The organism is Vagococcus penaei (assembly GCF_001998885.1).
Lineage (GTDB): Bacteria > Bacillota > Bacilli > Lactobacillales > Vagococcaceae > Vagococcus > Vagococcus penaei.
In genome coordinates, this window is record NZ_CP019609.1 from 173,014 (window position 1) to 230,684 (window position 57,671).

Sequence of the window (57,671 nt, forward strand, 5' to 3'; positions counted from 1 at the left end):
GTGTCCATACGTATCATGAACTTTTTTTTGTAATCCCTCTAGATATCGTTTAACATTTGTCATATAACCCACTCACCTTCCTATTGTTAACTTCAGTATACTAAAATTTCAGTAAAACAAAAGATATTTCATGAGAATCATTTAATTTTTCTGATAATTTCAACGAATAATAATATGAAGCAAGACTAGTAAATAAAAGGAGTTTTGCTTTAACTAGTAATATGATACACTAACAAACGAATAAGGAGGCGAATACATGACATACGATGTGGTTATCATTGGTGCTGGTACCAGTGGATTAATGGCAGCGATTGCTGCAGCAGAAAATGGAGCAGAAGTTGCCATTATCGATAAAAATAAAAAAGCTGGGAAAAAATTACGATTAACAGGTGGTGGTCGCTGTAATGTAACAAATAATAGAGCACCTGAAGACATTATCAATTTTATTCCAGGGAATGGGAAATTTCTGTATAGTGCATTTTCACAATTCAATAATTATGACATTATATCTTTTTTTGAGTCGCTTGGTGTGCATTTAAAAGAGGAAGATCATGGACGGATGTTCCCAGTAGCAAATACGTCAAAAGCAATTGTTGATGGTTTAATGAATCAAGTCAACCAACTAGGTATTACATGTTTTATGCAAACCACTGTTAAAAAATTAATCACTGATACAGAGCAAATCACTGGTGTATTAACCGATACAGGTGAAGTGATTTATTGTCATTGCGTGATTATTGCTACTGGCGGTAAAACCTATCAATATACTGGGTCAACTGGCGATGGTTATAAACTAGCTAAACAAGTTGGGCATACCATTACAACACTCTATCCAACGGAATCACCCTTAAAATCAAAAGAATCATTCGTAAAAACAAAAACGCTTCAAGGGCTTGCATTACGTGATGTTACACTATCTGTTTTAAATGATGCACATAAAATTGTCGTGTCACATCAGATGGACTTATTATTCACACATTTTGGTGTGTCTGGTCCAGCTGCATTGCGATGCAGCATGTTTGTCAATCAAGAATTAGCTAAAGGTTTCTCAACAGTCACAATGAGCTTAGATAGTTTGCCAAACTATACAGTAAGACAATTAACAGAACATATTCAATCAATCAAGCAAGTAGCCCCAAAAAAATCAATTAAAAATGCATTGAAATCTTTAGTACCAGAACGATACTTAGAATTTTTACTTGATAAAGCAATAATCGATACTAGCTTGCCAATTAGTCAATTGACAGATGAGCAGTTACAAAATTTTGTTACTTTATTGAAAGAATTTGAATTTAAAGTTTTTGAGACCTATCCACTTGATAAGTCTTTTGTTACAGGAGGCGGCGTTAATTTAAAAGAAATAAAGCCCAAAAGTATGGAAAGTAAATTAGTAAATGGTTTATTTTTTGCAGGTGAAGTCTTAGATATCAATGGCTATACCGGTGGTTATAATATTACGGCTGCTTTTGTGACGGGACATACAGCTGGTCAGCATGCAGCGGAAATTTCTAGCTACTTTAATTACTAATAAAGATAACTCATAAAAAATGCCAAAAGCTATTTAATCAATTAGCTTTTGGCATTTTTTTATATAAATAGATTGAAAAATTAGTAGCACTATACTGTTTCTTTCCTAGCTCTTTAAAACCGAGTTTTTGATAAAATTTACGATTACTAAGAGAATACTCTGGCGTCTCAACAGACCAATCATCTAATTCAAACATACTTTCTATTTGATACCAAATTTTAGTACCTAAGCCTTTACCAATATATTGTGGATAAAGGCAAAAATACTCAAGACTATGTTGATTCAAATTAATAGTTATTAACCCCATATCTAATCCGTTATAATCAATGATTAGGGTCTTTAGTTCCAGCGAATCAATTAGTTTATGTGCCAGTACACCAGTATCATAACCCGGCGGTCCAGCGAATATCCTTGAGCCTAAATGTTTCTGACTATCATAATGAAAAGCTTGTATCATCACATCTGTCATAAACTTTTGGTCCTTTAATATAGCAGGTCGATAACTTATTGACACTATTTAACCCTCCAATGATATATCTGCAAAGTTTGCCTCAACAATAGCAGCTAAATCGATTGGAGCAACAGACAACTGTAAGCCCCTAGCACCGGCTGAACAATGCATCGTTTTTAAATTCTGTGCTTCTAGCGCGAAGTAAGTTGGTAGCAATTTTTTCATTCCCACTGGAGAACAGCCACCGTGTACGTAACCAGTTAATGGTTCTAGTTCTTTTAGTGGTAACATGTCAACTTTTTTATTGCCACTAATTTTTGCTAGTTTTTTCAAATCTAATTCTTTATTACCAGGAACGACAGCAACTATTGGTCCCGTTTTATTTCCCACAGCAACAAGCGTTTTAAAAATATGATCAGCTGAAATACCTAGTTCTTTTGCTGTATCTTTTGCTCCAACATGATTTTCTGTCCAACAATACTCATCGACCGTAAAATCTATTTTCTTTTGCTCAAGTAGACGCACAGCATTTGTTTTTATTGGTTTCTTTTTCTTAGACAAGTTAATCCCTTCTTCTATTTTAAGTTAATTTTCGTCGTCACCAATTAAATCCATGGCAGCTTTTACCTCAGTAATTGATAATTGACCAGGTGCAGAGCTAACTTTACCATTAGCCGCATAGGTTATAACTGAACCAAATAATTCTCCCGTCATGCGTGTTAATTTTCCAGTATTGCCCATACCAATTAAAATAAAATTTAGACTTGGTTGTTCTATTTGTAATTCATTTGATGCAGTTAAAATTGTAAGGACATCGGTCAAATCACTAGGTGTCACAGCTAATTTACAGATATCCGCGCCACTTAATGCCATCTCATTAACCATTTCTTTAATGGATTGTTTATTCGGTGTGGTATCAAATTTATGGTTACTTAATAAGACTCTAACGTTATTCATTTGCGCATAGGTAATCAGTTCTTTCGTTTCTTTTGTTACCTTGTCTAGTTCAATATCAATAACATCAACAAGCCCGGTTTGAATCATTAATCGATTTAACTCTAGATAGTAATCATCGTCAATGATTTGACCGCCGCCTTCTTCGTGAGAGCGAAACGTGAAAATCAACGGTTTATCTTCAATAGCATATCGAATAAAATAAGCTGCTTTACGCATGAATGTCATGTCATTGACATACATGAAATAATCCGCACGCCACTCAATAATGTCACAATCTAAACGGTTTAAACGTGTTGCTTCCGCAAAAAGTTCTTTAAAATTACTAGCGATAAGTGACACGCATACTTTGGGTTGACCTTGACCTAACGTTAAATTTCTAACTTTCAACTTAGACATTCTACATCGACTCCATCTATCATTTAGTTAACTTCATATATAAATACTTTTAGGTAATTACCTTCTTTAAATTTTTGTGATACAACAAAATCACTTGGTAATTGATAAAATGCCAACTGCTTACCACGGCGTTTCTGCGCTTTAATCCCCGTATCAATTAATTGTTTGAATTTTTCAACTGGAACGTTAGCAGCATTACTTGATGCAATTAATATACCATTTTTGTTAAGCAACTGAACAGCCTCAGCTACTAAATCGTCATAATTTTTTGCAACTGAGAATGTTCTTTTTTTATTTCTGGCAAAACTTGGTGGATCAAGTACAATTACATCGAACGTTTTATTTTTTTTAGCAGCATAATTAAAATAATTGAACACATCCATAACAATGATTTCTTGACTAGATGAATCAAAACCATTAATTTCAAACATCTCTTTAGTTTTTTCTAGACTGCGCTTTGCTAAGTCAACGCTCGTTGTGTGACTTGCTCCCCCCCATCAAAGCTGCTGTAGAAAAAGCCCCAGTATAACTAAACGTATTTAATACTGTTTTTCCAGACGCTAGTCCTTCCACTAATAAATTCCGTACATCTTTTTGATCAAGAAAAATTCCAGTCATTAATCCTTCATTCAAATATGTTGCATAGGATACACCGTTCTCTAAAACTATCAGCGGCTCAGGTGCAGTCACTCCCCAAACATGTTGGGTCTCGGGTAAATCATGATGGTTTAATCGATTTTTTTCATATATACCTAGTAATTTATCACCAAATAATTGCTGTAATATACTTAGTAATAAGGGTTTTATCGTTAAAATTGTATCATTATACCAAGAAATGACAATATATCCATTGTACCAATCCATTGTGACACCACCAAGTCCATCACCTTCACCATTAAAAAGACGAAAAGCAGTGGTATGAGTGCTATTAAAAAACGATTGTCTTCTAGCTATTGCTTCTGAAATTAAGAACTGCATAAACTTATCAGTTATTGACTGTTGCTCGTCAAAACTAACTAGCCAACCTACTCCTTTATTTTGTTTACCTAAATACCCATAACCGATAAATTGTCTATCTTCTGATTGAAAAATAGCCCATTCTTCTTTTTTACTATCACTTTTTATGACTAAATCATTCTCATGTATTAAAGGATAACCAGCTAAAAATTTTTTTCTTGCGTGATTTTTTATTAAAATTTCATTCATTTTTCAAAATCTTCCTCAATTCTTCATTCAATTATTATATAGTATACTATATCAGTTTTAATTAAACTAAGAAAATTTTTATATATATAGAATTGACGTATTTTTTACTCAAATCATAAAATATTGACAGTCAAGAACTTAAATTGTAAAATTGCTTTGTGTGTTCAATTTTTTATTGAACAATGACTGTTGTCAGAAAGGAAGTATCGCTCTTGAAACATACTTATAAAAAAAATTGGCTAAATACCAGATTGGGTTTCTTTGCACTTTTAGCAGGGCTTTTTTGGATTAAAAGCGGCATCGCCTACTCAACTGAGTTCCATTTAGGTGTTGAAAATGCGTTTCAACAATTTATTATGTACATAAATCCAATTGCAACAACACTTTTTCTCTTGTCTGCTGCATTATATATCAGAGGACCAAAGAAATCGTATATTGCCTTGTTAGTTATTTACTTTTTAACAACGGCATTACTTTTCTCAAATATTGTTTATTATCGTGAATTTACAGATTTTATTACGGTCAACACCATGCTAGGTGCTGGAAAAGTTAGTTCTGGTTTAGGTGAAAGTGCTGCTAAAATGTTTAGACCGTATGACGTCATTTATTGGTTAGACTTAGTCGTATTAATCGGACTTTTGGCTTTCAAAAAAATCAAAATTGATCCGCGTCCAATAAAGGCTCGTACTGCTTTAGCTGTGACAAGTTTTTCAGTTTTCTTGTTTTCTGTGAACCTCACGTTAGCCGAAGCCGATCGACCTGAATTATTAAAACGGACATTTTCTCGTGACCATATTGTTAAATATTTAGGTATGAATGCTTTTACAGTGTATGATGGCGTTCAAACTTATAATGCAAGTCAACGACGTGCCCAAGCAAGCGAAAATGACTTAATGGATGTTGAAACTTATGTTAAGGATCATTATGCTAAACCGAATGATGAATTGTTTGGTATTGCTAAGGATCGTAATGTCATTTATATCCATTTAGAAAGTTTTCAACAATTTTTAATTGATTACAAATTAAAAGATGAAAATGGTGTTGAACATGAAGTAACACCGTTCTTAAATAAATTGTATCACTCAAATGAAACCTTCAGTTTTGAAAATAATTTCCATCAAGTTGGTTCTGGTAAAACTAGTGATTCTGAAACCTTACTAGAAAATTCTTTCTTTGGTTTAGGACAAGGTCCTCTCTTTACCCAATTAGGTGATAAAAATACTTTCCAAGCTGCTGCTAATATTTTAAAACAAAACGGTGACTACACAAGTGCTGTTTTCCATGGTAATAATGGTTCATTCTGGAATCGTAATGAAACCTACAAACGTTTCGGTTATGATTACTTCTTTGATGCTAGTTATTATGATGTGAATGAAAATAACAGTTTCCAATATGGATTACACGATAAACCATTTATGGAACAATCGGTTCAATACTTAGAACATTTGCAACAACCGTTTTATGCTAAATTTATTTCTGTTACTAACCACTACCCTTATTCACAATTAAAAGGTGATGAAGGTGGGTTCCCATTTGCTGCAACACCTGATAGCACGATTAATGGTTATTTTGCGACTGCCAATTATCTTGATAAAGCAATTGAAGAATTCTTCAATTATCTAAAAGAAACTGGTTTGTATGAAAACTCAATCATCGTCATGTATGGTGACCATTATGGTATTTCTAATTCTCGTAACAAGTATCTTGCTGAATTAGTAGGTAAATCAAAAGATGACTGGAATGAATTTGATGATGCTCAGATGCAAAGAGTACCATTAATGTATCATATTCCCGGTCAAACTAATGGTAAAATTTCTAATGTTTATGGTGGCCAAGTCGATATGTTACCTACCTTATTACATTTACTTGGTGTTAATACATCAAACTATATGCAACTAGGACAAGATTTCTTCTCGAAAGATAAAGATCAAATTGTTAACTTTAGAAATGGTACGTTTATCACACCAAAATATACGGTCATTGGACAATCAATTTATCTAAATGAAACTGGTGAATTAATAGAAGAACCCACTGAAGAACAGATTAAAGAAGTAGCTGATTTGCGTGAAAAAGCTGGTGCTCAACTTAAGGCTTCAGATGCTTTAACAAATGGTGACTTATTAAGATTCTATACTGAAAGTGGTCTTCAACCTGTTGATTCAACTAAATATGATTATAAAAATGCTGTAGAAAAAATGAAACAAATTGAAGCTGATAAAGGTGATAAATCTACTAGTCTCTTCAATCAAAAAGGAAATAAATCAACAGTTGATTTATATAAAACCAAAACGTATCTGGATTACCACCCTGAAGCAAAAGAAACCCTACCAAATAGTAGTGAATCTGACAATAAATAGCTAATAGAAAACACTTTAATTGGTTAAATCAACCAATTAAAGTGTTTTTCTTTGTTTAATTCGTTATTATTCATATTTTATTCACATTATCCCGTTATAATCTGTAACGTGGAGGCAACAAATATGACATCAATTAAACAATATTATTTATCCTTAAAATATCATAAAAAACTAGCTATTGTTTTTTTCTTGATATTTACCTGTTTGTTATTTTTATTTGTCTTATTGTATCAATTGCGAGTAACTCAGTTAAATTCTCATGAGCTGATTCAAGAAAAATGGAATTACTTTACTGGCCTTTCAGTCGATACAAAAGCTAATGTCCAAGAAGCATTACTTGAAAATAATTTTTCTCTCTTAACTTTTTATAATCATTTATTATTTGGCTTAATTCTATTAAGTTTCATGATAATCTATTTATTCGGCTATATTAGTTCTAAAAAAAGGCGACCTGAAATCAACTACATGTTAAACAATGGTGTAAAGACTTTTGAAATTATTGCTCGCTTTATGATTGATGCACTAATTGCAGCAATTTGTAGTTTGCTTATTTTGACACTTGTTCTTAGCATTTTACAAAATACCTTTATCAAATCAACAGTCTATTTAAATCAATGTGTTAGTACAAAAGAATTAAGCAAGCGAAACTTAGTCATCGAACATGCCCCTGATTTAAAATCTTTAGCTCGACCTGAAACTACTGAGATACCTAAAAATCCCGAAAATAATCTGTTACCATTTAATGAAAACTCAATGTTTTCAAGTCATTTAGAAAAACATACCATTACCGAAATTATAAGAAATGTCAATCAACACTTTGTACTTTTACTCATAATTAGTGCTTGGTCACTATTTCTAGGTAACTATTCTTATATGCTCATTCATGTGAAAAATAGGAGGATTGAATAATCTATGCTAAATTTATCGCTCACTTATACGAATGATTTGGATAATCAAGCGACTAATATTACTAATGAAAAAATTACTGTCTTTTATTCAGCGTCCCCTGACAATTATTTTTTCTTTGATAACTACCTGACTGATGATACTTTTATTGTTCCAACGCAAGACATGATTCCTTTTTTAACCGTTCAAGATAATTTACTATTAGGTATTAAGCGTAAAAATCGAGCAGATGTTTTAACTTTTATTACATCACATTTAGATAAGTTTAAATTAAGTCCTGATATTTTAAGTCTTTGTGCTAATGAAGTATCGCGTAATCAACAAACGGCTCTGCATATTATGCGAGCTATCGCTTTAAAACAACCTGTTTTAATCAATCAATTAACTGATAGTGGTATATCAGATAAGTTTTTATTTAACTTACTACCGGTTTTATCATTTTTTGTTAAAAAAAAGCAATCGACAATAATTATTTTAACTAACTCGACAAAATTACTCGATTCAACTTATTATGACCAATGTATTAATTTGCCAAGCGAAAAAGACTAAGATAAAGGACGTTTTACTCTTTATCTTAGTCTTTTTATTTTGGCTCTATAATTTAAAGGACTGATGAATCAAAATTTGATTCATCAGTCCTTTTTTAGTTTATTTAAATATAAAACATGTCGTCTATCTAGTAAAATTTAAGTACCACCAAAAATCTAAGATAGAAAGGACGACATGTCGTGAATAATCATATCAAAAAAATGCTACGAATTACAGATGAACATTTATATTTAACAAATACGGAGGAAGCTAAAGTTAAAGGAAAGAACTCTTTAATTATCTTTGGCATCTATTCTCCCATGCCTTCGGCTTGTAAATCCTGTGGGTCAACTGTTGTTGATAATGAAGGAAAAAGTGTGGTTGTTAGGAATGGAAAAAAAGAAGTAACTATTCGATTAGATTCTTATCAAAATATGCCTACTGTTTTAAAACTAAAGAAACAACGATTCCATTGTAAAAACTGTTCTCACAATTGGACCGCACAGTGTTCTATTGTTGAAAAAAATTGTCATATCAGTAAATTTATTACTTTGAAGATTTTAGAATTATTAACTGAGAAAATCTCTATGACAGTTATATCTAAACAATGCCAAGTTTCTTTAACTACAGTTTTAAGAGTTCTTAAGTCCGTTGAATCACAGCTCCCACAACAACTTAAACCTCGATCTTTTCCAGAAGTTTTAATGGTAGATGAGTTTAGATCTCACGCTAGTTATGAAGATAAAATGAACTTCATATGTGCTGATGGGAAAACAGGTGAATTAGTGGACGTTTTACCTAGTAGGAAATTAGAGAAAATCATTCCTTACTTTAATCGCTCTTCATTGGAGGAACGGAGAAAAGTTAAATTTTTAGTAACAGATATGAATGCAGCTTACTTTCAATTGACTAAAACAGTCTTTCCTACTGCTAAGCTAGTCATTGATCGATTTCATATTGTAAAGCATTTGAACACTGCTTTTAATGATTTGAGAGTACGAGAAATGAAGACATTAGTTGCCAACAAGAAAAATTCAGAAGCCAATAAATTAAAATCAAACTGGAAATGTCTTCTGAAAAATCAAACAACTATTTCCATTTCAGAATTCAAAACCTGGAGAAGCTTTCCTTCTCCAAAGCATCCTCTTTTAACGGAATCTATGATGATTGATCGACTACTTTCATTCTCTTCTAATCTAAAAGAAGCTTATGATATCTTTCATTTACTAATGTATCACTTTAGAAACAAAGATGACCAGTCATTTTTCGAACTATTGAAAGATTTACCCGATAGCTTGGATAGACAATTTAGAAATAAAATAGACAATCTGATTTCCTACGAGGAAGGTATTCGAAATGCCCTAAAATATAATTTTTCCAATGGAAAAATCGAAGCTAAGAACACTCATATAAAAACTCTTAAAAGAGTTTCCTACGGGTTCAACTCCTTTACGAATATGCGCATAAGAATTTTCTTGATAAACGGCCTTATTAAAATTAAATAACTAAAAAAGATGATAAATCTGAGAATAATCTCAAATTTATCATCTCATATATCCGACTCATCAGTCCGATTTGACAAAGAGCCTTTATTTTATGATCTTTAATTTTCTAATTCAATTAGAAGATTTGGCCACTTCGATAGCCAATTTTTAGCTAATACACGCTGATTATACGCTTTTCTCCTAGCATCTGTCGCTTTAAAATGCGGTGTAGCCACTACTCTAAAGTTAATTAAATCTTCAATTCCATGTGGTACAAATAATTCGATTGCTTGTTTATCTAAGCGTAAAGCCAGTGCTGTACAAGTTTCAGGGAATTTCGTTATCGCATCTCGTGTATGACAATATGGTGCCGTATCAGAATTGTGAAAATGCATGTAGACTTGGTTTTTAAGTTCCCAATTATAATTCGGATAACTTGTCCTTAATGTTGTTTCAATCATTTGCGTTTCTTCATAGCTTAAGCTTTTATCATAAAAGACAATATCAATGTCTATCACATCATCTAGAGCTGTCTTTTGCCCAGACAAGCTATTCCAGACCGTCTGACGTAATACACCAGCACACAGCCAACAATCGCTTAATTTTAGTTCCTCAACTATTTTTAATATCCGCATAATATCATTATGTTCTAAAAATAATTGAATTAACTCTGATTCACTCATATCTACTAGCTTCCGGAAATAATTTTAGCAATAATTTACTTGCCAAAGGTCTTCGCGTACCTTGATATGGGAACATATGCATATGAATCGCTGGATTAAAATTGGCTTCTATAATACCATAATCATTAGACATTCGACGTGCTTTTTTGTGATAATCTGGAATCATCAAATCAATTCCTGAAACAAATGCGCCTAAAGCTGCTACAGCATCAACCGCAATTTTTTTATAACTATCATCGACTTGGTCAGTCATATCAATCGAATCACCACCAGTACTTACATTAGAATTCTCTCGCAAATAGACGATCTCATCTTCTTTAGGAATATCAGTAACTTGATAGCCTTGCGTTTTAAGCATTAGGCGTTCGATTTCTCCCAAGCGAATTTTTTGGAGTGGCTTCCGATATTCTGTTCCTCTTAGTGGATCATTGTTTTTTCTGTCCACCAATTCAGTAATTGTGTGAATACCGTCTCCTTTAACATTAGCTGGAACACGTAAAATAATGCCCTCCACTTGATTATCAAGCACATAAAAACGGTATTCAGTTCCCTCTATAAATTCTTCAATCAAAATACTAGTATCCTCTTTAAAAGCTAAATGAATAGCTTCCTTAAAGTCACTTTGTTGAAAGCCTTTTTGAAAAATAGAAATTCCCAAGCTAAAATTAGTTGATTTTGGTTTTACAACGATAGCCATTTGACGAAATTCTTGATAAGCTGCTTCTGCATCCATTTGATTATTATATTCGCAACCATTAGGCACACGGAAACCATCTTGTCGTAGTAATTCTTTCGTAACGGTTTTATTTTCCATTATCAAAGGCGAAATATAAGAATCTAATCTTGTCATATTCGTATTTTTAACATACTCTATGTGATTACCATATGTTAATTTTACAACTTGTTCATTTTTATCAAGAACTTGAAAACCAAGATCTAATTCAATTGCACTCGCAAGCATTAATTGTGTTGAGAGTTCCATATCCGTGAAACCAGATAACTCAAAATGATTCTCCCAAACTTGAGTATGAAATGTTTGACTAGCATTAGACTCATATTCATACTCATCAACTTTTAATGATTGGTAATGTCTCATCAAATTAATAACCTTTTGACTGTAATTTAACTCGCTCAGCATCTCATCTACTAATTGATAGATATCTGCTAAAGACATACATGATAACTTATCAATGTCATACTCACCTACCTGATAGTATGCACACATAATTAAAAGACTCATATAGGTTATATCAGATTCACTAATTCCTTGCGGTAGATTCGGATTTATTTTAATCCCTTCTACAACAATTGCCGGTCCCAAATCGTCATTACATATAGTAGTAAAGTTTAATGTTTGATTCATATTATTACCTGTTAGTTGCTGAAAAGCTTTAGTCCAATTTACTAAAATACTAGTAACTTCTAGGTGAAGAATATCTTGATCATCAATAAAAAGTGAACTTATTTCATTTATAAAAAAGCGATTCATAAAAAAATAAAGAGACATCGTGTTATCAACTTGATTATCTACTGTATCATAGCCTAAAAAAATTGTTGGCCCGACTGACCGTAATGCAATTTCCTGAATCGCTGCTAAATAATCTGTAATAGGATTAATTTGATTGACTATTGGTGTCTTTAATTTAAGCAATTTTTCGTCAAAATCAAAAGTAATCATCGAATGATTGGGGTATAACACACTACTAAATTGAGTCATTCGATAGTTTTCTTGATCTACTAAACTTCGTATGGATTCGATTTGATAGCTATAGTCTTTAAAATAATTAATTAAATAGTTTTTGTCACATAATATTTTTTTTATTACACCGATTCTAATCGCCCCCCAAAATTAATAAAATACGTTCAATTAAACTCTGATATGACAGATGATTCATAAGTATCAAGTAATGCTTGATGCAGTGTATCTATTGGTATATCATTCGCCAAATATCCAGCTAAAATGGCTGAGTAATAGCTAATAGTTGGTGGTGTTAAAGATGGATCTCCATTCATAATATAAACCATTGCTTGATAACTTTCTTGATTAATTTTTACATTAATTTCTTCTTTTCGGTATAGATTAGGATAGTCTTCGTAAACATCTAAAGCTAACTCATCTTGTTCGCTAATTGCCCACAGAATAATTGGAACAACTGTCCCTTTGTTAGGAATAATAGTTGCATAACTGTCGGGATAGGTGCCTTTAAAAAGCAACTGATAGTTATCCAATTCACCTTTACCAATTATACTAGCATCTGGACATCGCTTGCTCATTTGTTCAAGATTCATATTAGAACCATATGCTAAATAATATGTTTTTGTCATAAATAGTTACCTCTTTTCAAATTTAAATGAGTAAAAAATAAAGATGACATATTTAATCTTTCAATTAAATACATCATCTAGTTTACAGTTAACCAAACGCTATTAGATCTAACTATAAACTTATTTCTTTGTTAGAACAGTGACACATTCTACATGAGTTGTTTGTGGAAACATATCTACTGGTTGAACTTCTTTGACTTTGTAACCTTTTTCAGCATATAATGCTAAATCACGTGCTAAAGTACTTGGGTTACATGAAATATAAACGATTTTAGTTGGCGCCATCTCAACTGATGCTTCAATAAAGTCAGGATCTAATCCTTTACGCGGTGGATCAACAAAAAGGACATCTGCTGACATCTGACCTTTATTTAACTCAGCAAAGATTTTTTCAGCCTTACCAGTAATAAATTCAGCATTATCAATACCATTTAATTGTGCATTGATTTTAGCATCTGAAATAGCATCTTCGACAGAATCAATGCCATATAACTTAGATACTTTTTTCGCAATTGATAAACCAATTGTTCCAATACCACAATACGCGTCAATAACCGTATCAGTTGATTTTAAATTAGCTAATGCAATAGCTTCTTCGTATAATCGTTCAGCTTGACGTGTGTTAATTTGATAAAAAGAACGTGCTGATATCTTATAAGTATTATTTAAAAGTGTATCAGTAATATATTCTTGTCCATATAAACACAGTGTTTCTTCACCAAATAAACCATTAGAATTATGTGGTTGAATATTTTGCATAATTGATTTTACTTGTGGTAAAGCTTCTACAATTAGGCGACAAATTTCATCATTTTTAAAGATTTTTTTCTTCTTCGTGATGAAAACAACCATCATGTCTTTTGAATAATGTCCTTGGCGAATCATAATTGTCTTTAAATTACCAGTATCATTCGCTTCATCATAAGGTTTGACTTGGTAACGAATTAAAATTTCTTTAATGACAGCCAATGCCTCATCAATATTTTTTTCTTGAATATAAAAATCTGACATAGGGACTAAATCATGGCTATTTTTACGGAAAAAACCAATTTCTAATTGATTATTGATTTTTCTCACTGGAATTTGCGCCTTATTACGATAAGCATACGGCTCATCCATGCCAATAATCGGCTTAACCGTTACATCATCAAGTTTGCCAATTCGTGTTAAACAATTAACTACTTGGTGTTCTTTGAATGCTAATTGTGCTTCATAAGTCATATGATGTAAAGGTGCGATACCAGTACGAATTAAATGATTTTGAACATCTTCGACACGGTTAGGACTTGCTGTTTCAATTGACACTACTTTACCAAAGCTAAATTTTTTACCAACTTTAACAATTTGAACCAGAATTGTTTCACCTGGCAACGCATTTTCAATAAAAATTGGGTAGCCATCTACTTTGGCAACGCCTAAGCCATCATGTGTTAAATCGACTATTTCAACCTCAATTTGTTCATTTTTTTTCACTGGTAACATGTTTTCTTCTGATTTTTTCATAAAATTCCTTTCGAATTGGTCACAGGGAAAAACGAAGACAAAGCGTTACGCTTTGTCTTCATTACTAATTTTCCCATCACCATTAATATCTTCTTTAGTTAGTATTTCTACTTGTTTTACAAACTCATCACTCGCCGAATCAAGTTCATCTGAGACTGCTGAGTCTGGTATTTCATCAAGATTCGCATAAAATTCAATATGCTGTTTTAAATTAGTAAAGGTCATTGGTACATCGCCACCATATTCACCATCAAGATTAATCATCATCTTAAAATTATCATCTGTTGTATCAGCATGTAATTTGGAAGTTTTGATATACTCTATTTTTGAATCATTGATATGTTTACCACCATTAATCATTAATGCGACTAGCCGCATAATTTCAAGAATATTAGCAGTTTTCACAATAATTAAAGAAAATTTTCCATCATTTAATTGTGCGTCTGGTGAGATAGTTTCAAAACCACCAATTGAATTGGTCAAGCCCAAGAAAAACATCGATGCTTCCCCTTCATAAACACCGTCATCGTAAGTCAAACGAACATTAATTGGTTTGATTCGAGGTAACATCTCGGCACCTTTAACTAAATAGGCCAAATAACCGAAAACACTCTTTAAGTGAGAAGGAACTTCATAAGTTAATTCTGTTAAGTGACCAGCTGCAGCAATATTCATGAAATAAGTATTTGCAGCTTTCCCGATATCCGCTTTAATTGTTTGATTTTTTAAAATAACTTTCGCCGCACTAAGCATATTATCTCTTGGCACATGTAAAGCTCTCGCAAAATCATTCGTTGTCCCTGCAGGTATAATCGCAACTTTTGGGCGTGTTTCTAACGGTGCAATACCATTAATAACTTCGTTAATGGTCCCATCGCCACCAGCAACCATAATTAAATCGAAACCAGCTTCAGCAACACGTTTTGCTTCTTTTTGCGCAGACAGTGGTTCTGGTGTCGTTGCAAACGTGCTCGCTTCATACCCAGCACTTTCCAGAATTATTAGAATTTCAGCAACATTTTTCTTAATTTGTTCCTTCCCCGATGTGGGATTATAAATAAGTCGAGCTTTCATCGTTTTTCTCCTAACTTAGAAACATTATCTTTTTGATAATTCTTCTTTCAATAACTGATTGACAACCCCAGGATTAGCCTTGCCTTTTGTTGCTTTCATCGCTTGTCCCACTAAGAAACCAACTGCACGGTCTTTACCATTCTTAAAATCTTCAACTGATTGCGCATTTTGATCAAGAACATCATTAATAATTGGTAAGAGTTGTGCAGGGTCAGATAATTGTATTAAGCCTTTCGCTTCAACAACCTCTTTTGCATCTCCACCATTTGTAATTAATTCTTTAAATACTTTTTTCGCAATCTTCGAACTAATCGTTCCATCAGCAATTAAGTTAATCATACCAGATAAATTATCCGGTGTTAATTTAGTTTCATTCAATTCTAATTTTTCACTATTCAAATAGGCTGATACTTCACCCATTAACCAGTTTGATGCTTGTTTCGCATCAGCACCTTTAGCTAATGTCGCATCAAAGAAATCTGACATTTCACTAGATAGAGTTAACACCATCGCATCATATTCAGGTAAGCCTAATTCATTGATATAACGTTTACGTCGTGCTGCTGGCAATTCAGGTAAACTGTTTCGAATTTCTTCCACCCAGTCATTTGAAATTTCAAAACGAGGTAAATCTGGCTCAGGGAAGTAACGATAATCTGCTGAGCCTTCTTTCACTCGCATTAAAATCGTTTTCTTCGTTGACTCATCATAACGACGTGTCTCTTGTTGGATAACACCGCCAGATAATAAAACACGCGCTTGACGTTTTTCTTCATGGGCCAAACCTTGTTTTACATAATTTAATGAGTTTAAATTTTTCAATTCAGTTTTAGTCCCAAATTCTTCTTGGCCATAAGGACGTAATGAAATATTAGCATCACAACGCATTGAGCCTTCTTCCATTTTAACATCACTAACGCCTGTAAATTGAATAATTGAACGTACAGCCTCTAAGTAGGCATAAGCTTCTTCAGGTGAGCGCATATCAGCTTCTGAAACAATCTCAATCAATGGTGTCCCTTGTCGATTTAAGTCAACGAACGAATAACCACCAGTACCATGAATATTTTTGCCTGCATCTTCTTCTAAATGGACACGTTCGATTCTAATTTTTTTCTTTTTCCCAGCAACCTCAATTTCAACCCAACCATCATGACCAATTGGCTCATCAAATTGAGAAATTTGATAGGCTTTAGGATTATCTGGATAAAAATAATTTTTGCGGTCAAAATGAGTGTGTTGTGAAATCGTACAATTTAATGCTAAAGCCGCACGCATTCCAAATTCAAGAGCTCGTTTATTCATAACTGGTAAAACACCAGGCATACTAAAATCAACAACGTTTGTATTTGTATTTGGCTCGGCTCCAAAATGAGCGGCAGATGATGAGAATATTTTAGAATCAGTTTTTAATTCAACATGGACTTCAAGTCCGATGACAGTTTCAAAGTTCATTATGCGTTACCTCCTAAAATCGTTGGTGCCATTTTATGAAATTCCGTCGCTTGTTCAAAAGCATAGGCTGCTTGATACATCTTTTCCTCTTCAAAATAATCACCAATTAATTGTAATCCAATTGGTAGTCCTTCTGAAAAGCCACACGGTAAACTCATACCAGGTAAACCTGCAAGATTGACTGGAATCGTTAAAATATCACGCATATAAGCTGTCACAGGATCTTCCGAATCTGCTCCAAAATCAAAAGCAACAGTTGGTGATACGGGTCCTAAAATCAAATCAACTTCTTTAAACGCTTGTTTGAAATCGTTAATGATTAATGTTCTAACTTGGCCCGCTTTTTTGAAATAAGCATCATAATAACCAGAACTTAAAGAGAATGACCCTAACATGATACGACGCTTCACTTCCGCTCCAAAACCTTCAGAACGAGAATTGACATACACGTCATCTAAATTTTTGACATTTTCTGAGCGATAACCGTAACGGATGCCATCAAAACGTTGTAAATTAGAAGACGCTTCTGAAGAGGCAATAATATAGTAAACTTCAACACCATATTTTGAATAAGGTAAACTAATTTCTTTAATTGTTGCACCTAATGCTTCATACGTTTTAGCTGCTTGTTCTACTGCTGCTTTCACATCTGGGTGAATACCTTCACCCATAAATTCTTTTGGTAAGCCAATTGTTAGGCCTTTAACCTCTTTACCAATAGAACGTGTAAAGTCAGGTACTTCGTGTGTGGCAGATGTACTATCACGCTCATCATGTCCCGCTAAGTGGTTTAAAATTAAAGCATTGTCTTCAACTGTTCGTGTCATCGGTCCAATTTGGTCTAAACTTGATGCAAAGGCAATCAATCCAAAACGAGAAACACGGCCGTATGTTGGTTTCATCCCAACAATTCCATTAAATGATGCCGGTTGACGAATACTTCCTCCAGTATCACTTCCTAAAGAAGCTGGTATTTGTCCAGCCGCAACAGCTGCAGCTGACCCACCAGATGATCCACCTGGGACTTTTGTTTGATCCCAAGCATTTTTTGTTTTCTTAAAGTAAGATGTTTCCGTTGCAGAACCCATAGCAAATTCGTCCATATTTAATTTACCAACTGGAATTAAGCCGCCATCGTAAAGCTTCGTCATAACTGTTGCATCGTAAACTGGATCAAAATTGTATAACATTTTACTTGCTGCTGTTGTCAGTAAACCTTTTGTAACAATGTTATCCTTGATACCAATTGGTACACCTGCTAAAGGAGCTTGTTTTGTATTGCCTTCAATATCTAAGGCACGTGCCATCTCCAAAGCTTTTTCTTCGTTTAACGTAATAAAGGCATCGACGACTGGCTCTGTCTCTTTAATACGGTTAAAGGTTGCAGTTACAACTTCTTCAACTGAAACATCTTTAGTTTGAATTTTTGTAGCTAATTCTTTTACTGATAATTTATGTAAATCTGTCATTATGCCCCAACCTCTCCATTGTCCATAATTGCTGGCACTTTAATAAAGCCATCCTCAGTTTCTGGTACATTTTTTAATAATTCTTCGCGTGATTCTCCTGTAAGAACATTATCCTCACGAAGAACAGATACACGTTCAGTAACATTCGATGTGAATGGAACACCTTCTGTGTCAACGTTCTCTAATTTTTCCATCATTGCAATAATTTTGCCCATTTGTTCTGTGTACAGCTCTAAATCAGCATCAGAAAATGTTAATTTTGATAACTGAGCGACACGTTGAATCTCTTCTTTAGTAATACTCATACTGTCAACACTCCTTCATTTTAAAAAAACACGTATACTCTATTTTATTCAACTTTACGACTATTTTCAATGGCAGATATCATTTGTTTTTCATTCCAAACTAAAATACCTAATTCATTGGCTTTCTTTAGCTTACTTCCAGCATCTTCACCAGCAATAACGAGATCTGTTTTTTTAGACACACTACCAGTCACTGTTCCACCTAAAGCCTCAATCTGATTTTTAGCATCTGTTCGATTATAATCAAGTAATTTCCCGGTCAAAACAATTGTTTTATCTTTAAAAGGCGACTCAATTTGAGCAATGTCTTCAGAAGTTTGACCTAAATAAGATAAATTAACTCCAACTCGTTCAAGTTCACTAACTAATAGTCTCGCTTCGTCGTGTTCAAAATACTTATGAAGGCTATCAGCAATAACTGGACCAATGGATATGATACTACTAATTTCCTCTTTAGATGCTCTCATAATGGCAGCCATTGTTTGAAACTCTTCAGCAATCAGTTTTGCAGCTTTCGCTCCAACGTGTTGAATGCCAAGGCCAAAGAGCAAACGTTCTAATGAATTAGCTTTGCTTGATTCAATAGCCGTTAAAATATTATTAGCTGACTTTTCTTTGACTTTGTCAAGTGTCAGTAATTGTTCCTCAGTTAAGGAATACAAATCAGCAAAATTTTTAATCAAGCCTAGGTCATACATTTGTTCTAGAAGTCTAGGTCCTAGACCATCAATATTCATCGCATTACGCGAAACAAAGTGATTTAATCCTTCTTTGATTTGAGCAGGACACATTGGATTCATACAACGTAAAGCAACTTCTGACTCAATTTTTTCAAGCTCCGTCCCACAAACTGGACAATTGGTTGGCATTTGATATGGCTGACTGGCTGAAGAACGTTTGTCCATTAAAACACGCGTCACTTCTGGAATAATATCGCCAGCCTTATGAATCATTACATGATCAAACAATCGTATGTCTTTTTCTTGAATTAAATCCGTATTATGTAGACTTGCTCGTGAAACAGTTGTACCTGCTAAACGAACTGGGTCCATGATCGCAGTCGGTGTAATTACACCAGTTCGTCCAACAGTCCATTCAATCTCTCGCACAACTGTCTCCGCTTCTTCAGCTGGAAACTTATATGCAATAGCCCATTTAGGTGCTTTAACAGTATAACCAATCTCTTCTTGGGCACTAAAATCATCGACTTTAATGACAATGCCATCAATTTCATAATCTAGCTCATGACGTCGATCACGAAAAGCCTCTATATACTCCCAGACAGACTCAATTGAGTCACATAATTGCCGTTCATGATTCGTCTTCAATCCTAACGAATCCAATTCATCTAATGCACCACTTTGCGTTGTTGCTGTAAATAACTCTGGCGTTGCAACAGTATAAATAAAGGTACTCAGATTACGTTTTGCTGTTACTTTTGCATCTAATTGACGTAAACTTCCAGCAGCAGCATTTCTTGGATTAGCAAACACTGTTAACCCTTGAAGTTCACGTTCTTTATTCAAATCAATAAATGATTGTTTAGGCATATAACATTCACCACGGACCTCAATTGACAGCGGTTGAGCCAATCTTTTCGGAATAGATTTAACAGTTTTTAAGTTATGTGTGATATCTTCACCGACCGAGCCATTCCCGCGAGTTGAGCCTTGAACAAATTGACCATTTTCGTAACGTAAATTAACAGCTAGACCATCAATTTTTAACTCAACCATATAACGTAATGGCTGAGTTGTTAATTTTCTAATTCGTTTATCAAACGCAATCAAATCCTCACGATTAAAGGCATTGCTTAAACTTAACATTGGAATACGGTGAGTGACTTTAGAAAACTGTGATGAAATTTGACCACCAACTTGTTGTGTCACCGAATCAGGACGAATTAACTCGGGATAACGCGTTTCCAAGTCAACTAATTTGGCATATGACTCATCATACTCTTGATCAGTCACAGTTGGTGAATCTTTCTCATAATAAGCTACAGCCCATTTTTTAAGTTGTTGATTCAACCTATCAATTTGTTGTTCAATAGTATCAGTTGTCACTAGTTAATCACTCCTTAAACTTTTTTAATGGGGGCAAATGCGGCTAGCAGACGTTTAATTCCTTGTGAAGGAAACGCAATATCAAGTTCGGTATCTTTCGCTGTACCAGAGACCCTCACAACTGTGCCAATACCCCAGACCTTATGCTCAGCCTTATCACCAGGTTGCCAAGTATCTTTCTCACCACCAGTTTGTTGTTTAGTAGATACCATTCGTTGTTCTGGTTGAAGATAATCCGACCGACGTTGTGTCGAACTTTTAGCTGTTGTTTGTGTCATTTGAGGTCTCTGTAATCCATGACGTTCAAGTACTGCCTCATCGATTTCTTCTAGAAAACGTGATGGTTTATTGTACTGCGTTCGTCCATATAGAGTCCGGCTAGAAGCATTCGTCAAATATAGTTGTTTTTCAGCTCGCGTAATACCGACATAAGCTAATCGACGCTCCTCTTCCATCTCATGCTCTTCAATCATTGCTCGAGATAGTGGGAAAATACCATCTTCCATTCCAATTAAAAAGACATATGGAAACTCTAACCCTTTTGCAGCATGGAGTGTCATTAAGGTTACTTGACCGTGTTCTTCATCCAGATTATCTAAATCAGAGACCAACGCTAAATCGTTTAAGAATAGTGATAATTTATTTTGTCCCTCATTTTCTTCTGTATCAAACTCACCAGCAGTAAATCGACGATCAAATTCATTTGTTACTGTTAAAAATTCCTCTAAGTTTTCAATTCTTGCTTGTGATTCTAAAGTATTTTGATTGTGTAAATCAGCTAGATAATCTGTTTTATCCAACACTTGTTCGACTAATTCTGAAACAGGTAAGAACTCCATCATCTTAGCAAAATCTTCAATCATTGCGCCAAAACCAGCTAGTTCTTTTCGTGCCTTACCACCAATCCCTGATAGTTCGACATTAATCGCACCATGTAATAATGACCACTCATGAAAGGCAGCAAAATCACGTAATTTTTCAATAGTTCCAGGACCAATACCACGTTTTGGAACATTCACAACCCGTTCAAAACTTAGTGAATCACGATCGTTCGCGATAATTTTTAAATACGCTAAAATATCTTTAATTTCTTTTCGATCGTAGAACTTATGTCCACCAACCATCTTATACGGGATATTCGATTTAAGTAATGTCTCTTCAATAATTCGACTCATCGCATTGGTACGATACAACACACACATATCACCAAACTGCTTGGCCTCATCACGGACTAATTGCTGAATGGTTGACACGATAAATTGGCCTTCCATGCGCTCAGTGTCAGCACGATAGTAAATAACTTTCTCACCATCATCATTATCCGTCCATAAGTTTTTCTTACGGCGCTCATTATTATTATTAATCACACTATTCGCTGCAGCTAAAATATTTTTAGTTGAACGATAATTTTGTTCCAATAAAATAACTTTAGCATCGGGATAGTCTTGCTCAAAATTTAAGATATTTTGCATATCTGCCCCACGCCAACCATAAATACTTTGATCAGCATCACCTACTACGCATAAATTTTTAAAGCGATTGGCTAATAGGCGGACTAATGTGTATTGGGCATGGTTGGTATCTTGATACTCATCAACATGAATATATTGAAACTTGGTTTGGTAGTAAGCTAATGTTTCCGGACTTTTTTTAAATAGATCAATAGTCAACATAATCAAATCATCAAAATCCATTGACTCATTATGACGTAATTCTTTTTGATAACGTTGGTAACATTTGGCAACAATATCCTCAAAATAGCCTGTGTAACGCTCTTTATAATCAGCAGGCGTCAGCAATTCATTTTTAGCATTACTGATGGCACCTAAAATACTCCGTGGATCATGTTTTTTGGGATCGATATTTTCTTCTTTTAAAATACGTTTCATTAATGTCTTTTGGTCAGAAGCATCTAAAATGGTAAAATTACTATTATACCCTATTAAATCAATGTCACGACGTAACATGCGCACACACATTGAATGGAAAGTCGAGACCCAAACATTTTCGCCATCATTGCCCAAAATTCGACAAACCCGTTCTTTCATCTCTTTTGCCGCCTTATTCGTAAAGGTAATGGCTAAAATATTCCATGGATTAACTTCTTTTTCTTCTATTATATAAGCAATACGATGCGTTAAGACTCTGGTTTTCCCACTCCCAGCACCTGCCATAATAAGTAAGGGACCACTAGTCGTTAAAACAGCTTCTTGCTGTTTGGGATTTAGTCCTTTTAATAAATGATGTTTAGTCGACATACATACGAACATCCTTTCTTATTCAATCTTTATCATTATAGCAAAAATTATTTGAAATTTCTCATACAAAAACAAAAAAATCCACGTTCTCACAAAAAGACCTCCTCAAGAGTCATACTCTCAAGGAGGCATTCGCAAACAATTTAATTTTATTCTAAAAAGTCTTTTAATTGTTTAGAGCGTGATGGATGGCGTAATTTTCTTAATGCTTTTGCTTCAATTTGACGAATACGTTCACGTGTCACACCAAAGACACGACCAACTTCTTCTAACGTCCGAGTACGGCCATCATCTAAACCAAAACGTAAACGTAGAACATTTTCTTCTCGGTCCGTTAAAGTATCTAAGACACTTTCTAGTTGTTCTTTAAGTAATTCGTAAGCCGCATGATCAGCAGGACTAGTTGCCTCTTGATCTTCAATAAAGTCTCCTAAATGAGAATCATCTTCTTCACCAATTGGTGTTTCTAAAGAAACTGGCTCTTGTGCAATTTTAAGAATCTCACGTACTTTTTCAGGTGATAATTCCATTTCAGCTCCGATTTCTTCAGGTGTTGGTTCGCGCCCTAAATCTTGTAACAATTGACGTTGAATGCGAATCAATTTATTGATAGTTTCAACCATATGAACAGGAATACGAATTGTTCTAGCTTGGTCAGCGATAGCACGAGTGATTGCTTGACGAATCCACCATGTTGCATAAGTTGAAAATTTAAAGCCTTTTTCATGGTCGAATTTTTCAACAGCTTTCATTAAACCCATATTACCTTCTTGAATTAAGTCAAGGAACTGCATACCACGACCTACATACCGTTTAGCAATACTAACCACTAAACGTAAGTTAGCCTCGGCTAATTCTTGTTTAGCTTCTGGATCGCCTTCTTTAATACGTAGCGCTAAAGTTACTTCTTCATCAGCTTTTAATAATGGGACACGGCCGATTTCTTTTAAGTACATACGGACTGGATCATTAATTTTAACCCCAGCTGGTGCAATTAAATCTTCTTCTTTTTCCTTTTCCTTTTCATCCGTTTTTTCTTCGTTTTTCTTTAATACACGGATACTATGTTCACTAGGCTCACCATTTTCATCAACAACACTGATACCTGCATCCTCAACTTTTTGAATTAATACATCCATTTGGTCTGCGTCTAATTCATAAGGAGTAGCAATAGTATCTGTTAACTCATTATAAAACACTTGCCCTTTAGCTTTGTTTTGTCGAATAAAGGCCTCAACCGTTTTTTTGTAAGTTACCTGGTTATTTACTCCTTCAATACCCATAAATGAATGCCCCCTATATATTTTTCAATTGCCGTTGTAATTGAATAATCGCAATTGTTGTTTCCATTTCTAACTCTTTATTACCTAATTTCAAGGCCTCTTGTTGTTCGAGGCGCTTTTCTTGAATTTTTTTTTGAATTTTTGCCTGTTTAATCACCGTCAAACAATCCAGTAATTCTTGTTGGCTACTTTCTTGACTAAATTCTTGCATTGTCAACTCAATCAATCGATTCTTTAAATTTGGCTCCTTTAAGTAATCTAAAAAATCAGCTATTTTAATGGTTCCATGGATGGTTAGATAACTAGTCATGTGAATAAATAGTTCCTGATACACGTCATGATAGAATGACGCATCATCCCTTTCATTAAAAAATTGCAGCAAACTCTTTTCATTTAATAAGCGGAAAAGCAACAACATTTCAGCTTTTTCAACTTGGTTGATTTGACGCTTAGCTACATGAAATTCCTCAGTTACTTTCGCTGGACGAGAATTAACGTGTTCACGTTGTCGCTGCTGTTTTAGTTGTTGGCGTTTGGCTTGAAATTCAGATTGCAAAGCATTTTTAGTCAGTCCAAATTCATTTGCCAACTGCGTGACGATTAAATCTGCTTCAATTAAAGAAGACCCTTGCGCTAGTTCATCAAGCACTTCATCAATGTAAGTCAATTTATCAGATTCATTGTCTAAACGTTTACCTTGTCGCAGATAGTTCAATTTGAATTGCAACACAGTTATGCGCTGATTTTTCAACAATTCAGCTAAAGCTACTTCACCGTACTGTTTACGATAATCATCTGGATCCATTTGATAAGGAATAGAGACCAATTGAATGGTAGAAGCACTCTGTGTGCTTAGAATATCAATTGCACGTAGACTAGCTTCAGTCCCAGCACGATCTCCATCATAACAAATCACCACTGTTTCGGCCACTCGTGCTAGCATCTGAACTTGATCAGTTGTCAGACTTGTCCCCATGGATGCTACACCGTTCGTAATTCCAGACTTCCAAGCAGCAATAACATCCATAAAACCTTCAAATAAAATCACTTCACTGGTTTTTCTAATCGTCGATCGTGATTCATGGTAATGAAATAAAACATGGCGTTTGTTAAACAATGCCGTTTCAGGACTATTTAAATACTTTGGTTGATCAGATAAATCATACTGATCATTCAATAAAATCCGGCCAGAAAAACCGACAATTCGACCTTTATCATTAGTAATTGGAAACATAATCCTTTGATAAAATCGATCAAGCCAGTCACCATTATCCGTTTGGAAGAACAAACCACTTTTTTCCATTATCGTTGATTCAATATCATCTTGTTGAACTACTTTTGATAAAATTTGACGATCCATCGGTGAAAAACCAATTTTAAACTCTTTAATCGTGTCTAAATCTAGACCTCGATTTATTAAATAATCTAAAGCATCTACACCAATTTTCGTATTAAGTAAAATATGATGATAAAAATCAGCAGCTTTTTCATGTAATTTAATTAAATTAGCGGCTTCCGTTGATTCATCAGGTCCTGTTGACCTGTCAGCTACTGTCAAGTCATACTCAACTTGAATATTTCCAAGTTCAGCGACTTTAGAAACAGATTGTGGGAAATTTAAGCCCTCAATTTCTTGAATAAAGGTAAAAACATTACCACCTTTGCCACATCCAAAACAATGAAATATTTGTTTGTCCTCAGCGACAGAAAAAGACGGCGTTTTTTCATCATGAAAAGGACACAAACCTAAATAGTTTTTACCTGATTTTTTGAGTTGCACGTATTGACTCACAATATCAACAATATTTGTTTGATTTCTGACAGACTCAATTATGTTTTCGGGAATTAATTGCGCCAAACTTACCACTCCTATTAAAATCGTCAGAAAAGTCGCTCGAGACATTAGCAAGAGCGACTAATTAACATAATTCTACATTGTACATTATACCATAGATTCAGTATTTTAGTAAATCAATTAAACTACTTTTGACGGTATTCTTTTTTTATTAATAGTTTGTCTAAGATTATTTTTAGAACTAGTGAAACAATCACTAAACCAATAAATAATGGTAAAAGTGAGATTGGTAGTAAACTAATTTCTAACAAACCCTTAAAGAGCATTGCTGCCACATAAGTACCAATAATCGTTGTTGTAGCTAAGAAAAGACGCAAAGGATTGAATGGTAAACATGCTTTAACTACTGCCATACAACTAACCGCAATTAACATGTAGTACATTAACGTAGTTGTTGTAACTTGTGACCACGAGTTGGCTTGACCTAATAGCATTATTACCACGATATTCATAATCACTAACAAAGCATTCGGTAATGCGCGACGTAACGCTGTTGGTAAAAATTTTGTTGTAATCTTTCGTTTGTCATTTTCAAATTGTAAGAAGAAAGCTGGGTATCCTTCAATTGCCAAATCAAGTAATGTAATTTGAATTGGAATAAACGGAAAAGCAATAGCGCTTAGCATACAAATGACAGACAAAATAAGTGAATAGATTGTCTTAATGAAGAAGATACTTGCTACCTTAGTCACGTTATTGACGACACGACGCCCTTCAAACAAGACATCGGGTAATGTAGTAAAATCAGAATTTAGTAACACAATATTGGCGAGTTGTCTTGTTGCACTATCACCTTCAGCCATTGCAATACTGCAATCAGCTTCTTTTAAAGCGAGCATATCATTCACACCGTCACCAGTCATCGCCACAACATGGCCTTGCCTTTTTAGTTCTTCAACTAAAATTTTCTTTTGTTGTGGCGAAACACGACCAAACACCTTATACTCATTGACTAATTTTCGCACCTCATCATCTGATGTGACCTTCGATAAATCAATAAACAATTCATAATTTTCTAAGCCAGCCCGACGTGCCACATTTGACACAGTAACTGGATTGTCCCCAGAAATCACTTTGATATCAACGCCTTCATCACGAAGATAAGCTAAAGTTTCATTAGCATTTTCACGAATCGGATCATCAATCGTTAAAATAGCTAATGGTTGTAAATCAGGTAGTTGTTCTTCAGTTAATGCGGCTGACTCGCTGATTCCTACCATTAATACTCGATAGCCTTCTTTTTGAGCATCAATGACTTCTTTTGGTATTTCTTTATCACCAAACAAACGCTCAGGAGCACCCATCGCAACTGTACCTAGATTATCAAAAAACATCGCTCCCCATTTTCTATCGGAAGAAAAAGGAACAGTATTCAGACTAGTATAAGCAGTATTGGTCGGGAAATAATCACGAATCGCGCGCATCGTAATATTATTATCTGTGGATTGCGTCATATAACTACCCATCATCGCTTGAAATTGATCCGTTTCCATGTCATGTAACATAGTCACATCTTGAACACGCATTTTACCTTCTGTAATTGTCCCAGTCTTATCAAGACAAATAACATCAACATGAGCTAGCGTCTCGACTGAATACATATTTTGAACAAGCACACGTTTTTTAGCTAATTTAGCCACAGCAGTTGCTAAAGCAATACTAATGAGTAAAACCAATCCTTTCGGTAACATACCTAGTAACGCGCCGGCAGAGGTAACTACTGATGACTTCACATCTGAATCTCTCAAAAATAGTGCCTCGCAAAATAAAATCAATCCAATTGGAACAATAATAAAACTTGTAAATTTAGAGACTTTACGAATGGATGAGACTAATTCAGACGTAATTGGTTTATGTACTTTGGCTGCATTGGCAATTTTAGTAGCATAATTATCTTGACCAACGTGAATAACCTTTGCATAACATTGACCACTTGAAATAAAACTACCTGATAGCAATTCACTATCAACTACTTTTTTAATTAAGTCAGATTCGCCAGTTAAAAGCGACTCATTTGCTTCAACAACACCTTGACAAATCACCATGTCTGATGGCACTTGTTCACCAGCATTAAGCTTGACGATATCATCTAATACAATATCTGCTGATAAAACAGGAATTTCTTGCCCATCTCGAATCACAATCACTTTGTCCTCATTGACAATTGATAATTTTTCAACCAAATTACGCGCACGTATTTCTTGAATAATACCAATCACACAATTGACAATAATAATGACCATGAAAAATAAATTACTGAAGGCACCAACTAAAGCCAAACAAATGGCAATCACTAAATTGAGAAAATTAAACAAGGTAAAGACGTTATCTTGGATAATTTCCCGATTCGTTTTGGCGACATTCTCTTCATAATTATTTTGCTGACCAGCTTCTTGACGTTTTATAACATCACTGGCACTTAATCCTGTTAGTTTTGTTTTCATTCTTTCTTTTATCATTCCTTTACCTCTAAAAATAAAAATGCCTATCTGTCCTATTATATCTTTAATAATAGTAAAAATAAACCTGCAAATCACATCTCTTATAAGAATATCATTTAAAAAAACCAGTGTAACATCAAAAATACTCTGACATTACACTGATTTTATTATTTTAGATATTTTAATTTATAAGTATCTGTTAAGTCCATTGGTTGAACACTATAGGACATAATATCCAAATCGTCCAAATGATTAATCAATAATTGTCGGTACTCTTTTTGACTGACATCTACTAATACAGCATGGTCAATCTCTATCGGAAACATCTCAACGCCAACTTTTTCTACTAATAACTCGTAATCAACCTTTGATAACTTCAAGTAAATAGCATTGTCTTCTTGTTGATCAGCTGTAAATAATTCAAGTTGACCATTTTCAATAAAAAAGATTCGGTCCGCATACTGATGCAAATTTTCTAATAAATGTGACGCAATCAAAATAGTCTTACCTTCTTGGCGTTTTTCATCAATGACTTCCGAAATCAACTCGACATTATTAGGGTCTAATCCGTTCATTACCTCATCCATTAACATAATTTGGGTATCACAAGCAATTTGCATAGCAAAACATAGTCGCTGTTTCATCCCTAGTGAATAAGTCTTTACTTTCTGACCAACATAGTGTGACATGCCTAAACGTGCGACTAATTGTTTTAAATTAATCTTTTTAGCCTTCCAAATACCTTTGTACATTTTTAGATGTTCCCAACCTGTTAAATGCGCATATAAATCATTTTGATCAGGCATGATGGAAATCATCCGATAAATTTTCATTCGTGTTTTCTCGTTTTTATAGGTTAGATGCTGATCGAATGTGATTGTCCCAGATTGAACAGCGACATGATTCATTAAGGCATTTAAGAGTGTACTCTTTCCTGTACCATTAGGTGCAACTAGACCAACTACTTCCCCAGAAACAAACGTCATAGAAATATCTTGTAAGATTTTTTTCTTACCATAAGAGACGTTTACTTTGTTCAATTCAATCATTTAATTCCCTCCATCACTTTATTCTCTAGACAATTCGTTTTTTGCGAGTGACAAGCCATAAGAAACCTAGTAAAACTATTAATGTTACACTCAACACTTGAAGACCTAGGAAGTGATTATCCACTGGCAATAACCATGTGAAACATCGATACCCCGTCAACACTTCACCAATTCGAGTATAACTTGTTGGCAACCATGCAATAATCGGATAAATATCACCGAATCCTACCTTGTTATAACTAATATCAACAAACGGAATCACACTTAATACTAATAACAATATGACCTCATTTTTAATCCATAAACCTAATAACAAACTGAGCACAATCAAGCACAAAATCCACAGTAACATATAGAGTGAAAAGTAGCCTAGATAGGTTTGAATAGAGAGAGTTTTCGGTACTACATCACGATACAATATGCTTACTGGAAGATGTAATGACCCAAAACCATTTGTCATACCAATCCCAATAAACCCACTTGCCAAAGGAATTAAACTCACTAAAACTCCAAGAAATGTCACACTAATTTTGGTTAGCAATCGTTTAGTCTGCGAAATAGGGATATTAGAATGGATACTGTAATGCTTCCGGTCCTTACTAATTAAATCCATTGAAAAAAATAATGTCACAAGCATAAGCAAGACAGGTAACCAATAAAAAGTCGCACGGACCAGTGATTGCCATGCTGTTTTATCATTCAATACATTCAACGTCAGATATTTTTTTTGTGCAGGCTGGCTATAGGCAAGCATCTTTGTCTTATTCGACTCTCTACCAAAATACTCATCCATGTTGGCATAGTAGTTTCCATAAGTATAATAACGCGGATTTTTATACTTAGGAGTTTCTATTTCATACCATTTTGCCGTATTTTCGGCATATTTTTGCCATTCTTCTTTTTCAAGTGCATCTAGTCGATTCTTGTCTACCTCAATAATTGGTGGCCACAACGTCAATACCATACGAACTTCTGGATGCAAATCGTCATTTGGATTAATACGATTAACAAATTTTTCACGATTATTTACCCGTGCAGAGATCTCAGATGGTAAAACTTCTTCTTTTGAATGGTAATTCGCTTCAATATTAAGCCAATAAAATAAAGAAAAACAGAACAATAAAAGATAGATGGCAATATTTTTTTTACTTAGAAAAAAGCTCCGACATTCAAACTTAAAATAGGTCATCGTGTTCCCACCTTTCGTACCAATGTAATCACACCTATCAGCAATATAGAGGCAACAAATAAATAAACAGTTCCACCAAGTGGGTTAATCACCGATGATAAAAAGCGTCCCTCGAATAGTGCTGTCGGCATTAAATAATACCCAATAAAGGCAGGCGTTAACTTATCGGAATAACCGATAAACAGGGTTAACACGTAGAGTGCTAATTCTAAGAGTAATGTTAAAGAAAAATTCTTCGTTAGTTGATTGAATAAAATAGAGAGTAAGAATGTGAAAACCAACATGATTATTAAGTAGATTATAAAGCCTATTAGCCACTGCCAATAATTAATAATGACAAAATCTAATAAGTAGACTATCTCTTTATAACTAAAGTCATTTACTGGATCTCCATAAAATTGTGTTAAACCTAAAGATGTAATGAAAATCAAAAGAAAACCTACTAAGCTGAGAATTAGTAAGACACAAAATTTCCGAAACATCCGCTGACTAAAGCGATATGGCTGGCCTTTAATAATTGATGAATGATTTAAATCATCTTCAAGTACACGCGACGTTAACGCTGCACAAATAGCAAACCAAACAACACCAATTGCTGAGAATACAACGATTAAAAACGCCCCAATCGATACTGGCTTAAGAATATAAGGTTGGTTATGCTCTTTTAAATAGCTAAATAACTGAAATTTTTTTTCTGTTTGATAAGCTGGTGCTTGAAAATCTGCTATCTTATCATAATCTGGATTAGTTTGCAGGGTCTTCTTCAACGACTCTAATTCATAACTGACATCTTTAAACTTGTCTGGTTCGTTAAACAAGACACTATTGTATTGCCGAGCTAGCAAAGACTCCTCTTGAACTAACCCTTGATACATACTATCACCCAGTTCGACATCTACTTTTTCATATTGCATCAATAGCGCCTCGACTTGGATGGTATCTAGTCGATTTTCTTGATAAAATCCACCGAACAATTCTTTTTTTAAGCCAATGAATAAAACTAATGGCAAAATCACACAAAAGGTTAAAAAGAATAGAACCAACGGCTGTTTTATCTCTTTAATAAATTCAAATCTCACCTCAACAACTCCTAACTTTCTAGCATTTTCATTAGTATAACATTAAAAATAAATGAGTTAAAGATGTTATTAACTAATAAAAAAACAAAAGTTAGATAATCAGAGTGAATAATTATAACAGCATCGTCTTTTATTGACTGATACAATAAAAAAGAGCTGGAAATTTTTCCAACTCTTACAATTATTTTTTAACCTCGATAAGGGGTATATAATAGCGTAACACCATAATAAGCTTCACCGTTAATATAAACCGCAACAGCCATTTCTTCAAACTTTCGATTTAACATATTTTCATTATGACCTTGACTATTTTTCCAACCATTAAACATTTTATTGGCTAAATAATCAGCATCTACAGTTTTATTCGTAGTATATTTTAAAATATTTTCCCCACTTGTTTGAAATTCAGGAACACCTGTCTCACCTAATACCGTGCTAAAATGAGCCCCATCCGGACGCGTATGAGAATAATATGTTTCTAGTTCCTCTGCTCTAACTCTAGCTGCACCAGATAATCGCTGACGACTTTTTAGATGTGGACGTCCATTAGCTTGACGGTGACGATTGATCATACTAGTTACTTTTTGTTCAACTTCAGCTTCTAAAGCCGTTGTTTGATTAGACTCATCTACATAGTCACTCACCTTATTAGCTTCCAAATAACCCTGCCACTTACCTTGACTATCAGATAAAGAATAATATGTAGTACCATTCATATGATGATATTTACCCGTTGCTTTCAGCTTTTTACCAACAAGATTCGATAATCTATTTCGATTGTTCCAGTTAAAATCATTGTAGGTATATCCATTCTGTGTATTAACTTCAACAAAGCGATTCTCACGATGCCATGGACCTTGAGGCGTCCCTTCTCGTGTAAAGTTTGAGTTAATATAGCCTTGCCATTTACCATTTGAATACAATGAATAATATATAAAACCGTTTTGGTGGTGATATTTTCCAGTGACTTTATACTCTTTACCATAGATGTTATTACTAGATTGGCGAACATCCCAATCAAAATTATTATAAATTGATTGATTGTAACTAACGACCGTGACTGTTTTATTTTCTTTGATCCAAGGACCTTGAGGCGTCCCTTCTCGTGTAAAGTTTGAGTTAATATAACCTTGCCATTTACCATTTGAATACAATGAGTAATATATAAAACCATTTTGGTGGTGATATTTTCCAGTGACTTTATACTCTTTACCATAGATGTTATTACTAGATTGGCGAACATCCCAATCAAAATTATTATAAATTGATTGATTGCGACTAACGACCGTAACTGTTTTATTTTCTTTGATCCAAGGACCTTGAGGATCTGCATTTTGAACAAAATTGGCATTAATATAACCACTCCAACGATTATTCTCATAAAGAGAATAATAAGTAAATCCATTCTCATGATTATACTTTCCTGTTACTTTATATATTTTATTATAGACATTATTAGTAGATTGACGAAATTTCCAGTTGAAATCATTATAAATATTTTGGTTTCTAGCCGAAATCTTGACAACTTTATTTTCTCTAATCCAAGGACCTTGAGGCGTTCTTGCGGCTTCGACATGATATGTTTGTAGGCTAACCGGAACAATTTCTGTATTCGCAATGCCAAACAAACTAACTAAGGTAGCAGAACTTACTAAGATTAAGCTTATTTTTTTATTATTTTTCATGATCCTATCTCCTTTTAATAGTTTCATTCGTTAGATATTAACTGGTATAGCTTTCATCAACGTAATTAAAATTATCCTGCAATAATGACTATCAAAAATCTACATTTCATAAATGAGTTACTTAAATAGTTTTAATCGGCCATAATTAGCAATTCACAAGATATTACACATTAATCTAAAGACTATTGATGTGATAATGAACTAATATTTTGTATTAGCCTACTTTAATAATCGGTAAAATATTAAATAACTTTATAGTAAAAATTAAAAAATTTACTTCTTTTTCAATTATAAAAAAAATCAAAATAACTACCCTTTTATGTTATTATAACATACCAAAAAAGTTATTTAAAGTATACTTTTATTTATAATGTACTTTTACCACATAACAAATGTTGATTAATTAAAAAAATAATAGACAGATTGCTACAAACATTTTGTAGTAATCTGTCTATTATTTTTCGTTGTATTCACAATAAAAAGATGGATCAGCTGTGTAATCAGTGTATCCAGTACTGATTCCAAATTTCACATGAAAATCAAGAGGTATATATTGGTTAAACTTATTCATTTCCACAATACTACCCTTTGAATAACTTGATGGAACGTCATAAGTTTGAAACGTTACTTTGGCACCTTTTGATGTAAAATCACGTTCAATAAGACATGGAATATCTTGTTCCATTTGACCAAAATAAGCTGGCAAATATGGTCTACCAATCGAATAAACGAGATTAATCAGTGGGTTAGGATACTCATCTAAATCGATAACTTCCCCTTTTTTTGGTAACTGACTAATTAGTTTTCCATATGGAATAGTTTCTGAAAAACGCTCTTGAATAGTCACTTCTTTTAAGCGACTACTATCAGCCTTTAACTCAGATAGAGACTTTTGACTATAATCTGGTACTGTTAGCTGAGGACGTTTTTTAGAAATTGTCACATGTAGCACTGTATTAAGGTTCACTAACGTTTCTGGTAAGATGGACTGATTAATCACCGTATCCACTGGTGCTGTAGATTCAACATTAGTCATAGTCACATTGATTCGGTGCAGTTTTGCCCATGACTGTACATCTGCACGTGATTTACCTTTAAAATCAGGTAAATCAACTAAATCAGCTTTTTCAGGCTTTTGTGTACTCACAAGTAACGTGAGCGATTGATTAACAGAATCAACTGTTTGCTTCAGAACTTGACCATTTTTTTGATTCGGAATAAAAACGTCTTGCGTTGTTATAGGAATATCATATTTTTCGCTCCATTTTTTTGCCACTTGTATTGATTTAGTCGTAAAATCAGGAATCGCGATTGGTTGATAGCAATTTATCAAAATGGTCATCATACCTGTAATTAGAGCAAGTAAAACTAAAAGCGGTAAATAAGGATGCTTTTTAGGCGGTGCCATAACATTAGATGTTTGCGAGTGGTTATTTGATGTTTTCTTGCGTTTTTTACGAATTCTATGAACAACTTGACCAGCGTCATTTAAATAATACATATCATCATCTGAGATAGCATTTACTATTTGAGTAGAGACAGGCTCGTTTTGAGTTAGCGTATGAGTACGACGTCGTTTTTTCCTTACACGACGAGTCATAGGTTTTTGATTGAAAGGGTCCTGACTATTTTCCACTAAGTTTTTTACCTCCTTTTCATCATTATTCCTCTTTTATCATACCATTTTTTACTTAGCTAAACTATATAAAAAGAGACTAAAACCTTATGTTTTAGTCTCTTTACTTAGCTAGACTCAATTAACTAGCTACTTAACAATTAAGCGTTCTAAATTTGCAATTGACATTGATAGACTCGCAATCTTAGACAATTGATTTAATCGATTTTGTTTGATAGCCTCGTCATCTGCCATAACCATAGTATCTTCAAAATACGCTTCAATAAGCGGTGTCAGTTCTTGTAATTTAGTGAAACGCTCAGCCAATGATAATTCAGTAACTTCATGTTCAATTTGTACCACAGCATGATACAAATCTTTCTCTGCAGTATTTTCGAACAAATCTGGATTAACACTAAATTGTTCCGCTGTATTTTTCGCTGAAAGATTTAAGACACGAGTTAGTGATTCAACAGCAGGTTTAAAATTGTGGTTTTCTGAGTGTTCTTTTAACAAATGAGCTACTTCAAACATTTTTGTGACATCGTCTTGCTTACTCTCGATAACTGCTTCAATAATATCGTGACGTAATTTTTTAGCAAGCAACCATTGTTTTACACGCGATTTCATGAAAGCTGGAATATGTCTTTCCTCATCAGATAATTCAATTCCAAAAACTGCTTGATTTTGATTAATCAATGTTTGGATATCTGTTTCAATTGCTCCAATAGGGAATGACCATTTTTTATCTTCTAAAATTCGAATAATTCCATAAGCTTGACGTCTAAGTGCATACGGATCATTTGACCCCTTAGGTACCAATCCAACTGTAAAGAAGGTCATTAGACTATCTAATTTATCTGCTATTGCTAAGACTGCGCCAATATTAGAAACAGGCAACTCGCTATCACTAGAATTAGGCAAATAATGTTCTCTAATAGCTTGAGCAACAGTTTCCTTCTCACCGTGAATAAGTGCATATTTCTCACCAATAATCCCTTGTAATTCTGGGAATTCATTTACCATATTTGTCATTAAATCAAATTTATAAATGTCGCTAGCTCGTTTTAAGTCAGTTAATTCTTCTTGTGTTAAACCAACTTTTTGACCAATCACTTGTGAAATTAACGAAACACGCTGCATTTTTTCATAGATTGACCCAATTTTAACATGGAATGTCACATTTTTTAATTTATCAACACATGACTCGATACTTAATTTTAAGTCTTCATTATAGAAAAATTCAGCATCTTCTAAACGTGCACGTAATACTTTTTCATTTCCACGAGCAACATTGTCAATAAATTCGGTATTACCATTTCTAACAGCCACAAAATGATTTTGCAGTTGATGCTCTTGATTAAGTACTTCAAAGTAACGTTGATGCTCTTTCATTGATGTTATTAGCACTTCAGATGGTATTACTAAGTACTTATCATCAAAGGTACCAACAAACGCTGTTGGATACTCAACAATATTATTAACCTCTTCTAATAAATTAGTATCTAAAGGAACAATCCATTGATTGTCGCTCTCAATTTTCTTAATTTGTTGCTCAATTAATGCTTTACGTTTAATCGGATCAACTAATACAAATTCTTTTTCTAACTGCTTTTCATAATCAGCAGCATGTGTAATCATTGTACTTTGACCTAAGAAACGGTGTCCACGACTTACACGATCACTTGGGATATCAAAAATTGACATTGGGATTACCTGATTATCAAGTAAGGCAACAATCCAATGTACAGGTCGAATAAATTTGTAACTGAAATCTGCCCAATGCATTGAAACTGGGAAAGTCATCGCTTCGACGATTGAAGATAGTCCAGGTAGAATATCAGCAACTTGCTGCCCTTTTTCTTGCTTTATAGCATAAACATAGTCAACACCTTTTAATTCTTCGAAAAACAAATCATCCGCTGTGACACCTTGGCCACGAGCAAAACCAAGAGCAGCTTTTGACCAATTTCCGTCTGTATCCAAGGCAATTTTTTTAGCTGGACCTTTAGCTTTTTCAGAAATATCCGTTTGCTTATCTGCTAAATCATTTACTCGAATTGCTAAGCGTCTAGGAGTTGAAAAAGCATCAATTGATGAAAAAGTTAAACGATGATCATTTAAAAAATCAGTTACTCGCTCAACTAATTGATTCATACTCGGGGTTACTAAATGAGCGGGAACTTCTTCTAAACCGACTTCTAATAAAAATTGTTTTGTCATCTTACGCTTCCTCCTCAGTTTTTTGTTGTAATAATGGGAATCCTAATTTTTCACGTTCTGCCACAAAGGTCTTCGCTAGCTCTCGCGCCATTTTACGAATACGTGATAAATATCCAGCACGTTCTGTTACTGAAACCGCACCACGAGCGTCCAACAAATTAAAAGCATGGCTACATTTTAAAACAAAGTCATAAGCTGGATGAACTAATCCTTTGTCAATACAACGTGTTGCTTCTGCTTCATACATATTAAATAAGTTTAACAACATCTCCTGATTACTTTCATCAAATGAATATACTGAATGTTCATATTCTGGTTGGACAAAAATTTCACCATATTTTACACCATGGGTCCACTCTAAGTCATATACACTTTCCACTTCTTGGATATAAGATGCTAAACGCTCTAACCCATAAGTCAACTCTGACGTAACTGGGCGACATTCTAGACCACCAACTTGTTGGAAATAAGTAAACTGAGTAATTTCCATTCCATCTAACCAAACTTCCCATCCTAAACCAGCACAGCCCATAGAAGGATTTTCCCAATTATCTTCGACAAAACGAATATCATGTTGTAATGGATCAATTCCTAAAACTTTTAAACTATCTAAGTACAACTCTTGGATATTTAAAGGTGATGGTTTCATTACCACCTGAAATTGATGATGTTGGTACAATCGGTTGGGATTATCACCATAGCGTCCATCAGCTGGACGTCTTGACGGCTCCACGTAAGCCGCATTCCAAGGTTCTGGTCCAATAGCACGTAAAAAGGTATAAGGACTCATTGTTCCTGCACCTTTTTCGGTATCATAAGCTTGCATCAACATACAACCTTGTTCAGACCAATACTTTTGTAGCGCTAAAATCATTTCTTGCACAGTCAATTTCTGACTCATTTAAAATTCCTCCTTTATAATGTAAACAAAAAGTCCCTATGTCTAATACTAAACGCATTAGACATAGGGACGATAAATCGCGGTTCCACCCTACTTCTGATAAATTCATCAGCAGCTTCATTAACTTTACTCAAGAGGGCCTTCATCATAATTATTAGTATATGGCTCACACTCACCCATACTCGCTAAAACTAACTCATCACAACTACTTATCTCTATCAACGTAAATGATTCAATTAAATTAATCTTAATGATTGATTGATTGTTTGTCAATCATTTTTTTTCAAATCCGGTTTCAACACAGTCTCCCAGTTTTTCATTTGATCAATAAATTTTTTGCTTTTCAAGTGAATTCCTACATAATCCTCATACAAGGAATCAATCACCTGACGTATATCCGTCTTCGTTTCTTCTGATAATTTAATTTGATTAATCTGATTATAGCTAATTGCCGAGAAAACTCGTAAAAAATGGACTGCACGACTATCAAAATGGCTTCGACGCTCATCTCGATGCCAATCATTTTCACATAGAATCCCGTGAAAACTATCTGAATAATCAAATTTACCTTGTGTTGCTCCACAGATAGCACATTTTCGCCAATTAATGGCAATTCCAAAGCGTTGCAATAGTTCGATTTCAAAAATGGACGTAATCACTTCAGCATCACGAGTCTCATTTAACAGTGATAATGCTTGTTTCGTAAAACCATATAATGCTGGATCCGGCTGGTTATCTTCAATCGCAACATCAACCAAATTCAAAATATATGTAGCATAAGCCGAAATAAAAATGTCTTTTTGGATAGTAAAAAACGGATGAACATCTTTCACACTATTTAAAAAAGACAACCCATCAGGTCGTAAATCCATAATGTAATTTGCTTCAGTAAATGGTTGGATAGCCGGATTTAACGGATTGTTTTTTTGATGGGCTCGTCTTACAAAAAACATGCGTTTACCATGTGTCTCAGTAAAAATCTTAACTAACTTATCTTTTTCACGATAATTTTTTGCGAATAATACCATACCACACGCTTCAATTTGCTGTCCCGTAATTTTCACCACCATTTCTATTAATGAATGAAAGAAAACATGGGTCTCCCCATGTTTTCACAACGTGCTTAATAATCCATCTCACGGTACCCAAAATTTTGTAAGTCTTTGCGTTTATCACGCCAATTTTTTTGGACTTTTACCCATACTTCTAAAAAGACTTTATTACCTAACAAGTTTTCAATATCTTTACGTGACCGTGTCCCAATCTCTTTTAGCATTTTACCACCTTTACCGATGATGATACCTTTTTGACTATCACGTTCAACAATAATTGTTGCTTGAATATGAATTTTATCATATGGATCTCGTTGCATACTCTCAGTCACCACAGCCACCGAATGTGGTACTTCTTGTTCCGTTAATTGTAAGACTTTTTCACGGATTAATTCTGACACAATAAAATACTCAGGATGGTCAGTCACCATATCTTTAGGATAGTATTTTGGTCCCTCAGGCATATGGTCAATTAAAACATTTAAAAGATTCGGAACATTATTACCTTCAGTTGCAGAAATTGGTACAACTTCAGCAAAATCAAATTCTTGACGATAATCTTCAATGATTGGTAATAACTCATCAGGGTGAACAGTATCAATTTTATTAATAACTAGGTAGACAGGAGCAGATACTTTGCGTAAACGCTCAATAATGAAATCATCGCCCCGTCCACGTGGTTGGTCCGCACTAACCATGAATAAAATGACGTCAACTTCACGTAAAGCGCTATAAGCTGTCTCTACCATGAAATCACCTAATTTACTTTTTGGCTTGTGAATTCCTGGTGTATCAATAAAAACTAATTGGGCCTCATCAGTCGTGTAGACCCCTTGAATTTTGTTTCTTGTTGTTTGAGCTTTGTCACTCATTATGGCAATTTTTTGTGCAACAATTCGATTTAATAACGTTGATTTTCCAACGTTAGGACGCCCGATAATGGCAACAAAGCCTGATTTAAATGATGAGTCAGTCAATTGCTTATTCCTCCTAATAAATTTAGTTGATTAATTTTAACAGTGTAAAACATTTTGGTAAAAAAATGATGATACCAACTATTAACGCATATAGAGAGATGATTAAAACCGCTCCTGCAGCGATATCTTTGGCTTTTTTAGCTAACGGATGATACGTTTGGTTTGTCACTAAATCGACAGTTGTTTCAATCGCGGTATTAAGCATTTCAGCAAATAGTACTAAGCCAATACAACTGATTAAAAAAAGCCACTCAATTCGTGATACTTGAAAAACAAAGCCAAGTACTAATACTATTACGCCTAAAATCAAGTGATAACGCATATTACGTTCGGATTTGATTGTACAGCGAATACCATTTAGCGCATAATAAATAGCTTGATAAATGTGTTGATTTTTTTTGATTTGGGGTTTATCTTTTAAGACCATACTCGGCCAAAATCTTTCGTTGTAAATCAAACATTTCTTTTTCTTCGTCTTCAGTCAGATGATCGTAACCATTTAAATGAAGAAAACCATGGACAACCAGAAAGCCTAGCTCACGCTCAAATGAGTGTTTGTATTCCGTAGCCTGCTCAACAATTTTATCAAAAGATACAATGATATCCCCGATATTTCGAGGAATATCAAAATCATCCCATTCAATCGCTAGCTCATCATCTGTTTCATCCTCAATCGCAAAACTAATCACATCCGTTGGCATGTCTTTTTCCCGATACGTTCGATTAATTTCTTGAATTGCTGCATTATCGACAAAAGTAACAGACATTTCCGTATCTTCAGCTAAATTTAATTCTGGTTGTTTTGATGCAAAGTCTAAAAGGTTTAAGACTAATTGGTGTTGTTCATCAGTTAGATACGCTGATTCATCAATTAAAGTAATCTCCATAGTTAAATCTCTCTCTCTTCTTGTTCTTGTTTCATTTTTACTGCTTCTGATTTCATTTTTGGATACTTAATTCGTGAGTGGAAAGTACTACATAGTCCATTAACAATTGAATTTTCAATAATCTTCAACTCTTTCAAAGTTAATCCCGAATCCACTAACTGACCATCTTCTATACGTGATTGAATTAGATTATGGACAAACTCACGGATTTTTTCGTTGGTTGGATGATCCATTGCGCGAACGGCAGCTTCAGAGCTATCTGCAATATTCACAATACCAGCCTCTCGACTCTGTGGAATTGGTCCAGGGTAACGAAATGAAGACTCTTGTGTATCAGCATTCCGCTCTTGTTCTTTAATATAAAAATATTTCATTAACGTTGTACCATGATGCTGTTGACAAACATCAATAACAAATTGGGGCATTTTAGCATCTTTAAGAATCTTTACACCATCAGTTACATGTCCAAAAATAATTTCTTTACTATCCGATGGTAATAAGAAATTATGAGGATTATCTGCACCATCTGGTAAATTTTCAACGAAAAAGTTAGCATGCTTTATTTTTCCAATATCGTGATAATAGCAAGCAACACGTGTTAATAAAGACCGCCCACCAATTTCAGCAACCGCATTCGCACTTAAACTAGCAACCATCATACTATGATGATAAGTTCCTGGTGCTTCTTCTAATAATCGTTTTAACAATGGATGATTTGGATTACTCAACTCATTTAAAACAATGACGCTATCATCATTAACCACCAATTCAATATATGGGTACAAACCTATTGATAAAACGAATGAGAACAGTCCGCTAGCACCAGCCATAAAAATATTTGTGACAGTTTTGCTATCCGTAATTCCCATGCCTTGATAGGATGTCAGAACTAAAACAAAAAGAATAGGTAAAATCATTAACAAAAATGAAGCGGACTTAAGTTGACTATTTATTCTTTTTCGACTTAAGAAACTAGCGATACTACCACAGAAAACGTAAAATAAGCAAATCATTAATAATGAGGTCGTTCCAGCAAATCGATAAAAAATAAAAATCGAAAAAATCGCTTGAAAGAGAGTTAAGGTCAAACTCCACTTACGATTAATAAACAAACCAACCATTAATGGCGCAAATGCTGCAGGGTAAATCAAAGCAACAGTACTTAAACCATCCTTTTGGAATAGGTATAACATTTTCATTAATATCACAGAGAATAAAATTGCAGTAGCATACAAGGTTAGAATCCGATTACGCTTGCTTTCTTCTTCATTTTTTAAAATATAAGAGATGATAATAGTCTGTAATAATAACGTAAATACAACAGATATAATTGGATAAATTGATGTTGATTGATTATTTAATCCTAATAATACAATTTTTTCCATCGCCTTAGAATCAATTTGCTCACCTTCGCGTACAATAATTTCACCTTGGTAAATCATGACAGGTTGTGTATTGTTCTTGGCACTTTCCTTCATCTTTTCAGTTGCCTTTTCATTTGCAACTTCATTAATGACAATCGTTCGATCAACAATGCTTTTTAGTAACTGTTGAAGTGAACTTGATAAATTCAAATATTGAATCCGATCAGTAGCAGAATTTTTTTCCATTTGCAAAGTTGAATTACGAATTTTTTTGCCATAACCGTTTTAACCAAGTCACGACTTTCCGCTTCTAATTGCTTTAAGTCATCAGATGATAATTCTAACAACTGTTCATAAAAACGGTCCGGGTATGTTTGAAAATAAGCAATATCACTTTGGTTTAACTTTTCAAATTTTGATTTTAATAAAGGAAGTTTTTCATCAACACTGAGACGATTGACACTATTTTTATCTTTTGCCTTCTCTAAATCCTCTTTGTATTTCGTTTCTGTTTCTCCATTAACTTCTTTGACCATCGAAAAAAGGCTACCGACTAGTGCAACTTGCTGATCTGCTTTATTAGAATCATACGTATATTCAGGTGACACACTTTCCATCGCTAACCGTTGTTTTTCTTCAGTTTCTACTTTATTTTCGATTGTTTTATTAGCCCTGATTGTTTCTTCTGCTAATTGTCCAACCTTAAAATCAACTTGCTTGTGTCGAACACTACCTAATATGACAAAAAATAATACAATGACCAAAACAGTCAAAACCGCGGGAACATACTTCTTACCCATTTTTTCAGGTATTTGTCGAACGTTCAAAGTCATGAATTAGACCTCCTAACTTATGTCCTTATCTATCCTTTTCATAAGCTCTAATAATCTCAGCGACAACTGGGTGACGGACGACGTCTTCAGCGGTAAACTCTATAAATGTAATTTTATTTAGTCCTTTTAAAAGTTGTTCAGCTTTAATTAAACCACTCGCAACTTTAGAAGGTAAATCAATTTGCGTTTTATCACCATTAACAATCATTTTTGATCCATAACCAAGTCTAGTTAAGAACATTTTCATTTGTGCATTAGTGGTATTTTGCGCTTCATCCAAAATAACAAATGCTTTATCTAGAGTCCGACCACGCATATAGGCTAACGGCGCGATTTCAATAACTCCACGCTCCATTAAACGAGCAGTGTGCTCCATACCTAAAATTTGATACAACGCATCATAGACAGGCCGTAAATAAGGATTTACTTTTTCTTGTAAGTCACCAGGTAAAAATCCAAGGTTTTCGCCTGCTTCAACTGCAGGTCTCGTCAAGATAATTTTATCGACTTGACCATTTTTCAAAGCAGCGACTGCCATAACAACAGCTAAAAAAGTTTTTCCCGTTCCAGCAGGACCAATACCAAATACAACATCGTTTTTCTTTATCGCATCAATATAAGCTTTCTGACTAGCATTTTTAATGCGAATCGAATTACCTTTAGCATCTTTAATTAAAGAAACTTCATATAAATTCAAAAATGCTCCCAAATTATCGGATTGACTCATCTTAATTGCAGTTATCACATCTTGTTGATTAATTTTATGACTTCGCTTTATTAATTCCATTAAAGCCCCTAAAATGCGATGTGCTTGGTCAACCTTTGAAGAGGCTCCTTCGATATGGATGACTTCACCACGACTAGAAATTGATACCGTTAAGTAATCCTCTAATAACGTTAAGTGCGCATCTTGTAAACCAAATAATTCATTTAAATCAACGTGATTATCGATAACGATATCGATTGCTTTATTATCTTCATTAATCAATAAGTGACACTCCTTTTCTATCCTACACTTGTAAATAATACCACATATCTTGAATAACACCAACAATTGCAACAAAAAAAACGATGAGTAAACTCACCGTTTTTAGGATTATGATATTAATTCTTTCACTAAAGCGTTGACCTGTTGACCATCAGCTTTTCCTTTAACTTGAGGCATAACCAACCCCATCACTTGACCAAAATCTTTCATAGATGTCGCACCTGAAGTTTTAACAGCTGCCGCTATTATATCTCGCAGTTCAGCATCCGTTAATTGTTTTGGCATGTATCGTGAAACAACGTTAATTTCTCCTTGAACTTTCTCAACTAAATCTTGACGATTCGCTTTTTCAAATTCGTGAAGAGATTCTTTTCTTTGCTTCATTTCTCGTGACAAAACGGTTAATTCTTCCTCAGGACTTAGAGCTGTTCCTTTTTTAATTTCATCATTTTGTATTGCTGATTTCATTAATCTAAGAACAGAAAGCGTCTCCTTGTCTTGACTTTTCATCGCTACTTTTATATCACTATTTAAATTGCTTAACAGTGTCATAATATCAGATCCATTCATTAAAACTAGTATTTTTTACGTTTTCTTGCAGCTTCAGACTTTTTCTTACGCTTAACACTTGGTTTTTCGTAGAACTCACGCTTACGGTACTCTTGTAAGGTACCAGTTTTTGAAACGGAACGTTTGAAGCGACGAAGAGCGTCATCTAATGATTCGTTTTTACGAACAACAGTTTTTGACATATAAATCCCTCCCTCCAAACTATGTGGTAACCGTTTTTTATATAATAAATTAAACAAAAAACTGTTCGTTATATATTATAACTTAGTTAAGTAAACTCCGTCAACACCGACTTTCATTTTTTTGCACATTTATCACATTTTCCTAAGATTTCAAAGCGGTGACTCTCAATAATACAGCCAGGTAATTGCTCTTTAAAAAAATCCATCGGGCACAAATTAAGTTCTCTTGTAGCCCCACACTCTGTACAAATAAAGTGATGATGGTGATGTTGATGGGCACACGTATCACAATGAAACCGGTACTTTTTTTCGCCATTTAATTCTGTTTCTTCTAAAATACCTAATTGGCTAAAATCACGCAAATTACGATAAACTGTGTCGTAACTCATCCCTTGATATTGCTGATTCATCCATTCGAATACTTCTAGCGCGCCCACATAACGATCTTCTTCAGCAAGAAACGTTAAAATATCAACTCGGCGTTTAGTATATTTAAATCCTTGATCTTTCATTAGTTGCATTGCTAAATCTATTTTATGTTGCATACTGACCACTTCCACTTACTAATTATTTATGTTTATTATATGCTATAATAATATAAAAGTAAAAACTTGAAAGGTTTGTAGCTATGTCCTCCCAATTAATTAATATTTATATCATTTCTGATTCTGCTGGTGAAACGGCAACTAAGTTAGCGAAAGCCGCAATGGCACAATATGAGCACTCTGATATTGAATTTTGTCTTTATCGTCAAACATTTGTTGATAAACTTGATGAGCTTAGACCAGCACTAGAAGAAGCTCGTACTTTAAATGCTTTAGTCATCCAGACATTAATTTCTGAAGACTTGGTTGAATTTTCTAACCAGTTCTGCTTGGAGCATCATCTGTTTACTTTAGATGCCTTATCGCCTTTAGTTAGTGAATTAGGGATTCGTACAGGTACTCCTCCTGCACGAATTCCTGGCGCGACTCATTTTCTAACCCAAGATTATTTTGACCGTATGAGCGCCATGGAGTTTGCTGTCAAATACGACGACGGAAAAGACGCCAAAGGTTTTTTAGAAGCTGACATTCTACTTTTAGGTGTTTCACGTACATCCAAAACGCCTTTAAGTTTATTTTTGGCAAACAAAAATTTTAAAGTCGCTAATTTGCCTTTAATTCCTTCTGCCCATATTCCAAAACAACTATGGGAAGTAGACCCTAAAAAAATTGTTGGTCTCACAAATGACCCAGAAATTCTAAATAGTATTCGCAAAGAAAGAATGCGTGCCTATGGTTTAAATCCAGATACTGCCTATTCTGCATTGGAGACGATCCACGAAGAATTAAAATTCGCTAATGAATTATATAAAAAACTAGATTGTTTGGTTATTAACGTTGCCCAAAAATCAATTGAAGAAACTGCTTCTATTATTTTAAGTAAATTACACTTAGAAAACCATAATTATTACAGTTAACAAATAGTTAAAACGTGTCACCTCTTCTCAAAAATCACTATCATTGAGAGAGGTTGACACGTTTTTTACATGAATTTGATCCTAAAAAATACTAATAGAATAACTTGCATGAAAAGATGAATTAGGTTCTAAACGGTTCATACCAAATTTATTTTCTAATTCACCAGTTGAATCTAGTGTATCAGCAATCCCCCACCATGGCTCGATACAAACGAATGGCGCTTCTTTATCATATAGCGACCAAAAGCCAACAAAAGGCGCCTGATGCATTGCTAGCTTAACTCCGTGCGGTGTTGCGTCTGATTTTATCGTAAATTGATTTTCGTCGACAGTACGTAGGATGACTGCATCATTTTTAAACCAACTACGTTTGAGCATAATGCTCGTATTTGTTTGCGCTAAAGTTGCACAATTCAAATCAACAAATGGCCCCGATAAAGGTAATCTAGTCCGACTTTTAGATGGTGTGAATTCAACATAGTACTCATCAAAAGTCGTACCTGCAACTAATGGAACATTAAACGCTGGATGTCCACCAATTCCAAAAATTAATTCCGTTTCTAAACTTATAACATCATAAGAAATATCTAAGGTATCTTGATTCAACTCATAAGTCACAACTAATTCAAATGAAAATGGATAATTGATTTTCGTTGCTTCAGAACTAGATAATGTAAAGATTGCTTTATCTTTGGTGGGGTTAACCACTTGGAACTCACAGTCACGGGCAAAACCATGCTGGTTCATTTGATATGTTTGATTTTTATAAGTATACTGATTATCTTTCAAGCGACCAACAATAGGAAAGAGGATTGGTGCATGTCGACTCCAATAGTCTTGATTTCCTTGCCAAATATACTCCAGGTTATTTTTTTTCGTTTGAAAACTAATTAATTCAGCACCATGACTCGAAAAGACTGCGCGACATACTTCGTTTTCTAATACCACTCTTTCCATCACCAACAGCTCCTTTGATTAAATTAATTCTGTACACGTTAGTTCCTCTTTAAAGTACTTATTAATAATTTTAATGTACGTTCCTTTCATTCCCAAAGAACGTGACTCTATAACACCGGCAGATTCTAGTTTACGTAAGGCATTCACAATAACCGAACGCGTGATACCAATCTGATCAGCAATCGTGGATGCTGTTAAACGTCCTTCTGTGCCTTCTAAGGCATCAAAAATTGCTTTGACAGCTTTTAGCTCGCTAAATGACAACGTGCTAATCGCCATTTGTACTGCAGTCGTTTCGCGAATTTCAAATTCTAACTCACGTGATTGCTGATACAATAACTGCATTCCAACAACGGTTGCACTGTATTCAGCCAAGACTAAGTCATCAGACTCAAAAGAACAGCCCAGCCTACCAAGAACAATGGTACCTAATCGTTCACCTGCACCATAAATCGGTACAATCGTTGTAAACGCATCAGGTAAATCATCACGTAACTCAATAGGAAACATTGTAATATCGCTATCCATCGTGATATTTTCCTTTGTCATTGTCAGCAAACTAATATTCATAATATATTCAGTTGGTAGTTGTTGTGCAACTAGCATCTGCTGAACTCGTTCATTGTTTACTTGATGTACCACGATAAAACCTTTGACACTACCTTTTTTATCAACAATATAGACATTACAATCTAAGATATCACCCAATGTCGCAGCCATTTGCGAGTAAGGCAACTCAGAATTAGCAATCATCATGTCTTCCCGTTGCAACAGTTCATTAATCATTCTGGTTTTACTTAATAACGACTCCAATAAAATGCCTCCTTCCCCTACCTGAATAGCTAGACTTATAAAATATAGCGACTTAAATCTTCATCATGCGCAATTTTATCTAATTTCTCATTAACATAGCCTTCAGTAATTGTAATATCGGCCATTTGCATGTCAGAAGCTTCAAATAATAAATCTTCTAATAGTTTCTCTAAAATTGTATGCAAGCGACGAGCACCAATATTGTCTGTTTCACTATTTACTTGATAGGCAATTTCAGCAATGCGATCAATTGCTTCTTTCGTAAATGTGACATCGATGTTTTCTGTTCCTAATAACGCAATATATTGCTTGATTAAAGCATTATTTGGTTCCGTCAAAATACGAACGAAATCATTTGCTGTTAAATCATTTAATTCCACACGAATTGGAAATCGTCCTTGAAGCTCAGGTATCAAATCACTTGGCTTACTCATATGAAAAGCTCCAGACGCTATAAATAGAATATGATCAGTTGGAATAGCACCATATTTCGTATTAACTAATGAGCCTTCAACGATTGGTAAGATGTCACGTTGAACACCTTCACGTGATACTTGACCCTGATTATCAGATTTTGATGTAATTTTATCGAACTCATCAATAAAAATAATCCCGTTATTTTTCGCCAAACGAATTGCTTCACTATGGATATCTGCATCATTAACTAATTTTTCAGATTCTTCGTTAATTAAAATTTCACGTGCTTCAGCAACAGATAATGTGCGTTTAATTTTCTTTTTAGGCGTTAACGCACTCAAGGTATCACCTAAGTCAATACCCATTTGTTCTAATCCGTTATTCATCGCTGGTACAGTTTTCTTTTCTTCAACCTCAACCGTTACTTCACGATCTTCCGGCAAACCTTTTTCTAATTGTGATTGAACCGTCTCACGACTCACTCGAATTGAATCTGTTACTTCTTCTTTTTCTTCGTCTTGATTTTGGTTTTGCAATCCATTCATCATTTGCATCATCATATCAAATTGATTGCCACTCTGGCGTTTTTCTTTCTTGATGCCAGGAACTAAAAGTTTCACTAGACGTTCATCAGCTTTTTTCTTTGCTTGAGAATAAACTTGAGAATATTTTTCTTTTTTAACAATGATAATACTTGCTTCAACTAAGTCACGAACCATTGACTCAACGTCACGACCAACATAACCTACTTCAGTAAATTTAGTTGCTTCTACTTTGACGAAAGGTGCATTAACAATTTTAGCTAAACGACGGGCAATTTCAGTTTTACCAACACCTGTTGGCCCAATCATTAATAAATTTTTGGGGGTAATTTCTTGTTGCATATCTTCAGGTAACTGCATTCTGCGGTATCGATTACGTAACGCAACCGCCACAGATTTTTTCGCCACTTCTTGGCCAACAATATATTGATCTAGTTCAATAACAATTTCTTTTGGTGTTTTATGAATAGCTTTCATTTGATTACTCTCCTTAAATCTCTTCTAAGATAATATTATGATTGGTATAGACACAAATATCTGCAGCAACATTCAATGCAGCCTTAGCGATTTCACCTGCTGTCATTTCAGCTCGTCCGTTATTTTTCATTGCACGAGCGGCTGCTAATGCGTAATTACCACCTGAGCCTATTGCTAAAATACCATCATCAGGCGCGATAACTTCACCCGTTCCCGAAACGACTAACATCTCTTTATCATTCATTACAATTAATAAAGCTTCTAACTTTTGCATCATCTTATCACTGCGCCATTCCATTGCCAACTCAACAGCTGCACGCATAAGATTGCCTTTGTATTGATTTAATTTTGTTTCAAATTTTTCTTCTAAGTTAAACGCATCAGCAACGCTACCTGCAAAACCTACGACAACCTCGCCATTATAAATTCGACGAACTTTACGTGCTGTGCCTTTCATGACAACTGACTCGCCCATTGTTACTTGACCATCGCCAGCCATTGCAAATTTTCCGTCTTTTTCGACAGCACAAATTGTTGTTGAATGAAAAGTTGTATATCCCATCTATCTCTCTCCTAATAATAAAATTTAAAGTTACGTCACGCTATGCTCTCGGATGAAAATTTCGATAATTTTTCTGTAACGCTTCCGTCGTAACATGCGTGTATATTTGCGTGGATGATAAACTCACATGCCCTAATAATTCTTGGACTGTTCGCATATCAGCACCATTATTTAATAAATGCGTCGCAAATGTATGCCGTAGCATGTGCGGATGAATATCCGTTGTAAGCGCACTTTGTTGAATTAATTGCTTTAAAATATATCTTACACCAGCCGTTGTTAATTGACCACCACGATGATTAACTAACAAATAATCATGTGCTTCATCCCCTTTAAGTAATAAAACTGGCCGAACATGAGCTAAATAATCGTGAATGGCATCTGCTGCAAAAGAACCAAATGGTACATAACGTTCTTTATTCCCTTTACCGTGAACCAAAAAAACGGCCGACTCAAAATCAATATCCTTTATAGTCAACTGGATACACTCAGATACCCGCATACCAGTCCCATATAATATTTCTAAGAGAACCTTATTGCGTTTATCCAATAATTTATCACCAGACACAGTCGCAAATAACAAATCCATTTCTTTCTCATAAAAAAAACGTGGTAATTTTTTTGTTTGACGTTTCATTTGTACATATGAAAATGGATTTTCAACAATAAATTGATTTTGCACTAAAAATTGATAAAAAGCCCGTAAACTAGATATTTTCCGGCTAATTGAATTACGCTGGTAATGTTTATCATGCAGATAAGCTAAATAAACCCGGACATCTTGAGGTGTCACTGCTAGATAGTCATCATCACCAGTTGTTTCAAGGAAATCAAAAAAATGTGTTATGTCTTCCTCATAAGCATTACTTGTTAACACAGAGTACTGACGTTCAACAGATAAATAGCGCAAAAACTCCATTAAATAGTTCACTTTATTAAGCTCCTTGTTTGATTTTACACGAATAAATGTACCATATTTAGCTATTATTAACAATTGAATTGTCAGAATTTTATCATTTTTACCAACAAATGACACAATTTCTTCACAATTAAAAACAGTCTAAAGTTTCTACTAAAATAGTTAACTTTAGACTGCTTAATTATTATTTTACCTAATCATTACTTTCTAAAATTTCCTTGGCAATTAAAGCTGAAAAAGCCTGTGCGCCATCAGGTACTAAATGGACATTATCGACGTCGAACCATTCAGGATGATTGGCTGAGTAACTTTTCCAGTCAATCACATGTGCATTTCGATAACGTTTAGCTGTCTGCATTAACTCATCGTTCACAGTTTTTTGCCAAGGTCGCTCTACCATGGTATTCACAAAATAAACTTGTCGATCTTCTAGATACGACATGATGTCATCGATATCTTTACTTGAAAAAGACCCATTCGTCCCTAAAGAGATAACAACGACATCTCCCAATTTATTCTCTTGGGATAATTTTTTAAATACTTCTTCGCTATCTACTAGCTGGCGCCCAATTTCAGCATCGATTAATGCCTGTTTAAAAGTTGCTTGAAAATCAGGTGCAGCACTTAACAACACAGAATCACCCACTGCCGATACTTTTAATGTTTCAGCTTTTTTAACTTCCTCAGGTGTTAAAATTGTTGAAGCTGTTGTTGTAGAATCACTTGTCTGATTACTTTTTGATAACGATGAATCAGTTATTTTTTCACTTGTTTCCTGAGTTACTTTTTTTTCTTCAATTAATCGTTTATTGGTCTCTAATTTTTTTTGCAAAGCAACACTGCTATCTGCTCGACCTGATGGTGCAACCGCAAAAGCCGTTCCAAAACCTAAAAATAAACAAGAGACACTGGCAACTGCAACTTTACTCTTGAGAGACAATAAAGCTACTCTAAAATTTGTGAAATCCCACTTAAATTCCCTAGTCACAAAAACAGACACACGATAGGACAACTCGGATAACCCTAAAATAATCAATAACTGGATAACAAAATGAAGTCACTTATGACTGCCATCTAATCTTAATAATTCTTCATAGACAATCATAACAGGAAATTGCCATAGATAAATATCATAACTGCGTAATCCAATCCACTTAAACAAAGGATTAGTTAACGTTTGGTTAACACGTTCGAATTGAATCACAGACCACAATAGTACCGTACAGGCGATACTAAATAAGAACATTCCACCTTGATAAACAAATGCTGTATTATCATTAATCAACATAAAACTAGTAATAACTATAATTAAACTAGTCAAAAAAGCAATCATACCAGTTAGTTTCGGGATTTTTTTTATCCATTCTTGACAATCACGAAGCACTAAAGCTAATAAACCTCCTACTAAAATTGAAAATAATCTCGTGTCAGTCCCGTAATAGATACGATTAATATTTTCAGGAGTATATAGAAACCACATTAATGCCGCAGATAAAATCGTTCCAAGGCTTAAGGTCACCCATAATTTTCGATGGGAGCTATTTTTGTACATCAAAAGTGCTATTATGATTGGCCAAACAAGATAAAACTGACCTTCGATTGATAACGACCATAGATGAGTAAAAGCTGATTGATTCGAAAAACGATCAAAATAAGAAGAACCATTTATAATTTGCCACCAGTTGTTCACGTTAAAAATACTGCTAAGCGTAATGGCTCGATAATTCGTCAAAAAATGACGTGGCAATATTAAAGCAACTGTACCAAAAATCAAAAACAGCGTAATTAACGAAGGATAAATCCGCCTAATACGTTTCAAATAAAAACTCTTTAACGATATCTTACCACGCGTGTGCCATTGCTGTAATAAAATATCCGTCATTAAAAATCCAGAAATAACAAAAAATAAAGGCACACCTAAATAGCCACCTGGCATATTATCTGGTAACAGATGATATAAGATGACACCTATCACAGCAATCGAACGAAGACCATCGATTCCTGTAATGTACTTTCTTTTCCCCACAGACAACACACAACTTTCATTCAAAATACGTCTATATCATATATTAAATTAGTTTAACAAATATTTCAAGAATATTTATTCGTTTTTCACTATCTAATACAGTTAACACAATTATTTTGAATTTTTTATGACCTTTTTATGCATTTACTTAACATTTAAGATTTTCTTAATCAATTTCACTAATTTATATATTACACAAATATTACAAAAAAGAATATAACGTGGTAATTCCTTTACAAAAAAGTCGTCAACTAATCATTAGCTGACGACTTATAGAATTTAATTTTCGGGCAATAACTCAGTTTTAAATTGTAATTGATTATCTAAAATAGTAATAACAACTTTAGACTTAGGTAAAATTTTTCCACCAACAATTTCTTTAGCTAGAGGCGTTTCAACATTCTTAGTAATATAGCGTTTCAATGGTCGTGCGCCATAGATTGGATCATACGCTTGTTCTGCTATCCAGCTTTTAGCTTCTTCAGAAATTTCTAGATAAATATCTTGATGCTCTAAACGACGTTCTAAATCTTTAGTCATTTTCACAATAATTTCTTTCACATTCGCTAAACTTAACGGTGTAAAGATAATCGTATCATCAATCCGATTTAAAAATTCAGGTTTGAAATGACCTTTCAATAAATCTAAAACGGTATTTTCCACTTCAGTAGGAATTGTTCCATCATCAGTCACACCTTCTAATAAAAATTGTGAGCCAATATTACTTGTCATAATCATAACTGTGTTTTTAAAATCAACAACACGGCCTTTAGAATCAGTCAATCGGCCATCATCAAGTACTTGAAGTAAAATATTAAAAACGTCCGGATGTGCTTTCTCAATTTCATCTAGTAAAACAATGGTATATGGGCTACGACGAACTGCTTCTGTCAGCTGACCACCTTCCTCATAACCAACATAGCCAGGAGGAGCTCCTACTAAACGGGACACACTATGTTTTTCCATATACTCACTCATGTCAATTCGGACCATATGTTCTTCTGAATCAAATAATTCTTCTGCCAGAGCTTTAGCCAGTTCTGTTTTACCAACACCTGTTGGACCTAAGAATAGAAATGAACCTAATGGACGATTTGGATCTTGCAATCCAGCTCGTGAGCGGATCACAGCATCAGACACAGCATCGACTGCTTCATCTTGTCCAATTACGCGTTTATGTAATGTCGCATTCAAACGTAAGATTTTTTCACGTTCACCTTCTTCTAACTTCGTCACAGGAATACCAGTTAAACGACCTACGACCACAGCAATCTCTTTTTCTGTCACTGATTCTTGAACTAGTTTAGAGTCATCCGTATCTACAGTTGCTTCTAACTCTTCTAATTCTTTTTGAAGTTTAGGCAATGTTCCGTGTCGTAAGACGGCAGCTTCCTCTAAGTCATAGTTGCTTTCAGCATTTTCTAATTGTGTTTTCACACGATCAATTTCAGCACGTTTTTCATTAAGTTTATTAAAGCCTTCTTTTTCAGTTTCCCACTGCATTTTTAATGTGTTGGCTTCTTCGCGTAATTCTGACAATTCTTCTTGTAAGATACCTAAACGTTTTTTACTCGCATCATCGTCTTCTTTTTTTAGCGCTGCTTCTTCAATCTCTAACTGCATCAAACGACGAGTAACCTGATCTAATTCTGTCGGCATTGAGTTCATTTCCACTCGAATCGTTGCACAAGCTTCATCAACTAAATCAATGGCTTTATCTGGCAAGAAACGATCGGTAATGTAACGATTAGAAAGTGTCGCTGCGGATACTAGCGCATTATCATGGATATTAACACCATGATGAATTTCAAAACGCTCTTTCAAGCCGCGTAGAATACTAATTGTATCTTCAACAGTCGGCTCTTTGACTAATACTTTTTGGAAACGTCGTTCAAGAGCTTTGTCTTTTTCCATATTTTCACGATACTCATCTAATGTTGTCGCCCCAATACAATGTAACTCACCACGTGCTAACATCGGTTTCAATAAGTTTCCAGCGTCCATGCTGCCCTCTGTTTTACCAGCACCAACGATTGTATGAATCTCGTCAATGAATAAGATAATACGACCGTCACTTTTTTTAACTTCTTTTAGTACAGCTTTTAAACGCTCTTCAAACTCTCCGCGGAATTTAGCTCCAGCAATTAATGCACCCATATCTAAAGAGAAAATTGTTTTATCTTTTAAATTTTCTGGGACATCTTTTTTGACAATTCTTTGTGCCAATCCCTCAACAATGGCCGTTTTACCTACACCTGGCTCACCAATTAATACCGGATTATTTTTCGTTTTACGTGATAAAATTCGCACCACATCGCGAATCTCTTCATCGCGGCCAATAACAGGATCTTGTTTTCCTTGACGAACAGCTTCCACAAGATCAATTCCATATTTAGACAATGCTTCATATTGCTCTTCTTGATTCTGGCTAGTCACACGTTCTCCTCCTCTCATCTCTTTCACTCGTTCACTAATCCCTTGTTCAGTAACACCATGACTCAAAAGATATTTCGTTAAGGCATAATTTTTTAGTTTAAACAAAGCAAGTACAATCACTTCAGTTGATAAGTACTCATCTTGAAATGTTTCTCTAATTTTATCTGCTTCTTGTAATAGATTAAATAAATTTTGGCTTAGACTTTGACCATATTGAACATTACCGCCATTAACTTGGGGTAATTTATCAATTTCTTGATCAATGATAAGATCAAATTGCATGATATCTAATCCAGCGTCAGTATACAAATTACGGGCAAAATGATTTGGTTGCATAAATATCTTCCATAGATGCGCAATATCGATTTCTTGCTGATGTCTAGTCACAGCAATTTGTTGTGCTTCAGCGATTGCTTGCTGCATGGTTGTTGTCATTTTTTCAATATTCATATGGTAACCTCCCTTGATTTCCAACTTACAAAATAATTATATTACTTTGGTCAAAATAAGTCAAACAATATACTCACTAACTAAAACGTTATTTAACAAAATATTTTCACTCCTTATTACATTATACGTTGTTTTTTTAAAAAATAAAGTTGTACCTAGCTCAAAGAGGAGTAATTACCCTTAAAATCTAAACAATCACAAAATACTTACCTGTATCCTGTATGTGAGAAGTAAAAATTTTTATGACTAAATGTAAATTATCATTTTTTCAGCACTATTTTTTTAATCAGTGGTACACTATTAGTATCTAACTAAAAGGAGTGGTTTCCGATTAAGTACTATGATCAGCATTTGCACACGCATCACTCATTTGATTCACAAGAATCGTTTGAACATTATCTTAATACCTATCAACCAGATTATTTTGTATCTACGGAACATTTGGATTTTGATAATCCATATACTGGCGGAAAGGATAGTATTCCTGATTATTTAGCTTATCAAAGTGAGATAGCTCAACTCACACAAAACTATTCAACAACTATCCTTAAAGGAATTGAAGTAGGCTATGTTGATACTCATCACGACCGAATAGCCCGATTCTTAACACCAAAACATTATGATGTGATTCTTTTAAGTGTCCATCAAGATGGTGATATTGATTATATGGATGATTGCGTAAAGAAACTCAATCCACAGGACTTAATTATTGATTATTACTCTCGCATGATTAATGCTGTTAAATCAACAGATTTTGCCAATATCTTAACACATTTTGATTATGGTATGCGACGAATCTCATTATCAGTTGAAAATTTTAAAGAAATGGCCGAACCATTATTGATTGAATTATTTAATGAAGTCATCAAAAAGCAACTGGCTTTCGAATTGAACGCTAAAAGCTTTATCAAATATAATAATCGCGCACTGTACGAATACGCTGTCCCTTTGTATCAATCATTAGGCGGCAAGCTATTCACACTAGGATCTGACGCCCATAAGGCCGAAGATTATCAGCTTGGCTTTGATGAGATGGCACAATTTTTACGTGACTTAGGCGTGACTGAACTAGCAACTTATCAAAACCAACAATTAAAAATGGTTCCACTATGACAAAAACACATCAACTGTACTTAGTTGATGTGTTTTTACTTTATTATTTTTGAGTATTTAAACGGGCAATTTCAACAATTAATGATGTTGCTTTTTCCATACTTTCTACAGCAACAAATTCAAATCGTCCATGCATATTTTCTCCACCAGCAAAAATATTAGGCGTTGGTAAGCCCATAAAGGAAATTTTAGACCCATCAGTCCCACCACGAACTGGCTCAATAATTGGCTCGATACCTAAATTAAGCATCGCTTCTTTAACCAATTCAATGATTGACATATCTTTTTCAATTACTTCTCGCATATTATAATATTGATCAGTGATCTCTAAAACTAGACGATCTTGACCAAATTCAGCATTCATTTTTTTCGC

Annotated in this window: 48 protein-coding genes and 2 pseudogenes (2 of these 50 only partly in view); 7 read left to right on the forward strand and 43 right to left on the reverse strand. The window is 34.4% G+C overall.

The window, feature by feature from the left end; all coding sequences use genetic code 11:
- Nucleotides 1-63, reverse strand: the start of a protein-coding gene (gdhA, locus tag BW732_RS00810) for an NADP-specific glutamate dehydrogenase (protein ID WP_077275007.1). It extends 1,287 nt beyond the left edge of the window; only the first 63 of its 1,350 coding nucleotides appear in the window; it begins with the start codon at nt 61-63; its stop codon lies beyond the left edge, outside the window.
- A 193-nt stretch (nt 64-256) separates the two neighbouring features.
- On the opposite strand from gdhA, the gene BW732_RS00815 reads away from it, so the two are divergent.
- Entirely contained in the window at nt 257-1,528 is a 1,272-nt protein-coding gene (locus tag BW732_RS00815; RefSeq protein ID WP_077275008.1) for a BaiN/RdsA family NAD(P)/FAD-dependent oxidoreductase, read from the forward strand.
- Between the two features lie 37 nt (nt 1,529-1,565).
- On the opposite strand, the gene BW732_RS00820 is transcribed toward BW732_RS00815, so the two are convergent.
- From BW732_RS00820 to BW732_RS00835, 4 genes and pseudogenes are all read right to left on the reverse strand, one after another.
- A complete protein-coding gene (locus BW732_RS00820; RefSeq protein ID WP_077275009.1) occupies nt 1,566-2,042 on the reverse strand; it encodes a GNAT family N-acetyltransferase in 477 nt (158 codons plus the stop codon).
- A gap of 3 nt (nt 2,043-2,045) precedes the next feature.
- Nucleotides 2,046-2,540 carry a Cys-tRNA(Pro) deacylase gene (gene ybaK / locus BW732_RS00825; protein WP_077275010.1) on the reverse strand — a complete coding sequence of 165 codons (495 nt, stop codon included), beginning with the start codon at nt 2,538-2,540 and terminating at the stop codon, nt 2,046-2,048.
- 24 nt (nt 2,541-2,564) lie between these two features.
- Complete coding sequence (aroD, locus tag BW732_RS00830) at nt 2,565-3,332, reverse strand: type I 3-dehydroquinate dehydratase (protein WP_077275011.1); 768 nt, start codon at nt 3,330-3,332, stop codon at nt 2,565-2,567.
- Between the two features lie 23 nt (nt 3,333-3,355).
- Nucleotides 3,356-4,538: pseudogene (locus tag BW732_RS00835) on the reverse strand (class I SAM-dependent rRNA methyltransferase).
- A gap of 212 nt (nt 4,539-4,750) precedes the next feature.
- Here BW732_RS00835 and BW732_RS00840 point away from each other — a divergent pair.
- The 4 genes from BW732_RS00840 (at nt 4,751) to BW732_RS00855 (ending at nt 9,834) form a co-directional block, all read left to right on the forward strand.
- Nucleotides 4,751-6,895: an LTA synthase family protein gene (locus tag BW732_RS00840; protein ID WP_228414951.1), complete on the forward strand. Its 2,145-nt coding sequence runs from the start codon at nt 4,751-4,753 to the stop codon at nt 6,893-6,895.
- A 123-nt stretch (nt 6,896-7,018) separates the two neighbouring features.
- Entirely contained in the window at nt 7,019-7,804 is a 786-nt protein-coding gene (locus tag BW732_RS00845; RefSeq protein WP_077275013.1) for an FtsX-like permease family protein, read from the forward strand.
- A 3-nt stretch (nt 7,805-7,807) separates the two neighbouring features.
- Nucleotides 7,808-8,350 carry a P-loop NTPase family protein gene (locus tag BW732_RS00850; protein WP_077275014.1) on the forward strand — a complete coding sequence of 181 codons (543 nt, stop codon included), beginning with the start codon at nt 7,808-7,810 and terminating at the stop codon, nt 8,348-8,350.
- A 179-nt stretch (nt 8,351-8,529) separates the two neighbouring features.
- Complete coding sequence (locus BW732_RS00855; protein WP_077274886.1) at nt 8,530-9,834, forward strand: ISL3 family transposase; 1,305 nt, start codon at nt 8,530-8,532, stop codon at nt 9,832-9,834.
- Nucleotides 9,835-9,932: 98 nt separating this feature from the next.
- On the opposite strand, the gene BW732_RS00860 is transcribed toward BW732_RS00855, so the two are convergent.
- The 29 genes and pseudogenes from BW732_RS00860 to BW732_RS01000 form a co-directional block, all read right to left on the reverse strand.
- Nucleotides 9,933-10,496: a nucleotidyltransferase family protein gene (locus BW732_RS00860; RefSeq protein ID WP_077275015.1), complete on the reverse strand. Its 564-nt coding sequence runs from the start codon at nt 10,494-10,496 to the stop codon at nt 9,933-9,935.
- A complete protein-coding gene (gshAB, locus tag BW732_RS00865; RefSeq protein ID WP_077275016.1) occupies nt 10,489-12,213 on the reverse strand; it encodes a bifunctional glutamate--cysteine ligase GshA/glutathione synthetase GshB in 1,725 nt (574 codons plus the stop codon). Before gshAB ends, BW732_RS00860 begins: the two co-directional genes overlap by 8 nt.
- Before the next feature lie 146 nt (nt 12,214-12,359).
- Nucleotides 12,360-12,821, reverse strand: coding sequence for a gamma-glutamylcyclotransferase family protein (locus BW732_RS00870; RefSeq protein ID WP_077275017.1), 462 nt, complete (start codon nt 12,819-12,821; stop codon nt 12,360-12,362).
- A gap of 120 nt (nt 12,822-12,941) precedes the next feature.
- The gene (gene rlmD / locus BW732_RS00875) at nt 12,942-14,324 is read right to left on the reverse strand and encodes a 23S rRNA (uracil(1939)-C(5))-methyltransferase RlmD (RefSeq protein ID WP_228414952.1); all 1,383 of its coding nucleotides are present in this window, start codon (nt 14,322-14,324) and stop codon (nt 12,942-12,944) included.
- Nucleotides 14,325-14,369: 45 nt separating this feature from the next.
- Entirely contained in the window at nt 14,370-15,398 is a 1,029-nt protein-coding gene (locus tag BW732_RS00880) for a diacylglycerol kinase (RefSeq protein WP_077275018.1), read from the reverse strand.
- A gap of 24 nt (nt 15,399-15,422) precedes the next feature.
- Nucleotides 15,423-16,853, reverse strand: a complete 1,431-nt coding sequence (gatB, locus tag BW732_RS00885; RefSeq protein ID WP_077275019.1) for an Asp-tRNA(Asn)/Glu-tRNA(Gln) amidotransferase subunit GatB — start codon at nt 16,851-16,853, stop codon at nt 15,423-15,425.
- The gene (gene gatA, locus BW732_RS00890) at nt 16,853-18,322 is read right to left on the reverse strand and encodes an Asp-tRNA(Asn)/Glu-tRNA(Gln) amidotransferase subunit GatA (RefSeq protein ID WP_077275020.1); all 1,470 of its coding nucleotides are present in this window, start codon (nt 18,320-18,322) and stop codon (nt 16,853-16,855) included. The genes gatB and gatA overlap by 1 nt, the downstream gene beginning before the upstream one ends.
- The gene (gene gatC / locus BW732_RS00895; RefSeq protein ID WP_077275021.1) at nt 18,322-18,627 is read right to left on the reverse strand and encodes an Asp-tRNA(Asn)/Glu-tRNA(Gln) amidotransferase subunit GatC; all 306 of its coding nucleotides are present in this window, start codon (nt 18,625-18,627) and stop codon (nt 18,322-18,324) included. Before gatC ends, gatA begins: the two co-directional genes overlap by 1 nt.
- 44 nt (nt 18,628-18,671) lie before the next feature.
- Nucleotides 18,672-20,693, reverse strand: a complete 2,022-nt coding sequence (gene ligA / locus BW732_RS00900; protein ID WP_077275022.1) for an NAD-dependent DNA ligase LigA — start codon at nt 20,691-20,693, stop codon at nt 18,672-18,674.
- A 14-nt stretch (nt 20,694-20,707) separates the two neighbouring features.
- The gene (gene pcrA, locus BW732_RS00905) at nt 20,708-22,951 is read right to left on the reverse strand and encodes a DNA helicase PcrA (protein ID WP_077275023.1); all 2,244 of its coding nucleotides are present in this window, start codon (nt 22,949-22,951) and stop codon (nt 20,708-20,710) included.
- Nucleotides 22,952-23,100: 149 nt separating this feature from the next.
- A complete protein-coding gene (gene rpoD / locus BW732_RS00910; protein ID WP_077275024.1) occupies nt 23,101-24,234 on the reverse strand; it encodes an RNA polymerase sigma factor RpoD in 1,134 nt (377 codons plus the stop codon).
- 13 nt (nt 24,235-24,247) lie between these two features.
- Nucleotides 24,248-26,092, reverse strand: coding sequence for a DNA primase (dnaG, locus tag BW732_RS00915; protein ID WP_077275025.1), 1,845 nt, complete (start codon nt 26,090-26,092; stop codon nt 24,248-24,250).
- Between the two features lie 122 nt (nt 26,093-26,214).
- Nucleotides 26,215-28,548 carry a cation-translocating P-type ATPase gene (locus BW732_RS00920; RefSeq protein WP_126844248.1) on the reverse strand — a complete coding sequence of 778 codons (2,334 nt, stop codon included), beginning with the start codon at nt 28,546-28,548 and terminating at the stop codon, nt 26,215-26,217.
- Nucleotides 28,549-28,697: 149 nt separating this feature from the next.
- Nucleotides 28,698-29,579 carry an ABC transporter ATP-binding protein gene (locus BW732_RS00925; protein WP_077275026.1) on the reverse strand — a complete coding sequence of 294 codons (882 nt, stop codon included), beginning with the start codon at nt 29,577-29,579 and terminating at the stop codon, nt 28,698-28,700.
- A 25-nt stretch (nt 29,580-29,604) separates the two neighbouring features.
- Nucleotides 29,605-30,768 carry a hypothetical protein gene (locus tag BW732_RS00930; RefSeq protein ID WP_077275027.1) on the reverse strand — a complete coding sequence of 388 codons (1,164 nt, stop codon included), beginning with the start codon at nt 30,766-30,768 and terminating at the stop codon, nt 29,605-29,607.
- Nucleotides 30,765-31,847, reverse strand: coding sequence for a hypothetical protein (locus BW732_RS00935; protein ID WP_077275028.1), 1,083 nt, complete (start codon nt 31,845-31,847; stop codon nt 30,765-30,767). The genes BW732_RS00930 and BW732_RS00935 overlap by 4 nt, the downstream gene beginning before the upstream one ends.
- 188 nt (nt 31,848-32,035) lie before the next feature.
- Complete coding sequence (locus BW732_RS00940; protein WP_161485491.1) at nt 32,036-33,532, reverse strand: CAP domain-containing protein; 1,497 nt, start codon at nt 33,530-33,532, stop codon at nt 32,036-32,038.
- A 454-nt stretch (nt 33,533-33,986) separates the two neighbouring features.
- Nucleotides 33,987-35,168: a PASTA domain-containing protein gene (locus BW732_RS00945; RefSeq protein ID WP_077275030.1), complete on the reverse strand. Its 1,182-nt coding sequence runs from the start codon at nt 35,166-35,168 to the stop codon at nt 33,987-33,989.
- A 129-nt stretch (nt 35,169-35,297) separates the two neighbouring features.
- On the reverse strand, nt 35,298-37,370 hold the full coding sequence (gene glyS, locus BW732_RS00950; protein WP_077275031.1) for a glycine--tRNA ligase subunit beta: 2,073 nt from the start codon (nt 37,368-37,370) through the stop codon (nt 35,298-35,300).
- A gap of 1 nt (nt 37,371) precedes the next feature.
- On the reverse strand, nt 37,372-38,271 hold the full coding sequence (gene glyQ / locus BW732_RS00955) for a glycine--tRNA ligase subunit alpha (protein WP_077275032.1): 900 nt from the start codon (nt 38,269-38,271) through the stop codon (nt 37,372-37,374).
- Between the two features lie 269 nt (nt 38,272-38,540).
- Nucleotides 38,541-39,299, reverse strand: a complete 759-nt coding sequence (gene recO / locus BW732_RS00960; protein ID WP_237301596.1) for a DNA repair protein RecO — start codon at nt 39,297-39,299, stop codon at nt 38,541-38,543.
- Nucleotides 39,300-39,394: 95 nt separating this feature from the next.
- On the reverse strand, nt 39,395-40,300 hold the full coding sequence (gene era / locus BW732_RS00965) for a GTPase Era (RefSeq protein WP_077275034.1): 906 nt from the start codon (nt 40,298-40,300) through the stop codon (nt 39,395-39,397).
- Nucleotides 40,301-40,322: 22 nt separating this feature from the next.
- Entirely contained in the window at nt 40,323-40,727 is a 405-nt protein-coding gene (locus tag BW732_RS00970; RefSeq protein WP_077275035.1) for a diacylglycerol kinase family protein, read from the reverse strand.
- Nucleotides 40,711-41,187 carry an rRNA maturation RNase YbeY gene (gene ybeY, locus BW732_RS00975; protein ID WP_077275036.1) on the reverse strand — a complete coding sequence of 159 codons (477 nt, stop codon included), beginning with the start codon at nt 41,185-41,187 and terminating at the stop codon, nt 40,711-40,713. Before ybeY ends, BW732_RS00970 begins: the two co-directional genes overlap by 17 nt.
- 2 nt (nt 41,188-41,189) lie before the next feature.
- Nucleotides 41,190-43,384 (reverse strand): annotated as a pseudogene (locus BW732_RS11695) (HD family phosphohydrolase).
- Nucleotides 43,385-43,409: 25 nt separating this feature from the next.
- On the reverse strand, nt 43,410-44,369 hold the full coding sequence (locus BW732_RS00985) for a PhoH family protein (protein ID WP_077276834.1): 960 nt from the start codon (nt 44,367-44,369) through the stop codon (nt 43,410-43,412).
- Between the two features lie 111 nt (nt 44,370-44,480).
- On the reverse strand, nt 44,481-44,924 hold the full coding sequence (locus tag BW732_RS00990; protein WP_077275037.1) for a GatB/YqeY domain-containing protein: 444 nt from the start codon (nt 44,922-44,924) through the stop codon (nt 44,481-44,483).
- Nucleotides 44,925-44,947: 23 nt separating this feature from the next.
- On the reverse strand, nt 44,948-45,124 hold the full coding sequence (rpsU, locus tag BW732_RS00995; RefSeq protein ID WP_009490206.1) for a 30S ribosomal protein S21: 177 nt from the start codon (nt 45,122-45,124) through the stop codon (nt 44,948-44,950).
- A gap of 113 nt (nt 45,125-45,237) precedes the next feature.
- Entirely contained in the window at nt 45,238-45,669 is a 432-nt protein-coding gene (locus tag BW732_RS01000; protein ID WP_077275038.1) for a Fur family transcriptional regulator, read from the reverse strand.
- 83 nt (nt 45,670-45,752) lie between these two features.
- Between BW732_RS01000 and BW732_RS01005 the strand changes: the two genes are divergently transcribed.
- Nucleotides 45,753-46,586 carry a pyruvate, water dikinase regulatory protein gene (locus BW732_RS01005; RefSeq protein ID WP_077275039.1) on the forward strand — a complete coding sequence of 278 codons (834 nt, stop codon included), beginning with the start codon at nt 45,753-45,755 and terminating at the stop codon, nt 46,584-46,586.
- An 81-nt stretch (nt 46,587-46,667) separates the two neighbouring features.
- On the opposite strand, the gene BW732_RS01010 is transcribed toward BW732_RS01005, so the two are convergent.
- The 8 genes from BW732_RS01010 to clpB form a co-directional block, all read right to left on the reverse strand.
- Complete coding sequence (locus BW732_RS01010; protein ID WP_077275040.1) at nt 46,668-47,543, reverse strand: aldose 1-epimerase family protein; 876 nt, start codon at nt 47,541-47,543, stop codon at nt 46,668-46,670.
- Nucleotides 47,544-47,561: 18 nt separating this feature from the next.
- Nucleotides 47,562-48,356: a GTP-sensing pleiotropic transcriptional regulator CodY gene (gene codY / locus BW732_RS01015; protein ID WP_077275041.1), complete on the reverse strand. Its 795-nt coding sequence runs from the start codon at nt 48,354-48,356 to the stop codon at nt 47,562-47,564.
- Nucleotides 48,357-48,391: 35 nt separating this feature from the next.
- Nucleotides 48,392-49,792: an ATP-dependent protease ATPase subunit HslU gene (hslU, locus tag BW732_RS01020; RefSeq protein ID WP_077275042.1), complete on the reverse strand. Its 1,401-nt coding sequence runs from the start codon at nt 49,790-49,792 to the stop codon at nt 48,392-48,394.
- A gap of 13 nt (nt 49,793-49,805) precedes the next feature.
- Nucleotides 49,806-50,354 carry an ATP-dependent protease subunit HslV gene (gene hslV, locus BW732_RS01025; protein ID WP_077275043.1) on the reverse strand — a complete coding sequence of 183 codons (549 nt, stop codon included), beginning with the start codon at nt 50,352-50,354 and terminating at the stop codon, nt 49,806-49,808.
- A 40-nt stretch (nt 50,355-50,394) separates the two neighbouring features.
- Nucleotides 50,395-51,273 (reverse strand): tyrosine recombinase XerC, encoded by an 879-nt coding sequence (xerC, locus tag BW732_RS01030; protein WP_077276835.1) that lies wholly within the window; start codon nt 51,271-51,273, stop codon nt 50,395-50,397.
- A gap of 193 nt (nt 51,274-51,466) precedes the next feature.
- Nucleotides 51,467-52,213 (reverse strand): SGNH/GDSL hydrolase family protein, encoded by a 747-nt coding sequence (locus tag BW732_RS01035; protein ID WP_077275044.1) that lies wholly within the window; start codon nt 52,211-52,213, stop codon nt 51,467-51,469.
- Nucleotides 52,214-52,330: 117 nt separating this feature from the next.
- Nucleotides 52,331-53,299 carry an acyltransferase family protein gene (locus BW732_RS01040; protein WP_161485492.1) on the reverse strand — a complete coding sequence of 323 codons (969 nt, stop codon included), beginning with the start codon at nt 53,297-53,299 and terminating at the stop codon, nt 52,331-52,333.
- Nucleotides 53,300-53,578: 279 nt separating this feature from the next.
- Complete coding sequence (gene clpB / locus BW732_RS01045; RefSeq protein WP_077275046.1) at nt 53,579-56,185, reverse strand: ATP-dependent chaperone ClpB; 2,607 nt, start codon at nt 56,183-56,185, stop codon at nt 53,579-53,581.
- A 330-nt stretch (nt 56,186-56,515) separates the two neighbouring features.
- Here clpB and BW732_RS01050 point away from each other — a divergent pair, with 330 nt between their 5' ends.
- Nucleotides 56,516-57,298, forward strand: a complete 783-nt coding sequence (locus tag BW732_RS01050; RefSeq protein ID WP_077275047.1) for a PHP domain-containing protein — start codon at nt 56,516-56,518, stop codon at nt 57,296-57,298.
- 43 nt (nt 57,299-57,341) lie between these two features.
- Here the strand turns inward: BW732_RS01050 and pepT are convergent, their stop codons facing one another.
- Nucleotides 57,342-57,671, reverse strand: partial view of a peptidase T gene (gene pepT / locus BW732_RS01055; RefSeq protein ID WP_077275048.1) — the final stretch only. It continues 903 nt past the right edge of the window; 330 of the gene's 1,233 nt are visible here — the last part of the coding sequence; the start codon falls outside the window, past its right edge; its stop codon occupies nt 57,342-57,344.

Bases quoted from the DNA above. Each gene is read 5' to 3' on its own strand.
- BW732_RS00815 (WP_077275008.1), top strand. From the start codon at position 257: ATGACATACGATGTGGTTATCATTGGTGCTGGTACCAGTGGATTAATG.
- aroD (WP_077275011.1), bottom strand. From the start codon at position 3,332: ATGTCTAAGTTGAAAGTTAGAAATTTAACGTTAGGTCAAGGTCAACCC.
- BW732_RS00845 (WP_077275013.1), top strand. From the start codon at position 7,019: ATGACATCAATTAAACAATATTATTTATCCTTAAAATATCATAAAAAA.
- BW732_RS00850 (WP_077275014.1), top strand. From the start codon at position 7,808: ATGCTAAATTTATCGCTCACTTATACGAATGATTTGGATAATCAAGCG.
- BW732_RS00860 (WP_077275015.1), bottom strand. From the start codon at position 10,496: ATGAGTGAATCAGAGTTAATTCAATTATTTTTAGAACATAATGATATT.
- gshAB (WP_077275016.1), bottom strand. From the start codon at position 12,213: ATGACTCAATTTAGTAGTGTGTTATACCCCAATCATTCGATGATTACT.
- BW732_RS00870 (WP_077275017.1), bottom strand. From the start codon at position 12,821: ATGACAAAAACATATTATTTAGCATATGGTTCTAATATGAATCTTGAA.
- rlmD (WP_228414952.1), bottom strand. From the start codon at position 14,324: ATGAAAAAATCAGAAGAAAACATGTTACCAGTGAAAAAAAATGAACAA.
- BW732_RS00880 (WP_077275018.1), bottom strand. From the start codon at position 15,398: ATGAAAGCTCGACTTATTTATAATCCCACATCGGGGAAGGAACAAATT.
- gatB (WP_077275019.1), bottom strand. From the start codon at position 16,853: ATGAACTTTGAAACTGTCATCGGACTTGAAGTCCATGTTGAATTAAAA.
- gatA (WP_077275020.1), bottom strand. From the start codon at position 18,322: ATGACAGATTTACATAAATTATCAGTAAAAGAATTAGCTACAAAAATT.
- gatC (WP_077275021.1), bottom strand. From the start codon at position 18,627: ATGAGTATTACTAAAGAAGAGATTCAACGTGTCGCTCAGTTATCAAAA.
- pcrA (WP_077275023.1), bottom strand. From the start codon at position 22,951: ATGTCGACTAAACATCATTTATTAAAAGGACTAAATCCCAAACAGCAA.
- rpoD (WP_077275024.1), bottom strand. From the start codon at position 24,234: ATGGGTATTGAAGGAGTAAATAACCAGGTAACTTACAAAAAAACGGTT.
- BW732_RS00920 (WP_126844248.1), bottom strand. From the start codon at position 28,548: ATGATAAAAGAAAGAATGAAAACAAAACTAACAGGATTAAGTGCCAGT.
- BW732_RS00925 (WP_077275026.1), bottom strand. From the start codon at position 29,579: ATGATTGAATTGAACAAAGTAAACGTCTCTTATGGTAAGAAAAAAATC.
- BW732_RS00930 (WP_077275027.1), bottom strand. From the start codon at position 30,768: ATGACCTATTTTAAGTTTGAATGTCGGAGCTTTTTTCTAAGTAAAAAA.
- BW732_RS00940 (WP_161485491.1), bottom strand. From the start codon at position 33,532: ATGAAAAATAATAAAAAAATAAGCTTAATCTTAGTAAGTTCTGCTACC.
- glyS (WP_077275031.1), bottom strand. From the start codon at position 37,370: ATGACAAAACAATTTTTATTAGAAGTCGGTTTAGAAGAAGTTCCCGCT.
- glyQ (WP_077275032.1), bottom strand. From the start codon at position 38,271: ATGAGTCAGAAATTGACTGTGCAAGAAATGATTTTAGCGCTACAAAAG.
- recO (WP_237301596.1), bottom strand. From the start codon at position 39,299: ATGGTATTATTCGCAAAAAATTATCGTGAAAAAGATAAGTTAGTTAAG.
- BW732_RS00970 (WP_077275035.1), bottom strand. From the start codon at position 40,727: ATGGTCTTAAAAGATAAACCCCAAATCAAAAAAAATCAACACATTTAT.
- ybeY (WP_077275036.1), bottom strand. From the start codon at position 41,187: ATGGAGATTACTTTAATTGATGAATCAGCGTATCTAACTGATGAACAA.
- BW732_RS00990 (WP_077275037.1), bottom strand. From the start codon at position 44,924: ATGACACTGTTAAGCAATTTAAATAGTGATATAAAAGTAGCGATGAAA.
- rpsU (WP_009490206.1), bottom strand. From the start codon at position 45,124: ATGTCAAAAACTGTTGTTCGTAAAAACGAATCATTAGATGACGCTCTT.
- BW732_RS01000 (WP_077275038.1), bottom strand. From the start codon at position 45,669: ATGCAACATAAAATAGATTTAGCAATGCAACTAATGAAAGATCAAGGA.
- BW732_RS01005 (WP_077275039.1), top strand. From the start codon at position 45,753: ATGTCCTCCCAATTAATTAATATTTATATCATTTCTGATTCTGCTGGT.
- BW732_RS01010 (WP_077275040.1), bottom strand. From the start codon at position 47,543: ATGGAAAGAGTGGTATTAGAAAACGAAGTATGTCGCGCAGTCTTTTCG.
- hslU (WP_077275042.1), bottom strand. From the start codon at position 49,792: ATGAAAGCTATTCATAAAACACCAAAAGAAATTGTTATTGAACTAGAT.
- hslV (WP_077275043.1), bottom strand. From the start codon at position 50,354: ATGGGATATACAACTTTTCATTCAACAACAATTTGTGCTGTCGAAAAA.
- xerC (WP_077276835.1), bottom strand. From the start codon at position 51,273: ATGGAGTTTTTGCGCTATTTATCTGTTGAACGTCAGTACTCTGTGTTA.
- clpB (WP_077275046.1), bottom strand. From the start codon at position 56,185: ATGAATATTGAAAAAATGACAACAACCATGCAGCAAGCAATCGCTGAA.